48 protein-coding genes (2 of these 48 only partly in view) are annotated in these 57,671 nt (G+C 35.5%); 11 read left to right on the top strand and 37 right to left on the bottom strand.

Annotation, left to right across the window (positions count from 1 at the left end; genetic code table 11):
* The 3 genes from D9842_RS22365 to dcuS all read right to left on the bottom strand — a co-directional run.
* On the bottom strand, positions 1-1,165 hold the 5' portion of the coding sequence (locus D9842_RS22365; protein WP_121664379.1) for a 2-hydroxycarboxylate transporter family protein. The gene continues 149 nt to the left of window position 1, outside the view; the window shows 1,165 of its 1,314 coding nt (coding positions 1-1,165); the start codon lies at positions 1,163-1,165; its stop codon lies beyond the left edge, outside the window.
* 228 nt (positions 1,166-1,393) lie between these two features.
* Positions 1,394-2,107 (bottom strand): response regulator, encoded by a 714-nt coding sequence (locus tag D9842_RS22360; protein WP_121665163.1) that lies wholly within the window; start codon positions 2,105-2,107, stop codon positions 1,394-1,396.
* On the bottom strand, positions 2,100-3,707 hold the full coding sequence (dcuS, locus tag D9842_RS22355; RefSeq protein ID WP_121664378.1) for a DcuS/MalK family sensor histidine kinase: 1,608 nt from the start codon (positions 3,705-3,707) through the stop codon (positions 2,100-2,102). Before dcuS ends, D9842_RS22360 begins: the two co-directional genes overlap by 8 nt.
* Positions 3,708-3,866: 159 nt before the next feature.
* Here dcuS and D9842_RS22350 point away from each other — a divergent pair, with 159 nt between their 5' ends.
* Together D9842_RS22350 and D9842_RS22345 are read left to right on the top strand one after the other, a co-directional pair.
* Entirely contained in the window at positions 3,867-4,655 is a 789-nt protein-coding gene (locus tag D9842_RS22350) for a DeoR/GlpR family DNA-binding transcription regulator (protein WP_121664377.1), read from the top strand.
* Positions 4,648-5,511: a Cof-type HAD-IIB family hydrolase gene (locus D9842_RS22345; protein ID WP_121664376.1), complete on the top strand. Its 864-nt coding sequence runs from the start codon at positions 4,648-4,650 to the stop codon at positions 5,509-5,511. The genes D9842_RS22350 and D9842_RS22345 overlap by 8 nt, the downstream gene beginning before the upstream one ends.
* A 93-nt stretch (positions 5,512-5,604) precedes the next feature.
* On the opposite strand, the gene D9842_RS22340 is transcribed toward D9842_RS22345, so the two are convergent.
* Genes D9842_RS22340 through D9842_RS22325 form a run of 4 tightly spaced genes read right to left on the bottom strand, consistent with a single transcriptional unit; the run spans position 5,605 to position 9,767 of the window.
* On the bottom strand, positions 5,605-6,825 hold the full coding sequence (locus D9842_RS22340) for a Ger(x)C family spore germination protein (protein WP_121664375.1): 1,221 nt from the start codon (positions 6,823-6,825) through the stop codon (positions 5,605-5,607).
* Entirely contained in the window at positions 6,818-8,422 is a 1,605-nt protein-coding gene (locus D9842_RS22335; RefSeq protein ID WP_121664374.1) for a spore germination protein, read from the bottom strand. The genes D9842_RS22340 and D9842_RS22335 overlap by 8 nt, the downstream gene beginning before the upstream one ends.
* The gene (locus D9842_RS22330) at positions 8,419-9,528 is read right to left on the bottom strand and encodes a GerAB/ArcD/ProY family transporter (protein WP_121664373.1); all 1,110 of its coding nucleotides are present in this window, start codon (positions 9,526-9,528) and stop codon (positions 8,419-8,421) included. Before D9842_RS22330 ends, D9842_RS22335 begins: the two co-directional genes overlap by 4 nt.
* Before the next feature lie 2 nt (positions 9,529-9,530).
* Positions 9,531-9,767 (bottom strand): hypothetical protein, encoded by a 237-nt coding sequence (locus tag D9842_RS22325; protein WP_121664372.1) that lies wholly within the window; start codon positions 9,765-9,767, stop codon positions 9,531-9,533.
* A 252-nt stretch (positions 9,768-10,019) separates the two neighbouring features.
* Between D9842_RS22325 and D9842_RS22320 the strand changes: the two genes are divergently transcribed.
* On the top strand, positions 10,020-10,190 hold the full coding sequence (locus tag D9842_RS22320) for an aspartyl-phosphate phosphatase Spo0E family protein (protein ID WP_121664371.1): 171 nt from the start codon (positions 10,020-10,022) through the stop codon (positions 10,188-10,190).
* Positions 10,191-10,340: 150 nt separating this feature from the next.
* Here D9842_RS22320 and megL read toward each other — a convergent pair whose 3' ends face one another.
* From megL to D9842_RS22295, 5 genes are all read right to left on the bottom strand, one after another.
* Entirely contained in the window at positions 10,341-11,528 is a 1,188-nt protein-coding gene (gene megL / locus D9842_RS22315; protein ID WP_121664370.1) for a methionine gamma-lyase, read from the bottom strand.
* A 976-nt stretch (positions 11,529-12,504) separates the two neighbouring features.
* Positions 12,505-13,416 (bottom strand): aldo/keto reductase, encoded by a 912-nt coding sequence (locus D9842_RS22310; RefSeq protein ID WP_121664369.1) that lies wholly within the window; start codon positions 13,414-13,416, stop codon positions 12,505-12,507.
* Positions 13,417-13,524: 108 nt separating this feature from the next.
* Positions 13,525-14,334, bottom strand: coding sequence for a bifunctional DNA-formamidopyrimidine glycosylase/DNA-(apurinic or apyrimidinic site) lyase (gene mutM, locus D9842_RS22305; RefSeq protein ID WP_121664368.1), 810 nt, complete (start codon positions 14,332-14,334; stop codon positions 13,525-13,527).
* A 111-nt stretch (positions 14,335-14,445) separates the two neighbouring features.
* The gene (locus D9842_RS22300) at positions 14,446-15,504 is read right to left on the bottom strand and encodes an aromatic acid exporter family protein (RefSeq protein ID WP_121664367.1); all 1,059 of its coding nucleotides are present in this window, start codon (positions 15,502-15,504) and stop codon (positions 14,446-14,448) included.
* 94 nt (positions 15,505-15,598) lie between these two features.
* Positions 15,599-16,201 (bottom strand): class I SAM-dependent methyltransferase, encoded by a 603-nt coding sequence (locus tag D9842_RS22295; protein ID WP_121664366.1) that lies wholly within the window; start codon positions 16,199-16,201, stop codon positions 15,599-15,601.
* 226 nt (positions 16,202-16,427) lie between these two features.
* On the opposite strand from D9842_RS22295, the gene D9842_RS22290 reads away from it, so the two are divergent.
* Positions 16,428-16,949, top strand: coding sequence for a YpiB family protein (locus tag D9842_RS22290; protein ID WP_162987527.1), 522 nt, complete (start codon positions 16,428-16,430; stop codon positions 16,947-16,949).
* Between the two features lie 53 nt (positions 16,950-17,002).
* Here D9842_RS22290 and D9842_RS22285 read toward each other — a convergent pair whose 3' ends face one another.
* The 4 genes from D9842_RS22285 to D9842_RS22270 all read right to left on the bottom strand — a co-directional run bounded on the left by D9842_RS22285 (position 17,003) and on the right by D9842_RS22270 (position 20,754).
* A complete protein-coding gene (locus D9842_RS22285; protein WP_180320404.1) occupies positions 17,003-18,238 on the bottom strand; it encodes an ATP-binding protein in 1,236 nt (411 codons plus the stop codon).
* Positions 18,239-18,457: 219 nt separating this feature from the next.
* Positions 18,458-19,393, bottom strand: coding sequence for an SDR family NAD(P)-dependent oxidoreductase (locus D9842_RS22280; protein WP_121664364.1), 936 nt, complete (start codon positions 19,391-19,393; stop codon positions 18,458-18,460).
* A 48-nt stretch (positions 19,394-19,441) separates the two neighbouring features.
* A complete protein-coding gene (locus D9842_RS22275; RefSeq protein ID WP_121664363.1) occupies positions 19,442-20,014 on the bottom strand; it encodes a TetR/AcrR family transcriptional regulator in 573 nt (190 codons plus the stop codon).
* A 128-nt stretch (positions 20,015-20,142) separates the two neighbouring features.
* Positions 20,143-20,754, bottom strand: a complete 612-nt coding sequence (locus D9842_RS22270; protein WP_121664362.1) for a flavodoxin family protein — start codon at positions 20,752-20,754, stop codon at positions 20,143-20,145.
* 178 nt (positions 20,755-20,932) lie between these two features.
* On the opposite strand from D9842_RS22270, the gene D9842_RS22265 reads away from it, so the two are divergent.
* Together D9842_RS22265 and D9842_RS22260 are read left to right on the top strand one after the other, a co-directional pair.
* A complete protein-coding gene (locus D9842_RS22265) occupies positions 20,933-21,691 on the top strand; it encodes a uracil-DNA glycosylase family protein (protein WP_121664361.1) in 759 nt (252 codons plus the stop codon).
* Between the two features lie 75 nt (positions 21,692-21,766).
* The gene (locus D9842_RS22260; RefSeq protein WP_121664360.1) at positions 21,767-22,069 is read left to right on the top strand and encodes a DUF5634 family protein; all 303 of its coding nucleotides are present in this window, start codon (positions 21,767-21,769) and stop codon (positions 22,067-22,069) included.
* A 956-nt stretch (positions 22,070-23,025) separates the two neighbouring features.
* Here D9842_RS22260 and D9842_RS22255 read toward each other — a convergent pair.
* From D9842_RS22255 to D9842_RS22195, 13 genes are all read right to left on the bottom strand, one after another.
* Positions 23,026-23,988, bottom strand: a complete 963-nt coding sequence (locus D9842_RS22255) for a calcium/sodium antiporter (RefSeq protein ID WP_121664359.1) — start codon at positions 23,986-23,988, stop codon at positions 23,026-23,028.
* A 117-nt stretch (positions 23,989-24,105) separates the two neighbouring features.
* A complete protein-coding gene (locus tag D9842_RS22250; RefSeq protein WP_121664358.1) occupies positions 24,106-25,323 on the bottom strand; it encodes a sensor histidine kinase in 1,218 nt (405 codons plus the stop codon).
* 169 nt (positions 25,324-25,492) lie between these two features.
* A complete protein-coding gene (gene asnA / locus D9842_RS22245; protein ID WP_121664357.1) occupies positions 25,493-26,500 on the bottom strand; it encodes an aspartate--ammonia ligase in 1,008 nt (335 codons plus the stop codon).
* Between the two features lie 183 nt (positions 26,501-26,683).
* Positions 26,684-27,577, bottom strand: coding sequence for a DUF4097 family beta strand repeat-containing protein (locus tag D9842_RS22240; protein WP_121664356.1), 894 nt, complete (start codon positions 27,575-27,577; stop codon positions 26,684-26,686).
* On the bottom strand, positions 27,574-28,140 hold the full coding sequence (locus D9842_RS22235) for an HAAS signaling domain-containing protein (protein WP_162987526.1): 567 nt from the start codon (positions 28,138-28,140) through the stop codon (positions 27,574-27,576). The genes D9842_RS22240 and D9842_RS22235 overlap by 4 nt, the downstream gene beginning before the upstream one ends.
* Entirely contained in the window at positions 28,127-28,456 is a 330-nt protein-coding gene (locus D9842_RS22230) for a PadR family transcriptional regulator (RefSeq protein WP_121664354.1), read from the bottom strand. Before D9842_RS22230 ends, D9842_RS22235 begins: the two co-directional genes overlap by 14 nt.
* A gap of 221 nt (positions 28,457-28,677) precedes the next feature.
* Complete coding sequence (gene rlmD, locus D9842_RS22225) at positions 28,678-30,042, bottom strand: 23S rRNA (uracil(1939)-C(5))-methyltransferase RlmD (RefSeq protein WP_373995130.1); 1,365 nt, start codon at positions 30,040-30,042, stop codon at positions 28,678-28,680.
* A 161-nt stretch (positions 30,043-30,203) separates the two neighbouring features.
* A complete protein-coding gene (locus tag D9842_RS22220; RefSeq protein ID WP_257536076.1) occupies positions 30,204-31,652 on the bottom strand; it encodes a DHA2 family efflux MFS transporter permease subunit in 1,449 nt (482 codons plus the stop codon).
* 42 nt (positions 31,653-31,694) lie between these two features.
* Positions 31,695-32,261, bottom strand: coding sequence for a TetR/AcrR family transcriptional regulator (locus D9842_RS22215; protein WP_121664351.1), 567 nt, complete (start codon positions 32,259-32,261; stop codon positions 31,695-31,697).
* 701 nt (positions 32,262-32,962) lie between these two features.
* Positions 32,963-34,435 carry a protein adenylyltransferase SelO gene (locus D9842_RS22210; protein WP_121664350.1) on the bottom strand — a complete coding sequence of 491 codons (1,473 nt, stop codon included), beginning with the start codon at positions 34,433-34,435 and terminating at the stop codon, positions 32,963-32,965.
* An 83-nt stretch (positions 34,436-34,518) separates the two neighbouring features.
* Positions 34,519-36,882, bottom strand: a complete 2,364-nt coding sequence (locus tag D9842_RS22205) for a polyprenyl synthetase family protein (RefSeq protein WP_121664349.1) — start codon at positions 36,880-36,882, stop codon at positions 34,519-34,521.
* Positions 36,883-37,071: 189 nt separating this feature from the next.
* A complete protein-coding gene (sstT, locus tag D9842_RS22200; protein ID WP_121664348.1) occupies positions 37,072-38,310 on the bottom strand; it encodes a serine/threonine transporter SstT in 1,239 nt (412 codons plus the stop codon).
* A gap of 1,247 nt (positions 38,311-39,557) precedes the next feature.
* Positions 39,558-41,618 carry a beta-galactosidase GanA gene (locus tag D9842_RS22195; protein ID WP_121664347.1) on the bottom strand — a complete coding sequence of 687 codons (2,061 nt, stop codon included), beginning with the start codon at positions 41,616-41,618 and terminating at the stop codon, positions 39,558-39,560.
* Positions 41,619-41,961: 343 nt separating this feature from the next.
* Here D9842_RS22195 and D9842_RS22190 point away from each other — a divergent pair, with 343 nt between their 5' ends.
* Positions 41,962-43,455, top strand: coding sequence for a peptide MFS transporter (locus D9842_RS22190; protein ID WP_121664346.1), 1,494 nt, complete (start codon positions 41,962-41,964; stop codon positions 43,453-43,455).
* A gap of 54 nt (positions 43,456-43,509) precedes the next feature.
* Here the strand turns inward: D9842_RS22190 and D9842_RS22185 are convergent, their stop codons facing one another.
* The 3 genes from D9842_RS22185 to D9842_RS22175 form a co-directional block, all read right to left on the bottom strand.
* A complete protein-coding gene (locus D9842_RS22185) occupies positions 43,510-45,030 on the bottom strand; it encodes a glycine betaine uptake BCCT transporter (RefSeq protein ID WP_121664345.1) in 1,521 nt (506 codons plus the stop codon).
* Positions 45,031-45,411: 381 nt separating this feature from the next.
* A complete protein-coding gene (locus D9842_RS22180; RefSeq protein ID WP_121664344.1) occupies positions 45,412-46,119 on the bottom strand; it encodes a M48 family metallopeptidase in 708 nt (235 codons plus the stop codon).
* A 10-nt stretch (positions 46,120-46,129) separates the two neighbouring features.
* A complete protein-coding gene (locus tag D9842_RS22175; protein ID WP_121664343.1) occupies positions 46,130-46,621 on the bottom strand; it encodes a YehS family protein in 492 nt (163 codons plus the stop codon).
* A 253-nt stretch (positions 46,622-46,874) separates the two neighbouring features.
* Between D9842_RS22175 and D9842_RS22170 the strand changes: the two genes are divergently transcribed.
* The 3 genes from D9842_RS22170 to katG all read left to right on the top strand — a co-directional run bounded on the left by D9842_RS22170 (position 46,875) and on the right by katG (position 50,685).
* Complete coding sequence (locus D9842_RS22170; protein WP_121664342.1) at positions 46,875-47,447, top strand: RNA polymerase sigma factor; 573 nt, start codon at positions 46,875-46,877, stop codon at positions 47,445-47,447.
* Entirely contained in the window at positions 47,419-48,180 is a 762-nt protein-coding gene (locus D9842_RS22165; protein ID WP_121664341.1) for a hypothetical protein, read from the top strand. Before D9842_RS22170 ends, D9842_RS22165 begins: the two co-directional genes overlap by 29 nt.
* Before the next feature lie 324 nt (positions 48,181-48,504).
* Entirely contained in the window at positions 48,505-50,685 is a 2,181-nt protein-coding gene (gene katG / locus D9842_RS22160; RefSeq protein ID WP_121664340.1) for a catalase/peroxidase HPI, read from the top strand.
* Positions 50,686-50,763: 78 nt separating this feature from the next.
* Here the strand turns inward: katG and D9842_RS22155 are convergent, their stop codons facing one another.
* Together D9842_RS22155 and D9842_RS22150 are read right to left on the bottom strand one after the other, a co-directional pair.
* Positions 50,764-51,963, bottom strand: coding sequence for a SpoIIE family protein phosphatase (locus tag D9842_RS22155; protein ID WP_121664339.1), 1,200 nt, complete (start codon positions 51,961-51,963; stop codon positions 50,764-50,766).
* Positions 51,963-52,778 (bottom strand): alpha/beta fold hydrolase, encoded by an 816-nt coding sequence (locus tag D9842_RS22150; protein WP_121664338.1) that lies wholly within the window; start codon positions 52,776-52,778, stop codon positions 51,963-51,965. The genes D9842_RS22155 and D9842_RS22150 overlap by 1 nt, the downstream gene beginning before the upstream one ends.
* A gap of 316 nt (positions 52,779-53,094) precedes the next feature.
* Here D9842_RS22150 and D9842_RS22145 point away from each other — a divergent pair, with 316 nt between their 5' ends.
* The gene (locus tag D9842_RS22145; protein ID WP_121664337.1) at positions 53,095-53,949 is read left to right on the top strand and encodes a formate/nitrite transporter family protein; all 855 of its coding nucleotides are present in this window, start codon (positions 53,095-53,097) and stop codon (positions 53,947-53,949) included.
* Positions 53,950-54,051: 102 nt separating this feature from the next.
* Here D9842_RS22145 and D9842_RS22140 read toward each other — a convergent pair whose 3' ends face one another.
* The 3 genes in view from D9842_RS22140 to D9842_RS22130 are tightly spaced (at most 35 nt apart) and all read right to left on the bottom strand, a layout consistent with a single transcriptional unit that may run on beyond the window.
* Positions 54,052-55,683 (bottom strand): response regulator, encoded by a 1,632-nt coding sequence (locus tag D9842_RS22140; protein ID WP_121664336.1) that lies wholly within the window; start codon positions 55,681-55,683, stop codon positions 54,052-54,054.
* Between the two features lie 35 nt (positions 55,684-55,718).
* Complete coding sequence (locus D9842_RS22135) at positions 55,719-56,594, bottom strand: CheR family methyltransferase (protein ID WP_121665161.1); 876 nt, start codon at positions 56,592-56,594, stop codon at positions 55,719-55,721.
* 34 nt (positions 56,595-56,628) lie between these two features.
* A protein-coding gene (locus tag D9842_RS22130) for a response regulator (RefSeq protein ID WP_121664335.1) crosses the window boundary here: on the bottom strand, positions 56,629-57,671 show its 3' portion. The gene runs 1,627 nt beyond the window's last position; the window shows 1,043 of its 2,670 coding nt (coding positions 1,628-2,670); its start codon lies beyond the right edge, outside the window; its stop codon occupies positions 56,629-56,631.

Raw genomic sequence — 57,671 nt, 5'->3', positions numbered from 1 at the left:
ATAATCCAGCTGTAATTGCAGCTTCAATTGGATAGAATCCAACTAATTTACCTAAAAGACCAGCTCCAATAATTGCCCCTAAAACAACACCAAAAACGGTTAAAATGTATTGGAATGATAACGCTTCAAGCACAGTATTTAAATCTGTGTAGGCCACACCGATACCGAATAATAGAGCAAAGGTCCAGTTACTAGCCACAAATTGATACCATTGACTAGCACCATCAAGAACAATTTTCGGGATGATATTAGCCACTTTTGCAACAGCTACTAAAATAATCATAATTGCATATGGATGTAATGGAACAAAGTCTCCCAAAACATTTCCGAGCGTAAAGAATGTTAAAGCTGCTAGTAGACCAACACCCATTACTTCAATATCATATTTTTGCTTTGTTTTTTCGTACGTAAATCCTTTAATTAATTGACCATTTCCTGATAAAGATGGAAATCTTCTTCCCACCATATCTAGAACACTAGCAAGGACTATCGCAAACACATTTCCTAATGCTAGAGCAGGTACAAGCATTGAAATGTAATAGCTTGGTTCATTCCCCAACATTTCAGAGTAAATTTGACTCATCGGAACAGCACCTGCCCCCATTCCGCCACCCATTATAGGCATCGTTATAACTAAGATAGCATCTTGAAGTGAAAAACCAACAAGTGAACCGAAAAGACCTGCAATAATAATTGCCCCAATTACAGCCCCAAAGATCGGCAAGAAATAGCGTAATCCAACCTTGACTAGTATTTTAGAATTCATCCCCAAAATACTACCCGTAATTAATGCGGCAATATAGAAATCTAGAAATCCACCTGTTTTCATAAAATCAGTTACCGAAGTTGTAATGGTTTCTGGTAGAAGTCCGCTGTAGACCATATACGCAGAACCAAAGATTGCGACAATTGCCCCACCGCCAAGAAAGGTTTTAACGATTGGTGTACGATCACCTAACCACCCAAAAGCTTCACCTAATATAATCATAACAAGCAAACTACCAATCATACCTCCTGGTAAACTACCTGTATACATGCTAATCAACGTAATCACACCAAATAAAGCAAACCATAAAATTGGTGTATTAAATATTTTTAATTTTGGTTTCGCTTTCAATTCTTCAATATTTTCATCAAATGATAGCTTCTTAGCTGTTGATTCCATTCTTATTCCCTCCTTAAAAAAATTACATCTAGCCCACAAATGCTCTTTTTCCTGCATTCTTGTTAAACTACACTATTAATATGATTTCCATTAGTCATTACCTATTTAGAATGAGTAATCGCTTTCATAATCTGTTTTAAGTTTACTGAAATATTCAGACATTTTATATATTTTGAAACTATTGATACCTTTTTGAAATTAAAAAAAGCAGCATTAGCTGCTTGTCCATTATTCATATCCATCAAGCAAATATTGTTTGTCAGCATTATATATATAGGAATATAGAGGTCTCCCAATGCCGTATGTTAATGTCTCATCAATAACTCTAATATCATTTAGAAACTTTAAATATTTCCTAACAGAAACTCTCGATATCTCCGTCACCTCTGCGATAACATCCGTAGAAAAGGGTGCTTTCCCCTGTTGTTTTACAGCTTCAAGAACCGTAACAAGAGTTTTTCTTGATAACCCTTTTGGTAGAGGCTTTAAAATACCTTGATTATTATTCTCTTCTTTTACTAATAAAAGCTGATCAAGTTCCTCTTGATTAATCGTTCTTTGCCTTTTTAAATAAAAATATTGATCTCGGTAAGTCCTTAGAGCCTGTTCAAACCGATCAAATTCAAAAGGCTTAATTAAGTAATCGACCACACCATTTCTAAGAGCTTCTTGAATTTTCTCAACATCAGAAGCAGCTGTAATAAGTATGGCATCAATATCTTGTTTTTCTTCTCTAACTTTTCTGAGTAAAGATAAACCATTTTCTCCCGGCATAAATACGTCTAAGAGAAGAAGGTCCACATTTTTTTCCTCAATAACATCTAAAGCTTCCTTCACACTGTTTGCGATATTCACTAATAAAAAACCATCTACTTGCTCTAAATATCGCTTGTTAAATTCTGCAACCATTGGATCATCTTCAACTATTAAAACATTAATCACTCGTTGATTCCCTTCCTTTATAAGGAACTTGAACAATAAATTCCGCTCCTGTTTTGATACTTAAATTAATTTGAAGTGTTCCTTCTAAATATTCCACACTTTTGTTTACTAAATATAATCCAAACCCACGATTATCTCCCTTTGTGGAGTACCCCTTCGTAAATAGATGCGGAAATTGATCCTTATGAAGTCCAGGACCTGAATCCCTAATTTTTATTTGTAAAGAAGAGTCTTCATAATGAAATTTAACCTGCAAGATTTTATTATCAAGATGAGCCATCGCTTCAATAGCATTATCAACTAAATTGCCAATAACCGTAATTAATTCATGGGTAATTCTTGGATCATCCGGTTCAGGAATAAGCGTATCACAATCAATGATCATTTCTACTTTATTTTCCCTTGCAAAGCTAAGCTTCCCAAGTAAAAAACCTGCTAGTGCTGGATCTTTCATATTTTTAGTCACTTGCCCGACCTCATGTGCACCATGATTAACAACCTGAGCAATGAACTTCCTTAGCTCTTCATAGCTTTCCATTTTAATCATACCTAGAATAACATGAAGTCTGTTCATAAATTCATGAGATTGAGCTCTTAATGCATCTGCATAGGTACGAACCCCTGTTAATTGTTCAGCTAATTGATTGATCTCCGTTTTATCTCTAAAGGTGGAAATAGCTCCAACAATTTGATCGTTTACTATTAGGGGTGCTCTATTAACCAATATGGAAACCCCATTTATCGTTAACTCAACATCTTGCTCTGCTTTTCCCGTTTTAAGAACGCGATCCAAGTTTGAGGATGGTAAATACTCTGATATCTTCATCCCAACAGGCTGTGCTGGTAGACCAGTGTTTTTGAAAATTTGTAAAGCCGATCTATTTACTAGAGTAATATTCGCCTCATTATCAACCGCAATAATACCCTCATGAACAGATTGCAGCATTGTATTTCTTTCTTCATGTATTTTTGCAATGGCAAATGGTTCAAGACCAAATAAGATCTTTTTTATATATCTAGCTAACAATATTGCACCTAAAATACCAACTAAAACACCAATAATTGAGGCAATTATGATGGTACGATGCCCTCTTTCTAAAGCTTGTTCCACATTATTCAATGAGATCCCAACAGCAACTGCCCCTATTTGTTCTTGTTCATGATTATATATAGGTGTAAAAGCTCTTAATGATTGTCCCAACGTCCCTTCTGAAACGGAAACATGCTCTTTACCATTAAGAACAGCCTTCTCATCTCCCCCTTTAAATTTCTTCCCAATTAAATCAGGGTTAGGGTGTGATTTTCTTACTGCATTCATATCCATTACGACAACAAACATAACATCTGCTGCTTTCTGAATATCAACAGTGTAATCTTGAATCTCCCTCGAATAAGGTTGGTTATTTACTAGTCCATTTTTCACAATTACAGATTTTGCAACTGTTCTTGAAACAATCTTTGCTTTTTCTTCTTGATTTTCTCGTATTGTCTTGCTTACTGTTTGACTTATTAACAAATCAGTAAGGAGCAGCGAAAGAAGCACGACTAAACAAACGAACAAAATAATGATTGTACTTAGTTTATATTTTTGCTTTATCATGTCTTCACCTCCCAGAAACTCATTATAACAGACAATATACCTCTAGATATAAACACAAAAATACTTAGAGATGAAATAAGCATTTGAAAATATACTTACAATAACTTATAATAACTTATAAATACTTATTAATACTTAAAAACACGAAGGGGTAACATAATGTTCCAAGAAGAACGATTAAGATCAATCCTTGCACACCTAAAAATATCCAAGCGCATTTCAATTGAAGAAATATGCGAGTTGTTTGACGTATCTAGAGACACAGCCAGACGAGATCTTGTGAAATTAGAAGAAGATAAATCTATTATCCGTACTCGGGGTGGTGCCATCCTCCCTTCACCTAAACATGAAATCAAAGATTACGTTAATCGTTTAAGCATGGTATCAGAAGAAAAAAGACAAATTGGCAAAAAAGCAGCATCTATTATTCAACCTGGCGACTACATTATTCTTGACACTTCAACAACTGTTCAGGCATGTGCTGAGCAGATGGAAGATGTAAAATGCACGGTTATTACAAACTCAATTAATCTGGCAGACATTCTAATTAAAAATTCACAAGCACATATTCAACTGCTTGGAGGCGAACTTCATAAAGAACACCGCTATTTATATGGAAGTTCTGTGATCGAAAAACTATCTTATTACCATGTTGATAAGGCCTTTGTAGGTTGTGCCGGAATATCTGTGAATGGTGTAACAGTAGCTCATGAGGAAGATGGGAAAGTGATGCAAAAAATGATTCAGCAAGCTGAGCAGGTTATTTTACTAGCAGATCATACGAAAATTGGTATTACGGGCTATTTTCGATGTGCAGAACTAAAAGAAATTGATTTACTAATCACTGATCGTGAACCGAATGAAGAATTTCAAGATTTATTAGATACTCATGGAGTGGAAATATTCATTACTTCTCATAATGAGGAAGGGGAAATACTTAATGACTAGCCTTATAGCTATTGACCTTGATGGAACATTGCTAAATAGTAAGAATGAAATCAGCCTTGAAAATATCCAAGCGATAAAAGAAGCACAAAATGCTGGTATTGAAATTGTTATTGCAACAGGTCGTGCCCATTTTGATGTTCAGGCAATTTTTAAGGATACAGACATTAAAACATGGATCATTGCAGCGAACGGAGCAACAATCTATGATCCAGAAGGTAATCTTTATCACCATCAACCAATTGACCCTACAACTGCCTATAAAGTGCTACATTCATTGGAACAGGATGGCTTTTACTACGAGGTTTTTAGTTCTTCTTGTATTTATACTCCTAATAATGGGCGAAAGCTATTACAGATTGAAATAGATCGAATCCAAAGTGCTAATCCTGATGTTTCTATTCATCATTTAGAGGAAGCCTTATCAAAGCAATTTAGTCAAACAGGATTTACATTTATTGATTCATATAAAAATATTGAAGAAGCTGACACACCAGTTTATAACATTCTTGCATTTTCATTTTTTGAGGAGAAATTAAAAGTAGGCTGGTCAAAATATGGCCAAATTGAAGGTCTTACGATTGTGTCCTCAGCAAATCATAACTTTGAACTAGAGCATCAGAATGCATCAAAGGGAATTGCTCTTGAATTACTATCTGAAAAGCTTGGTATTGCTTTAGAACATACTGCAGCAATTGGAGATAGCATGAATGACCTCTCCATGCTATCTCGTGCAGGAGTAGGTATTGCTATGGGCAATGCAAAAAATTCTATTAAAGAAGTAGCAGATTTGGTGACAGTAACAAATGATGAAAATGGTGTAGCTCACTTTATTCAATCTGTTTTAAGCAACGTATAAATATAATGAAAACATGATACAATTTTAATAAGCCAACCTTCTTCGGCGTAACACTTTCATTTGTGGCGTGACGAAGGGGTTGGCTTTTTTTATTTAGTTTTCTTTTTCTTTTTCTTTGATATCCTCATTAAAGCTTTTATTTTTTATTCCTGATCTCATGAGATGCATATCAACATACACATCCAGTTCAGCCTTTGCAAACTCTTCATCCCATTGTTCCTGTACTTCTAAAAATTTCTTGTGGTTCTGACGATTTAGAGCATCACCAAACCCAAATATGTCAACTTCATACTCTTCCTGTACTTTCGTTATAAGGGAAATCATTTCTTTCTTAATATACTCTTCAATTTTCTCTTCGTAATCTGTAAAAACATCAAGTTTTGTTATATCGCGAGGACAATGGATTCCTTGGAGCCTTGACTCACCATTAATACTTAGTTTAATTTGCGGAGTACCATTTTTATAGCTTGCTTCCAAGTTAGACTTAGACATTGTTATCCGCGCATCTAAAAAATATTCATTAGCTTGATCAGATTCACCGCATGGGATACTTAAACTTGTTTGCATAAGTTCTTGTGTCCATAAAAAATTCCTTGTTTCTTCAAGAGATAATGTCCCAATCATCTTATCATTATTAAAAACAGCCATACCATCCATAACAACTAGCGCTTCAGGTTCAAGTGCCTTATTATTCTCTACTGTTTTCCCTGCTTCTGCATTACCTTTTATTTTGAGCGATGCCGCAACAGGACTCTTGCCTTTCGAAATAATCGAAGATATAAAATCATATAGCTTAACATTAGGATCTCCACCCCACTCCTCAGTAAATGTCTCTGCTTGAGTATTTACCTTTAGAGACGGACTCTTCTGTGTAGGATAAGTGATTTTTGTAAATTCGGAAGCGGGGTTTCCTTTTGTGATCATAATATTAAAATCATTTCGAAATTGACCACTGCGATCCAAAAAATCTAGAAAGCCAAAAAGGCCTTCCCTCGCTACCTCTTCACTTATATATAAAACCCTTGTATGAGAATAAACCAACTTACGCGTTAGACCCTTATTCATTTTATTTGATAGCTCCGAAAGAGAATTGCCCTCCAACGAATATGAAACAACCGGTGTATTTCCTTGCGCACTCTGTTTGCCAAATTCTGATGAAATGATAGCTTCGACTGTCATTCGATACTTTTTCTCATCCCCTGGGTCCACGGCAATTCCTGTTACAATTGATATATCATCCAATTCTTCCCTATCCCAGCAACCTGTCATTAAAAAAGTCAAAATGAGAAATAAATATAGCATTTTCTTATTCATTTTTCTTTTCCCCTTCTGATTGTTGTTCGGGAGGTGATGGTTTTTTAGTATCCTTCATTTTCATTGGTGATTTGGTCATTAAATAAGAAGGTCTAAATTTATCAGCCCATAGAGGGAATCGAATAAAAACATCAGTTTGATCTCTCAGTTTAAATGGTGCCACCGGTGTTAAATATGGAATTCCAAATGTTCGTAAACTTACTAAGTGAATAACCATTACAATTAATGATAAAAAAATTCCATAAAGCCCCAAAGAAGCAGCCATAAATATTAGAATAAATCGAATTAACCGCGCTGCAATTGAGAAATTATAGATTGGTGAAACAAAGCTTGAAATGGCAGAAAACGCAACAACAACGACTAATACATTTGAAACAAGTCCTGCTTCAACTGCAGCCTGTCCAATAACAAGTGCACCAACGATTGATAATGTTTGGCCAACGGCGCGTGGCATTCGAATTCCAGCTTCTCTTAATACTTCAAATGTAAGCTCCATAAGTAAAATCTCAATCACTGCAGGAAATGGAACTCCCTCCCGCTGACTTTGTACACTAATTAATAAAGGAGTAGGCAGTAATTCATGATGAAAAGTTGTAATCGCTACATACAAAGAAGGAAAAGTTAGAGTAATCATAAACGAAATATAACGGATTACCCTAATAAAGCTTGTCATAAAAAACGGCTGATAATAATCCTCTGTTGACTGAAAAAAATCAGTAAATACACTTGGAACAACTAAGACAAAGGGTGTTCCATCTAAAAAGATGGCAATTTTCCCCTCAAGGATATTTCCACTTATGCTATCAGGTCTTTCAGTATTAAAAACTAGCGGAAAAAACGTAAAGGTTTGATCCGTTATATACTCTTCTACATTCCCTGTGTCTAATAAACCGGAAGCATTAATCTTGTTAATTCTTTGCTTTACCTCACTTAGGATATCCTCATTTACAATTCCCTTCATGTAGCCAATGACCAACTGTGTATTAGAGTCACTTCCTACATTGAACTCTTCAAATACCAATCTGGGATTTTTTATTCTTTTACGGACCAACCCAATATTTGTGTGAAGATCTTCAACAAATCCATCCTTAGGACCACGAATAATTGTCTGTGTACTCGGCTCTACTATAGACCGTTTTTCGGTACCACCGATATTTAAAGCTAAAGCCTTCGTATGTTGGTCAACCATCACAATTGCGAAACCATTCAGCATATACCAAACAAGCTGATGCAATGTTTCAGCAAATTCATAAGATACTGCTGGAAAATATGCTTCTCTTATCAAATTCATATCTTGATAAGCTTCTTCATCCTTTTGAAAGGCAGACCTTAGTGGTTCTAAGACTTGCGAATTCAAATCTATCTTACTTAAAGTTGTTCCTAAATAACAAACACATCCCTCAAGGTTTCCGACTTTTATGTTTATTTCCTCGTAATCAGACGTTGAATAAAATATTTCTTTTATACTTTGTATATTTTTCTCTAGGGAAAAATCATAGTTCTTTGGTATACCTTCTTTATCATAGAGTTCCTTCTCTGATGTTTTCCCACTATTTTTATTACTTCTTCTTCTAAATAGTGTCGAAAGTATACTCATAGGCTAGTCGTCTCCTTTTTCTTTGTTTTCCACAACAAGATAGGAAGGATAAGCATCGGAATTCCAAACTGAAATGGAAGATGTAAATAAAAGGGAACAAATACTAGTCCCTCTTCTATATGCTCGATAAAATTGTGACTAACCACAACAGATATAAAAGCAACTAATGTACCCATTGGCAACGTCATACTTCGATACGGTTTATTTATAATGTATTCAAGCCCCTTTAGTCCCCCATAGAAAAACAAACTTACCTTTACAATAATTCCGAACATAACAAAGAAGACAATTATTAAGTCGACCCTTTCTATAAAGTTAAGTAAAGAAATTTCCCTTGAAGCACTTAATAAAGGAAATGTTGCTCTCTCCTTTAAATCTGCCCCTAGTGTGGCAATTTGAATAAATGAACCATACGTAAGGATAAGTCCACTTGTTACAACCGCAGCAGCACTAACTTTTCCCACACGCTTCTTAGCACCTATATAAGCGCCAACAACCATAAATGTAATGGCTTCACCAAATGGAAAAGTAATTAACTGCGGGAATAATGCCTTTTTAATTGGCTTAAATCCATCTCCTAATACAGGACGTAAATTACTAATCTCTAAGCCCCCTGAAAGCCAAATGGCAATACCCGTTACTAATATAAAAGTTACAACATAAGGAAAAAACACCTCACTTGTTCGACCAAGCACTTCCAATCCAAGCTGAAGCATATAAATAATCACCAACATCATCGTGATGGAGATGATCTCCAATGGTGTTACTTCAAAAATAGTCGAAACAAGTAGCTCACCAAAATCTCGTAAAACCCTTGCGGAAATATAAAAAAAATAAATGACATACAGTAGTGTTAAAAACTTCCCTATCCATTTTCCAAAACAAAAACCGAATATTTCAAATAAATTCTTTCCTGGTAATCTAGAAAGCAAAAAGAAATAATACAGTATAAGACAGGCTCCAAATACCGTTGCTATTATAATGGCAATCCATGCATCCTGCTTTGCCTCATTCCCAATACCAACAAGTGTTGCACTTCCTATTTGAAAACAAATAATAAGAATATACAGCTGCCAAAGTGAGATTTTCTCTACCTGTTGTTTCATACCTATTCAAAACTTCCAATTTTTTTGAGTTTTTGTAGCTTTTCCTTTACTCCGTTAACGATAGAATAGATAAATCCTATCAATAAAAAAGCATAAACCATCCATTTGTTTGATCCTGGGTCTATTCTTAACAGTGTTTTAAGCTCATTCCAGAGATCTGTCTTATAAAGCAATGCGTCTATTTGTGCCACTAATACACTTAAGATCATAAAAATTGCAATTAACATCAAAGTTCTCATCACAACACATCCTACATCCTATTTGTAATTGGATATATGGATTATTATGGTCAAAAAAGGACTTTTTAGTATGATCTAGTAAAGTTTTTAATTGAATAAATAGAACTAGACGAGAAGTTGGGTGTTAAAAATTTGTCAAAATGGGTAAAAATTTTGTCTGATACATAGATTGATTGTCGAAGCCATTCCATAATTAACAATTATCTATAATAATAGGTATATAAGATTTGTTTAGTATAGGGGTTATGCAAAATGAATGAAACGATAAATCCGGAATTAGGGCATAAAATAGACTTAGTAAGAAAGCTGATGATTACTTCTGCACAAACAAAAGGGATAAATAGTCCTGAAACAATTAAATATAGCCAAGAATTGGATCGATTAATTTTCGAAACACAATTACTACTAAAATCCTGCAGCTAGGTAAAAAGGACAGTAGCTACATGTGTATCCAATCTAGAAATAACCTGTCCTTTTTACTAGCCTAAATCTTGTGTTTTCTTGGCTGAATGTGATACCACTAAACCGTGATATGACATTAATAAAAAACTAGCAGCTTTTCACTACTAGTCTTTAAATAGCCTTTAAGGCAGTATTTATGTCTTCCCAAATATCCTCCCAAGCCTCCAGACCAACAGATAGCCTTAATAGCTGATTTGTTATGCCCATTTTAATCCTCACTTCTTCAGGTATGACTGAATGTGTCATCGATGCAGGATGCTGAATAAGTGTTTCCGCATCACCTAAGCTCACTGCTATTGGGATAAGCTTAAGTTGATTAACAAATCTCACCGTATCTTCGTATGTGCCTTTCAGTTCAAAAGAAAGTAAACCTCCACCATTTCTCATCTGTTTTTTCATAATGTGATAGTCAGGATGTTCTGGATCTCCAGGATAATAGACATTTTTAATTTTGGAGTGTTTCTTAAGGCTTAAAGCAATTTTCTCTGCATTTTCACTATGTCGATCCATTCTAACAGCTAGTGTTTTTATTCCTCTTAACAACAGCCAAGCATCAAACGGTGCAATAACGCCACCTATGTCCTTTTGTACCGTCCCCTTTAAAGTCTTAATCAGTTCGTCACTACCAACAACTACACCTGCCATAACATCTCCATGACCACCAATATATTTCGTGCCGCTATGAATGACGAGGTCACATCCTAAAGAAATGGGTTTTTGCAAATAAGGAGTTGAAAAAGTGTTGTCTACTACTACTTTGACTCCCTTTTCATTTGCAACTGCTGTTACCTTTTCTAAATCAATTAATCGCATTGTAGGATTTATTGGTGTTTCAATATAAATACACGCCGTATTTTCTTTTATTTGTGAACATATTTCTTCAGTTGTAGATAGATCTGAGAATGAATACTCGATATGATATTTATTTTTCAATAATTGTAGTAGTCCAAAGGTGCATCCATATATTCCTTTTGAGCATAAAATATGGTCATTTGTTTTTGTCAGCCCAATAAGAGCAGCAGAAACTGCTGCCATTCCTGATGAAAAGGCAAGAGCCGCTTCCCCATCTTCTAACTGAGCCATCCTCTCTTCTAAAACCGCAACTGTTGGATTCGAAAGTCTGGAATAGATATAGCCCTCTTCTTCTCCAGAAAACCGCTTTGCTCCCTGTTCTAATGTCGAAAATGTAAAGGTGGATGTTTGATAAACTGGTGGTGTTAAGCTATCACTATGTTCTTTCGGGTCATATCCAGCATGAATTGCTTTTGTAGAAAACTGATGATGAGCATTTCGATTCATAGTACTCCCCCTTCAAACTTTGTAAAGAGCACCTGTACATATTTTCTTAGGCTCCTTTCTATAGGTTATTACTAACGTGTTCGTCCGGTTCCTTTAACTAGATAGATAAAGTACTTGGATAAAGTAAAAAAGATAGGGGATTCCCGCTATCTTTTTTACTTTATCTATTACAGGCATTATCACAATTCAGGTCATTTTCAAGAAGAACTTTTTACTTTTTTTGGATCTTACGAATGGTTTTTTACTACTCCTCTATGTAAAAGCATGCATATTTCTTATTTACGTATGCTATTTTTCCTTTTTCATCAAAAATCGATACGTATATGGAAAATAGTTACAAATTCATTCGCTTTTAGGATCTATTTTTACTTTTTTTGGATCTTACGAATGGTTTTTTACTACTCCTCTATGTAAAAGCATGCATATTCCTTATTTGCGTATGCATTTTTTCCTTTTTCATCAAAAATCTATACGTATATGGAAAATAGTTACAACTCTATTCACTTTTAGGATCTATTTTTACTTTTTTTGGATCTTACGAATGGTTTTTTACTACTCCTCTATGTAAAAGCATGCATATTCCTTATTTGCGTATGCATTTTTTCCTTTTTCATCAAAAATCGATACGTATATAGAAAAAAATTACAAATTTATTTGCTTTTAGGATCTATTTTTACTTTTTTTGGATCTTACGAATGGTTTTTTACTGCTTCTCTATGTAAAAGCATGCATATTCCTTATTTGCGTATGCTTTTTTACCTTTTTATAAAAATATAATCTTGACCATTTTCACCATCATTTATTGGATCTCATGAAGGTTACTTTACTGAAGCATGCATACTCCTTTTTTACGTATGCTTTTCCCCCTTTTGCAGTACGTATACGAATAATTATACAGTTCCTCCCCACATACAAAAAATGACCCAGCTCATAAGCTGGACCATTTTTTGTTAGGCATCCCTCTACCTTTTCGCCATTACTCTATATCTGATGGATGATGATCTTTTACCAAATCTGCAGCCTTTGCATTTGCTTCCACTTGCTCTGGGCTTTTGCATCCAGGAATAACAGTTGTGACTGCAGGATGCTGAAGACACCATGCTAAAGCCCAGGTTGCCATGTTTACTCCTTCTGGCACTTCTTGTTCCTTTATCTTTGCAACTAGTTTCAGCTTTTCATCGATTTCTTGTTGTTCATGATTTTTTCTGACATTGTCACTAAATGTTGCACCAGGATTATATTTCCCACTTAAATATCCGCTTGCTAATGGTACCCTGGCTAATACGCCTAAATCCTGCTCTATACATGAAGGAAATACTTCTTCTTCAGGTGCTTGATCAATACGGTTATAAACAACTTGAATTGCTTTAGCATTTAACTCAGTAGCTTTTGATGTTTGATAGATATTATCGTTTGCGCCGATAGAAATACCTAAATTACGGATTGTTCCTGCTTGAACCTGCTTATCAAGCATTGTCCATAAATCATCATTATTAAAAACCTCATCAGGACCTGAATGAAATTGATATAGATCAATGTAATCTGTCTTTAATGCCTTCAATGATTCCTCTAATTGTACCCGCACAGCATCTGCACTCCATGCATGTTCCCAATTGTCATGCCATTTATGACCAAACTTTGATGCAAGCACCCAGTCTTCACGACGATCTCTGGAAAGAAAATCACCAATAAACTTTTCAGACATATGATGTGGTCCATAACATTCAGCTGTATCAATCAAGTTAATTCCTAAACCTTTAGCATGTGAGAGAATCGCATCAACTTCATTTTGAGAAAAGTCTTTTCCCCAATCTCCTCCAAACTGCCATGTTCCTACCCCTACTACAGAAACCTTTAAATCTGTACTTCCTAAACGTCTGTATTTCATTTAAAACACCTCTTTATTCCCAATTAGGAAACCGGTTTCATTCCCTTAATCTATCATATCCAAGAATCATCATTAATTCAAGAATATAGCCTCAATTAAAGAACACTACTATTTTTGGCATTGTAAACAGTAGAACGTTTTTCTTGATGATAGTTCATCTCGAATTATTGAAGATTGACACCTAGGACAAGGCTCTCCTTCTCTATTGTAGACATAACAATGATGATCATAACTTCCTGTTAAATTGTCTGTTTTAAAAACAGGCATATCAATATATCCACCATACGTAAGACCTCTATTTAAAATTGTTTGTATGGCATGGAAAAGTGCAGAGCGTTCTTGTACTGATAGCTCATTTCCTTTTCTAGATGGTAACAGCTTCGCTTCAAAGCAAATTTCATCTGAATATAGATTTCCGATACCTGCAATGAAACTTTGATTGACTAGAGTTGTTTTTAAAGCACCTCTTTTCTTCTGAATACTTTGATCAAAAGCTTCAAGCGTGAAGTTTGGACTAAGTGGCTCTGGTCCCAAATCATGAAAATCCTTTTCCAATTCTTCATTTGATAATAAATGAAGATATCCTAAACGCAGCCCGATAAAATATAATAAATCATTACCGAAAGAAATGGTGACCTGCTTTGTGCGATCTGGACTATCTTGGTCACTTCCAATATACATGAGGCCCCCGAGCATCAAATGTAATAATAGATTTTCTCCTGAATTCAGCTTGAATATTAAATGCTTTGCCCGTCGTTCGACGGCCACTAATGTTTTCCCCTGAACAGCATCAACAAACTCTAAAACAGGCTTATTGATTGATTTCTCCCTTGTAACTTCAACCGCTTCAATTTTTCTACCAACAAGCTTTTTTTCAAAAATACGTTTATAATTCTCCATTTCAGGTAATTCAGGCAAATATGTACACCCTTTCTTAGGACATAGTAGTGTAAATTAGTATTTCTTAAAAAATAACCAAAAATGTAGGAATAAACTAAAAAAAGCTCACCAATTGGCAAGCCTAAAGTATCATTCTTTTTGATATAATTTTTGATGACGAAGCTCTAACGATTGGATATGATTTAGCTCCTCTAATAAATCAGAAATCGAAATGAGTTCGTAAAAGATAACAGTTTCCGGCGCAAAACAATGATGACTGTCACAATGGTCAGGCTTCCTATCCCAAAATAACTCCGTTACCCGATTTATTTTCTCAAAATGTGAGGTTTCTATTTCATACTGTTGATGATGAAGAATATCCTTTATTGAGCGAACGATTTCTACCACAAGATCTTTATTTTTTTCACTTACCTTAACCTTTTGATTTGAAATTGTAAGTAAGTTTCCTGCGTGGTAAAGGATTTGCCGTAGAATATTTAGCTTTTTATACTCATAATGAAACGTTCTCATATCCTGACGGCTAAAACGGTGATATTTCCATTCTTCCTTTTGATAGCGACAAAGCACCTCAATTGCTTCAATATTCTTCATTAATTTTTGAAACCAGCTTCTTGACTCATTTCTATTTGTTTTAGAATGTAAGTTCACTACTTCTAATCCACGACTTTCAATAAAATCTCCTGTTTCTAAAAAGAGATCACGTATTTTATTAAGAATGGCTGGAGAATAATTTGGACTCATTACAAACAGGTTTACTAATGTAGAAACGAGCAAACCAATGCTTGTTGCACCTAATCTAATGAAAAAAGAAGCAATAAAGTGGTCATGAACTGTTGATATCATCGCAACACCTGTAAGAGTTGCTACAAGTGTTCCCTCGTTTAAACGTAGCTTATGACATGTCATAATTGTTGCTATTGCTACTAATGCATATGTATATGAGTGATCCCCAAGCACAACATTAAATGCAATTGAATATGCCGCCCCTATCGCTGCTGCTGGAAAACGTACAAATGCTTTTTTTATTGAATTAGCGGCAGTTGGTTCAATTGTAATAATAGCCGTAATGGCAGCAAACATTGCGGGCCAATTTAACCATTCACATATCATAACAGTCAGAAAAACTGCTATTCCTGTTTTGATGATCCTTCCACCAACCAAATACTTTGCTTTTCTAATGAGATCCATAACGCTTCTTCAACCCTTAAAATAAACAGTTATATACTGATTATAACGTATCAAGTAGAAATCTCTAAATAGCTTAAATTTTTAAAGGATGATCTCACAATTCATATATTAAAAATCTCTCATTCTGATTTTGCTCATATAATCCATTGATCTTAATCTCTTGTTTTAGGGAAAAAGCCGTCTGATTTTCTAAGTAATAAATGTATTCTTCAGCCGCATAATATAAGATCAACTCAAGGTGTCGTTCACATTTCTCAAAGGAGTACATAATGTTATTTATAACCTTCATAAAGATTTGAATAGAGAATGGATTAAAAAAATAAAAAATATTGTCAGCCTGTTTAATTGGGTAGTGTTCAGCAAGGCAATTGTGAAAAATAATATTGTTACCATTTTTTTTCGTTTTTTTTAAATAACAGGAACGATTTTTTACTGCCATTTCATAAAAGTCTTTGTTCATCTCGACTCCAGCTACAGAAGATCCAAATAAGTAGTGAATGTAAAATGGCAACCTGCCCTTACCACATCCAAAATCAACAATTCGATCATTACTTTGCAACTGATATTGGGAAAATAGCTGCTTTAATCCATTATAAGGAGTAGGTTCATAACGATGATAATGAAAGGACTTGTGAAACCCCTTCTGATCTCCTGACGTACAAATATTAAGCAAGTGTTCATAATCCTTCTCTTCCATTCTGTTCTCCCTTTTAAATCCTGATTATACTTGTCTTTTACCCGATCATAACATAATTATCTAACCTATATATAAGTGTAAAGATCAATAATTTGTTATTTATTAACTGATGTAAGAGAACTTACCATCAACATGTTAAAAAATATACCTTTATGGTGATAAGTATGTAATTTACTATAATAGATCTGTTATGATAGAAGGAAAGAGTGCTAGAAAGGAGGATAATATGAACTGGATCTCAACTAGTAAGAAAGATGAATTTCTAAAATGGTTTTTGAACAACCATCAGTTAAAAAATAAAGAAGCTCGGAGACTTATAGAATATATTCAGAAAAACCATCATATTCTAAAGAACTTATCTTTTACTGATTATGTTCATCCAAAAGACCGTACGATTGTTGTTTCAAGTATTAATTCTGATGAATCAGGGTTTCTCTTTTACACTAATGGTCAAAAAACAGAAGATGTTTCACGGGCTTTTGGTTCATTAATGAGCAGCCCTTCTGAAAAAGTTTATCTCATCCTCCATTACTTTGGTAAACATTCTGATCACCGCTATACACAGCTAGTTGAAACACATCGAATTCATTCTATTAAACAATACGAACAATCAGAAAAGGATGCAAAAGCAACAGATTTAGTTGTTGAAGTTGCTTTACTGAAAAGCAGAATCAATAAAGCATTGGATGACCGGGACGAAGAGCTGTTTCATGAGTTGGTTAAGCAATTAAAAGAAATTCAGAAATAAATAAAATAACAGAGGGCCTTTAAGTAACCCTCTGTTATTTTATTATCTCATTTCTAAACGAATTCCCTTTTTAATAAGGGCTGAGTCATAGTCGGTAAGGTAAGCTGAATGGTCGTGCCCTTATTCACTTCACTTTGAATAGTCATCTTCCCTTTATGTGATTCTATAATCTTATAACAAGTCATTAGTCCCAACCCTGTGCCCTTTTCCTTCGTAGTATAAAAGGGCTCACCAAGGGTCGGTAATCTTTCTGGTGAAATACCTATCCCCTGATCAATAAGGTGAACAGATATTGTCCCAGCTTCTATCAGCTTCACTTTTAATTCAATTTGGCCCCCATTTGGCATTGCTTCAATTGCATTTTTAAATAAATTTAAAAATACCTGCTTTAGCTGAGCTTCTTCACAGCATATCTTAGGTAGGTCAGGATCAAATTCTGAAGAGATTTGAATGTTATTTATAATTGATTGAGTACTCATTAATGTTATCACGTCTTTTATTAACTCTTTTATATCTTTTTCTACGAAAATAGAAGCACTTGGTTTAGCGAGCACAAGAAATTCTCCAACGATTGAATTGATTCGATCAAGCTCAGATAAAACAATATTATAATACGTTTCTTCTAACTGATTCGATTTAAATAACTGAATAAATCCCTTTATTGATGTAAGAGGATTTCTTATTTCATGGGCAATTCCTGCAGCCATTTGACCTAGTAAGGCAAGCTTTTCTGATTTTAATAGTAAACGTTCTGTCTGTTCTTTTTTCTCAGTAATATCTTTTCCAATCGTCAGAACTGCATCTCTTTCACCAAATGTGATAGACATAGATGTACCATCAAAGAAGAATCTCGCTCCATCTAAACGCTGAACTTCATATTCAATATTACATAATGGCTGTTTTTCTTTATTAATCAATTTCATACGCTCATATACACGATCCTGATATCCTGGTGTGATGAAATCAAAAAGAGACTTACTAATAACATCATTTTTGTTATTAGCTCCTACCATCAGAGCAGCTGCATTGTTGATGTAGATAACTTTAAAGTCTTGATGAATGATAATTGATTCAGGGAAAGAGTCAATCAATTGTTTGTAACTCTCTTCACTTGCACGTGCCTTTTTTGTATAATATCTTGCTACATCATATTGCCGTCCACATATCCAGGCAATAATGGTAAAAACGAAAAAATCCAATGAAAAAAATGCCTCATTGTATAAAATTTTTTCAATTCCTGTATACAATATTGAAATCGTTACTAGAGAAATTTGCCCAATCTTATTCATCATTCATCCTCATTTTGTCAGAATTTTACTTATATAATAGCACTATATATACTAGACTAGTAAGAAAAATAGGGAAATTTACACAATTTTAAAGATGTATATAAAATCTTATAATATGTTTCTCTCTTTATCTAGTAAAACGAAAGATATTCTAACAATATAATTAAAAAAGATGTCACAATTTCAAGACATCTTTTTCATTCTGGAATTATATAGAAATTAGATTTTTTCCTTCATGTTATTCAATGTTCTTTCTAAACCCTCTTTATAAGAGGTTTTTTGAATAGGTCCAATTAAACATTCTAATTTTTCTCCATTTAAAATTAACGGCTTTTGAGTCAAATCATACATCTCTACATACTCCCTCATGCTGGGGTCAAAAATCCCGATAAAACGCACCATATTTTTGGTTATTGTTGATACCTTTTTTGAATAGCCTGCTATTTCCTGTATGATTTTAATGATTTCTTCACCTGTTATCACCCCTGTACCAGGAATATTCCAGCATTGTCCATAAGCTTTTTCATTTAAAGAAAGCTCTACCATTGCTTTCGCTCCATCAGGCGTATAAATATACTCTCTTGGTACTTTTTTGTTCCCAACAAACATTGCCTTTTTATTATCGATTATTGACTGAAGGAAATAGTGGAGAACTGTACTTTCAGCATATGGTCCATAAAAATCAGGAAAGTGTGCAATAAATGCTTGAACCTTTGAGTCCATTACCATCTTTTCAATTTGCAAACGAATTTTCCCTTTTTTCGTTTGTGGATTTTTCGCATATTGCTCTGTTGCTTTTTCCCCTGTACTTTCAGCATAAGAGTAAATATTGTCAACAACTGCAAGTTTAGCCCCAACATTCTCTGACACTTGTAAAATATTGTTTATCATCGGTTCTTGTTTTGTCGCCCATTCCTGATAAGGTAAATTTACTGAATGATAAATATACTCTACATCCTTTGCTGCATCTTTTAATTGAGAATAGTTAAAAACATCTCCCTTTCGGATTTCTACAAGGTTGTTTCCCTCATATAATGCTTGTAACTTTTTAATATTCCGAGCAAAAGCAATTACTTTAACTCCCCGAGAAATTAACTCAAATGTAATAGCACTCCCCATACCACCAGATGCACCAAGTACTAACGCTTTTTTCATTTGTCTTCCTCCTTTAATTAACCACCGTTCAATTAATGTTAAAAAAAATTATGACTGTATCGAACGCAAAATTAACTGGATATGTGATTCTGCAAGAGCTTTATTATCCTCATATTTCTGCCCCTTAAAAATGAAATGAGTTACAAAGCCATGGAGAGATAAAAAGATTGAATAAATATCCTTCGGTGTAATGTTTATGTTCACTAAAGAATGAACCGCTTGTGCAAATTTTTCAAAGCTGTTATTAGGCTCTTCTTGTAAAAAGCTTTTTAATTCTTGATCTTTTGTAAGAAACATCGTTTCATAATGACTTGGATTGGTCATTCCAAAATGGATATAAGCTAGAAATACTTCTTTTAGTTTATCTTCTTTTGAAAGCTCCTTTTCCATGACTTCTTCTAACCTTTGATTTAACAATAAAAAACCATCTGCGACTAGTGCATAAAATAACTCTGCCTTATTTTTAAAATGATAATAAAGTGCTCCATGACTATACCCAAGCTCTTTTGCAATCTTTCTCATTGAAACATGTTCATATCCATCTTTTACGAAAAGAATTCTTGCTACGTCTAGGATCATTTCTCTTGATAATTCTTTATCTACTGATTTTCTAGGTGACATTTTTTTCTCCTTATCATTTATTAACCACTGTTCAATAAAAATATATACCATAATTTACCACAAGTCAATATTGAAAAATCCAGAATTAGTTTTTTCTAATTCTGGACTTCATTAGTTAGTTTTCCCTTTTATAAAGTATTCCCCTCAGCAGGAATAGGATGATTCACTAGTAGCTTTGCAAAATGAACAAGGTTATAAGATAATGTTTTGACCTTTCCGTTCGTGAAGTCATTGCCTCTTCCTTCTTCTATATATGAAGGGCCTGGACCAGCCTCTCCAACCCAATAGGCATCAACATTTGGCGGAACGGTAAAGCCAATGTGCTGAAGTCCGTACAGAAGTGATTTGGCAGAATCCTTTGCACCATCCTCATTTCCCGTTACAACCGCTCCACCAATTTTATTATAAAAAATGCTCTGTCCTTTTTCATTTTTTTCCATACTTGAAGCATATAATCTTTCCATTAATAAAGTGGCGATACTACTATTTCCACCTAACCAAATAGGCGTTCCAACGACAACAATATTTGCTTCTTTGACTTTTTCTAATACCTCAGGCCACTGGTCTCCCTCACCCATATCGGATTCCATACCGTATGCAATCTGATAATCTGCTAATCTTAATTCCTCGGTTGTAATCCCTTTATTTTCTAACCAATATCTTGACTCTTTCATAAGTGCACTTGTGTTAGATTCCTGATCACTCTTTTTTAATGATGTATTTAAATACAGTGCTTTCATATCAACAGCTCCTTTATTATGGATGTTTGTTTCTTTCATTCCACATCAAGCCTATATTAAAACCTTTTTTCGACAATTTCAGAAATAAACCTACAGCAATTTCCCCCAGATGCCCTTAATGTATGTCTTTTAGAAAAGTACATAAAATAAGACCTCAATAACTAATGGGAGAGAAATCATGGAATCCAAGCTACAATCCTTCTTACCTGTTATCCAATCATCAAATCTTACTAAGCCACTTAAAAAACAAGATTTAATAACACCTTCATTTTTGATTGAACAAGACCGAGATAACGAGTTGGCCATGTATTATTCACCACATAATGAATACATCAACCATCAAGCTAAGATTGTCATTTTAGGAATTACACCAGGTTGGACTCAAATGAAGGCCGCCTTCGAACAGGTAATTGACTGCTTACCTATTTCAGAGTCTTCCACACTCGAACAAACACTAAAAAAAGCCAAAATAGCTGCAAGCTTTTCAGGAGCAATGAGGAAAAATTTAATCGACATGCTCGATCATTGTGGTATTCAAAATGTTTTTCATATACAAAGCTCTTCTTATTTGTTTAGCGAAAACCGTGACCTTCTCCATACTACATCAATCATAAAATACCCTGTTTTCTATCAAGGGAGAAACTATACTGGACATCGTCCCAAAATTAACCATTCTTCGCTGTTAACTTTTTACGCATATGAAATGTTTCCTAAGGAGCTTTCACAAATAAAAGCACCTGCATTAATTATTCCATTAGGTAAAGTGGTAGAAGAGATTTTAAAAAACCTAATGAAAGATAATGAGCTGAATGATCATATTTATTTATTCAATTTTCCCCATCCATCCGGTGCAAATGGGCATAGAATAAAACAATTCAAAGAAAACAAGCAATCTTTTATATCAACTGTGTTGGAATGGGCAGCTCTTTTTTCTTAAAACACCTAAGTTTTAATTATGAAATCAAGGCTTGTCAGACATATTAAGAATAGCTAGATGAAAGGAGCAATGATGATGGAATATACTAATCGCGATGATGTAGTAAGAGAGTTACAACAATCTTTTCAGCCTCTTATGACTAAATATGGGATAGAGGATATTGGTGTGTTTGAAGAGCAAGGACAGAAAGATATTTACCATATGGGATATACCATTCGAAAAGAAGGAAAAACATATATGATACATACTCCGTATCTTATGAAAGAAGAAGGGCAATTAGCTCCTGGTAAAGATCTCTGGACTGTTGAAACAGATGAAGCAAACACTGATGATGTTAGTGGGTTTGATAATTTAGATGATGCCTTACAATCAATTTAGTTAAAGGAGGGGATCTGAGTCCGATACCCACCTCAAACATTAATTGTATTTCGGAATGACCATCAAAATTGCACACTGTTTTGATGGTCATTTGTGTATGGCATTATCCTCAAACCTATCTTTAGATGGGGGAATTTGTCAAATGGATGACAAAATTCATGTTCCTTGTTTGCGCATGCTTTTTTGATTTTTCAACTAAAATACCATTCGCATATGGATAAATGGTACTATTATAGCCGTTTTAGTATCAACTTCTACCTTTTTATGGATTTTGTGTATGTTTTAATACTACTTACCCATGCGAAAGCATTCACATTTCATGTTTGCGTATGCTTTTTTCAATTTTTCACTAAAAAAACATCCGCATATGGGTGGATTTTACAATTATTGCCGTTTCAGTATCAACTTTTTACTTTTTCTGGGTTTTGCATATATTTTTAAGCTACTTACCCATGCAAAAGCATTCACATTTCATGTTTGCGTATGCTTTTTTCGATTTTTCACTAAAAAAACATTCGCATATGGGTGAATTTTTCAACTATAGACGTTTCAGTATCAACTTTTCCTTTTTCTGGGTTTTACATATGTTTTTAAGCTACTTACCCATGCAAAAGCATTCACATTTCATGTTTGCGTATGCTTTTTTCAATTTTTCACTAAAAAAACAATAGCATATGGGTGAATTTTACAATTATAGCCGTTTCAGTATCAACCTTTTCCTTTTTCTGGGTTTTGCGTATGTTTTTAAGCTACCTACCCATGCAAAAGCATTCACATTTCATGTTTGCGTATGCTTTTTTCAATTTTTTACTAAAATACCATTCGCATATGGATTAAACTACACTTTTTGTCACATACAAATTAAGGTCCAGTTTTTAAATCTGGACCTCGCAATTCATTTTATGACTATATTTGGGGATATCAAACGGAACCCGTTCCCCCTCCAATCCTCTCTTTTAGTTTCTAACTATGATATAAATCATATAGCAAATATAAGCAACTACAAGAAATGTCCCTTCACGACGGCCTACTCTGAAGCTGGTTCTTGAGAATACAAGTAAAATAAGAGTTAGGACAATCATAAGTATAAGATCAACAAATATTTTGCTATCCACTGCTAATGGAGAAATAACAGAGGCTGCACCAAGGACAAATAATATGTTAAAAATATTACTTCCCACAATATTACCAAGTGCAATATCTCCTTCTTTTTTAACAGCAGCTGTGATTGAAGTGATTAGCTCAGGCAAAGATGTGCCAATCGCCACAATCGTTAAACCGACTAATGTTTCACTCATCCCAAATGAATAAGCAATAACAGTAGCATGATCAACGACCAAGTCTCCTCCGATAATAATAGCGACTAAGCCACCAATTGTAAAAAGACTATTTTTCCCCCATGAAGGTGCATTTGTTTTAGATAATGAAGCTTCTTCTTTCAGCTTCTCCCGACTATTTCTTGCTACCTCAAAAATGTAATACAAAAACACTGCAAAAAATAACAAGAATATAAATCCGTCACTTCTTGTAATGAAATTAGCTTCTAAGGATTGAAGCGTTACATCACTTACTAAAATAAGGAGGGCCACACTCGCTAATAATGTAAAAGGAATTTCCTTTCTAATTGTTTCATTTTCTACCTTTAAGGGGTTTATAAGTGCTGTTATCCCAACAACAAAGGTGATATTTAAAATATTACTTCCTACTACATTCCCTATTGCAACTCCTGCGTTTTCCTCTAATGCAGCAATTATACTGACGGTAGCTTCTGGTGAACTTGTTCCAAATGCAACGATCGTTAACCCAATTAGTAATGGTGATACATGTAAAGCACGAGCAATACTTGATGCACCCTCGACGAAAAAGTCAGCACCCTTAATAAGTAATGCAATACCTAAGATTAATAAAAGATAGGACATTTATTTCAACTCCTATTTATTACAAAATTGTATAAATACTCATTTTACTTCGACTAAGATTACGGACTTCTATATAGTTATGATAAAAAGGAGTGGATTTTGTCTTCACCCTCCCTTTTATTTTATACGAACGAAAGGAAAACGAATGATAACAGTTGTTCCGTTGCCCTTAACACTATTAAACTCAATCGTTCCATTATACTTTTCAACAATATTAAAACAAATCATCAACCCTAATCCTGTACCCTTCGTTTTTAGTGAATAAAAAGGTGTGCCGAGATCCTTAATTTCTGACTCAGACATACCTAATCCACCATCTACAATTCTTATTTCAACTGAATTCTTCACCTTTTCCCCTATGACAGTAATCCCAGAACCGTGGCTAGAAGCTTCTATTGCGTTTTTTACTAAATTGATTGTTAACTGCTTAAATTCTATTAAGTTAATAGCGATAGTACAGTTCTCTTCTACATGTAAATCAATTTTGTTATCATTCAAAAGACCATAAGAATTTAATAAATCAGCCACACTTTGTAAAGCATCTTTCACATCAATCTTCTCTAGTTTTACCTCTTTGTCCGGTTTAGCAATCGTTAAAAAGTGAGAAATAACATGCTCAGCTGCATCCAATTCATCAATCATCAAGGCAAAATTTCTTTTTACCTGTTCATCGAATGATTCCTCTTTTTTATATAACTGTAGAAATCCCTTTACTACGGTCAAAGGGTTTCTAATTTCATGGGCTACCGCCGCTGCAAGTTGACCTGTCGTCTTTAATCTTTCGGACTGCTGTACTTGTTCGTAATAGCCTTTTAATTGCTTGATTCTGAAATAAGAAATGAAAAAAAGTAAAGAGAGAAATGCTTGTATACCGGCAAAATTGATCACATTTCCTACTATATCAAGTTTTATATGAGGATAAAATTCTCCTTGATCAATAAAAACGATATAAGCAAATGTTGCTGAAGTTAGCACTATATTTAAAAAAAGTGAGAAATAAAAAAGTCTTGGATCAAAATACAAAATTGAGATTGCTGGAATTAAACAGATAAACACAAAGGTTGACCAGGTTTCCGGATATAAGAAAAACAGACCATAGAAATAGGCAGACGCTGTTAGCATGATCATCATTCTGAAATAATGTGTTTCAAACTTTGGATAAAGTAGTAAACAAACTGATAGTATGATAACAAGAATTATATGTAAAAATATCCCTAAGTTTAAAGTATCAAGATGAGTATTTCCAACCATCACACCTGTTACCATAACAAGAATAATTATCATGATTAAAATATAGTATAAAGTTTTATTTATTTTAAATTTAAGTTCCTTCATAAAAACACCTTTTTAATTATTTGACCTCATTAAGTATTTCCTTAAAGATGTTAACTAACACTTGATTTGATCGTCAAGATTTATAAAGACGGTCAATACTACATTATATCCCTTGCTCATTAAAAAGTTAATAATAAAAAACGCACCTGCTAAGGTACGCTCATTAAATTCATAGTAATGGAATATTATGATCCTCACACTCTTTTATTATTTTCTCACTCCAAACGGAAGCTTGCACCTCACCAATATGAACTTTTTTTAATAAGAACATACATAATCTTGATTGCCCAATTCCTCCTCCAATTGTAGAAGGAAGTTTTCCATTCAGGATGGCTTTATGATAGTCTAGTGATTTGCGATCTTCATAGTTAGATGCTTTTAATTGATTTATAAGAGCATCCCGGTCAACCCTAATCCCCATTGAAGATACTTCAAACGCTCTTTCTAATACAGGATTCCAAAGAATAATGTCTCCATTTAAGGTCCAATCATCATAATCTGGTGATCTTCCATCATGCTTTTCTCCTGACAGCATCTCTCCCCCGATACCCATAATAAATACAGCTCCATATTTTCTAGCAACCTCATCCTCCCTTTCTTTCGGAGAGATTTGAGGATATAGATGTTCAAGCTCTTGAGCTGTAATGAACACAATATTGTTAGGTAAAGTTGGAGTAAGTTGTGGATATAAGCTGGATATATAATGTTCTGTTTGCTTAATAGACTGATAAATTTTTTGAACTTCTTCCCTTAACTTTTGTTCATTCCTTTGTTCTTCAGAAATCACTTTTTCCCAGTCCCACTGATCAACGTATAGAGAATGAGTATGATCTAAAGCTTCATCTCTTCTAATTGCATTCATATCCGTATATAAACCTTCACCTAGCTGAAAATCATAGCGATCGACAGCCATCCTCTTCCACTTAGCTAATGATTGCACAACCTCAATGCTGCAGTCAGAGTCTAAGGCATCAAAGGAAACAACACGTTCAATTCCATTTAAATTATCATTTATTCCATTCCCCGCTTTAACCACGATAGGAGCAGAAACTTTCATGATATTTAACGATTGAGAAAGGTTCATAATAAAAAAATCCTTAAGCTTACTTATTGCCTCTTCTGTTTCTAATAAACTAAGTAACGGACAATAACTCGATGAAGCATACGTTTTACTCATTTTATAGGCCTCCAAAGCTTAAAAGCAACAGCGCTGTTCTTTGCTTATTTTTTTAATCCCTAGGGTAATAACTAATTTAAAGTATGAAAGTCCAGTAGGATTGTGAACTAAATAATAGCCTATTTTAAGAGATAAAAGACCAGAAAAGGATGCCACATAGTAGCACCCTTTTTGTGAGAAATCTTATTTTAATTGAAAATCACCTGATGATGTTCTTACCTTAAGCTCATACTCTCCACTACCAATCTTTCCATTGATGATATTCTCTGATTTGTCTTCATAGCTGAAACCTTCCAGCTCAATGACGCCTTCTCCTGAGCTTCCTCTAAAGTCAACAGCAAGCGACTTAGGAGATTCATCAAACTGGACAATCACATCACCACTTGATGCCAGTGCATTTATATTCCCCGTAACCTGTTTGTTATTCAGCTCAATACTACCTGAAGATGTTTCCGCTTCAACATGACCATCAACGTTCTGGAGAATAATGTCTCCACTACTAGCTCCTAAATCAAAAACACTCGCTGATGAATTCTTCACATGTATTGTTCCACTACTAGCTTCCATCTTATTATTTGTGCTAACTGATATTTGATCAATCGTAATATCTCCAGAACTAGCTTCTGTTCTAAACTCTTCTACTTTAAGCTGAGAGATGTCTATATCTCCCGAAGAGCTTTCAACAACCAAGGACTGATACTCCTTCTCCGGTACTTCAATCTCTAAATTCAGTTCGATAAAGGAAAACCCAACATAGAAGTATAAATCTTGATTTTCTACATCAATATTTACTGTATCACCTTCTTCAGTAACAACCAGCTTATATTTATCTTTCAGTTTCTCACTAACTTTCCCAGTTAATTTTACTTTTATAGAATCTCCCTTTGAAGGAACCATTTTTATATTAGTTGAAGATGTACCAACCTCTATATGCTGAATTTCATCCCCATTTACCTCTTCCTCTTGTAGGATATCTTTCATTTCAAGTGAAAACACGTCCGTTGTAGCTGCTGTAACAACAGAACCTGCAATACCAACAACAATTAAGAAAAATGCAAACAAAACCGCTTTTTTCATGCCGCTTTTACCCCTTTCCCCCCGTAAATTACTTTTTTATTAAAGTTCATATACTTAAGAAATGTTTTGGATAGGAATTTCCCCGTTTTTAACATCCCGATTCCTAGTAAAATACCTAATCCACATGTAATCAAAGATAGAAAGAAAACAATTGCGAGATCTTCAAGGCCGTTAAAGATAACTGAACCAATTATTGCTAAAGGTGAGATAATAAGTATAAATGATGCCGCAACTAATCCAATGTAAACGCCAAAAATCCCTAATGCAGGACCTAGAACAAAAACTAGGTTTAAAAAACCCATCATAATAGCCGCTAACATGATATTAACTGTGTTACTTCCTTGCTTTTGATGATCCACCCTTGTTAACTTGTATTCTGAAAGCAAATCCCTTGCAATAGAATGTGGGTCACCTAATTCATTGACGATTTCAGCTTCTGTTCTCCCATCTTCCAAGCCAACAGTAAAATGCTCTTCATAATCATAAAGCATCTCTTTTCTGTCTACCTCTGGAACACTTGATAAAAGCTCCTCTAATTTTCCCATAAAGTTATTTTTCTTCACTTTCGGTACCCTCCAAAATAAATTCATTCACAGCATTTGAAAATTGAGTCCATTCTTCAATAAGAATATTCATATACCCCTTACCTTTATCAGTTAGTGAATAGTATTTTCTTGGAGGTCCCTCTGATGATTCAGCTAGATAAGTTGTCACATATTCTTCTTTTGTTAATCTTCTTAATAGTGGGTATAGTGTTCCTTCTGCCACTTGAATTTTACTCGATATATTTTGAGCCAATTCATAACCGTATTGATCCTTTCTACAAATTAGAATTAATACACATAGCTCCAATGCTCCCTTTTTAAATTGGACATTCATTATATTCCTCCTAAACAGGATAACCCAGTACTGAACATTATAAGGTAGTAAACATTAATTAATAACCACAATTAACATAATATACCACCCTAGTAAACATTGCAAGGTACTGGATAATATTTTTTAGGTTGGCGACATGATTCTACAAATTTCGGGTAGTGACAGGCACCACAAAAAAGGCAGACAACCACAATGGTTATCCACCTCGAATAAAAAATAGTTTATTTTAGCTCTAATAATGCTACACATTCAACATGAACTGTATGAGGAAATAGGTCAACAGGTTGTACTATTTTCAACTCATAGTCAAATTGTTCAAGTTCTTTTATATCAGTTGCAAATGTATCAGGGTTACAAGATACATACACAATTCGTTCTGGTTTGGAACGCCCAATTCTTCTCATTACTTTTCCACCAGCACCTGATCGAGGAGGATCTAAAAGGAGAAGCTCAGGGCTGCCAAACGTTTCTAGTACTTGATCAATTCCTTTTCTGGCATCCTTAGCTAAGAAATACGTATTAGATATTCCATTGTCACTTGCATTTCTTTTAGCTGATTCAATAGAACTTTCTACAATTTCAATACCCGCAAGCTTTCCAACTCTATTTGCAAATGGGAGAGAGAATGTCCCAACACCACAGAAAAGATCAATCATGCTTTCTGATTTTTTTGGTTGGCCCATTTCGATGGCTAAATCAACTAGCTTTTGAGCTTGAGTTGGATTTGTTTGAAAGAATGTATCAAACCACAGACGGAAACGGTAGCCATCCATTTCATCATAAATGAAATCTCGTCCTGCTAAAGTATGACTTTTTTCAGACTGTGTACGATCTGCCCATTGTGTATTTTCAAGCCATAACAAGCTTTTTACCTGTGGATGCTTTGACTCAATTCTAGAAACCAAATCTTCCACAGCCTTATGAAGTGTATCATTTGGTCCTTCTGTTGCAAAAAGCCCCAGCATCATTTCTCCCGTTGCAAAAGATTGTCGAACCATTAAATGACGAAGCAATCCTTCGTGGGTATCTTTATTGTATCCAGTAAGTTGATGATCTTTTACCCAAACTGCTACCTCCATAGCAGCCTCGACCATTTCTTTACTTGCAATTAAGCAAGATTCAAGCGAGATTACTTTACGGAAATTCCCTTGCTCATGCAACCCAAGAGATCCATCAGGAGCAAATGTAAACTCCATTTTATTGCGATAGTGCCAAGGCTGATCCATGCCAATTGTTTCTTTAACTAGCTCAGGATTAAATCCTTGTTCCTCGATTGCATGTTTTACATGCTCAGTTTTTTGTTTTAATTGGGCTGTGTATTGCCAATGCTGCCACACACATCCACCACATTTATCAAAATGAGGACATGGTGGTGCCATTCTATCAGAATGAGCTTCTAGGATCTCCTCAGGTAGAACCTTTCTTCTTCTTCTTTCTGGTTGATCAACTGTTACACGTACCTTCTCCCCTGGAAGTGTTTGTGGAATGGTTAGTTTTAACTTCTTCGGATTACCAAGTTCGTTTTCCCGCCAAATAACGGCTTGTCCTGAACCCCTGTCATCTAAATGATGTATTTCAGCAATCATTGTTTCTGCTTTAGTCAAGGTCAAAATTTCCTCCCTTTATTTATTACTCTAGTTTTCTCTTAACCCTATTCAACTCGAAAACTGCTACCCAAATTCTGAGTAGCAGTTTGATATACTGTTTCACATGTGAAACAAGAAAATTCGGGTGGTGACAGGCACCACTATACCTGCTCTACATTCACTCGCTTAATAAACAACGAAATAACCAAACCAACAACTGATAGGATAATCGCAAATACAAATGCGTCTTGGATACCTTCAGTGAAGGCAAGCACTTGGTTTAATGGATTTTGTTTGTCTTCTACTGTTTCCATAAAGTTACTTGTACCAGCTGATAGGATTGAAATTGAAACAGCTGTTCCAATTGCTCCGGCTACTTGCTGTAGTGTGTTCATTATAGCTGTTCCATCTGGATATAGCTCAGGTGGTAATTGATTTAATCCATTCGTTTGCGCAGGCATCATAACCATAGAAATTCCAACCATCATGACAATATGAAGTCCTATAATAAAGGCTGAAGATGTCTCCATTGATATGGTTGAAAAACCAAACATTGAGCCTGTTACGATCGTTATTCCTATTATAGTCAGCCATTTGGGCCCAAAACGATCAAATAGTCCTCCCATTACAGGTGATAAAATACCATTTATGATTCCACCAGGTAGTAATAGAAGACCAGCTGCAAATGTACTTAGAGCCAACGATGTTTGTAAATAAAGTGGCAATAGAATCATAGAAGAAAGAATGGCCATCATACATACAACAACCATTAGTAAGCCAACTGTAAACATCGGATATTTAAACGCTCGTAAATTTAAGATAGGTTGTTGCATGGTTAATTGTCGAATAGTGAATAAGACTAAGGCAACCCCTCCAGCAACCATTGAAACAATAACAGTTGGACTTCCCCAACCGCCACCTTCTCCTGCATTACTAAAACCAAATACAATACCACCAAATCCAATAGTAGATAAGATAATTGATAAAATATCAATTTTAGGCTTTGTTGGCTTCGTTACATCCTGCATAAAAATAATACCATAAATAAGTGCTGCAATGAGTAATGGTAATGAAATCCAAAAAATCCAATGCCATGATAATGTCTTAAGTATTAATCCTGAAATAGTAGGTCCTACTGCAGGAGCAAACATAATCACTAGCCCAATAATCCCCATAACTTTACCACGTTTATGTGGAGGGATAATTAATAGAATTGTATTAAACATTAGAGGGAGGAGTAATGCTGTTCCTACCGCTTGAACAACTCGGGCAATCATAAGAACACTAAAGGTTGGGGCAATTGCCGCAATGAACGTACCAATTATAGAAGCAATAAGAGATGTTATAAACAACTGCCTCGTCGTAAACCATTGTAAAATAAGTCCTGATACCGGAACTAATATCCCAAGTGTTAGCAAATATCCTGTCGTTAACCATTGAGCAGTGGTTTCTTTAATACCAAAGCCTGTAATCAAATTATTCAATGCCATGTTTAAGGCTGTTTCACTAAACAAACCAATAAAACCAGCAACAACAAAAGAAATGATAATCGGAACAACTCTCAACTCACTCGTATCAGTTACTCCCTTACCATTTGCTTGTGCATTCATTTCCATATTTGTTTCCTCCTACTAGGTTTCTTTCTTCTCTCTTTATGACAACAATAACGGCAACTGTTTTGCAATTACACGTAGAGGGTCCCCATTTTTGTGAGTAGCAGATAGTGTACAGGCTCCTTCAATCAACGCAGTTATTGTTAAGCCTAATTCTTCTGCTTTCTCTGTTTCCATGCCATGTGCTTTAAGCTTATTAACATACAAAGCTTGCCAATCCTTAAAAACAGCTTCACAAGCTAATCGTAAATTTTCGTGTGTTGAAGCTATTTCTGAAGCAATAAGACCTATTGATAATCCCTCAATCATTTTTGGATGATCAAAAATAGATGCAATTTTATTTATATAAAATTGAAATGCTTCTACAGCTGTTACTCCCTCACTCAAATCTTCCTGTGCACGTTCCAATATATCCCGTTTCATTTGATGAATAGCCTCCAAGGCAATTTCCTCTTTACCATTTGGAAAGTGATAATAGATGGAGCCTTTTGGTGCTCCGCTTTCCTCAATGATTTGATTCAATCCAGTTCCATGATAGCCTTGGCGCTGAAATAAGCATGTTGCTGTTTTAAGGATAACTTCCTTTGTACTCTCCTTTTTTGCCATTTTTACGTTTGCACCTCACAAAATTATAACAACCGGTCTAGATAATATTATTAGAGTAGTATTGGTAATGTCAAATCTTTTTGTTTATTTAGTTGAAAGATTATTTAATAGGAAGTTATTGTTGTTTTCAGAAAGCTAACTTGTATTCTGAAAACATAGCCGTTCCGATACTACTACATTGAAAATGTCCTTCATATGAAGGACATTTCTTCGCTCTACTATTTCACTTTTGTCGTTCATTGGCGCGATGAACGACACTTCTTCTTCCTAACATTTCACTTTTGTCATTCATAAGTCCAATCAACGACATTTCTTCTTCCTGCTACTTCACTTTTGTCGTTCATAAGCCTAATCAACGACATTTCTTCTTCCTGCTACTTCACTTTTGTCGTTCATAAGCCTAATCAACGACATTTCTTCTTCCTGCTATTTCACTTTTGTCGTTCATATGCCCAAACAACGACATTTCTTCTTCCTGCTACTTCACTTTTGTCGTTCATAAGCCCAATCAACGACACTTCTTCTTCCTGTTACTTCACTTTTGTCGTTCATAAGCCCAATCAACGACATTTCTTCTTCCTGCTATTTCACTTTTGTCGTTCAAAAGTCCAATCAACGATATTTCTTCTTCCTGCTACTTCACTTTTGTCGTTCATAAACCAATGAAGACAACGCCTTGTTTGCTCCTCTATTCTCACCTATCAAGTTCCACAATAAGTCCGGTAAGGCTGACCTGATTTAGGAGGCAGACTACAGTATTTTTCTTGATCAGCAGTATGTGCAAAAGGTTTGGTTAAAGCTTCCAATAAGTGCTCCATTACGGTGTAATCACCATGTTTTTCAGCTGCCTCTAATGCTTCTTCCACACGATGGTTACGAGGAATTACTGCAGGATTATGATTCCTCATTAGCTTTTGTGATTCTTCTTTAGATTCTTTTTGCTTGCTTAATCTTTCATGCCAACGCTCTTTCCATTGTTCAAATTCAGTGGAACGGAAAATTTCCATGTCATCTGATTTATCGAATGTTAAGGCAACAAAGGTATTTGTATAGTCTGCCTTATGCTTCTGCATTAAGGTAAGAAGGTCATCTATTAATGGTTTATCGTCTTTTTCTTCAGTAAAGAGACCTAACTTTGCTCTCATTCCACTAAGCCAATTTGCTTCATAAACGCCCATATATTTAGATATTTCTTCCTGAGCTATTTCAACCGCTTTATCTTGATCTTCATGAAGAAGCGGTATAAGAGATTCGGCAAATCGTGCTAAATTCCATCCACCTATAAATGGTTGGTTACCATAGGCATAACGGCCCTGAACATCAATTGAGCTAAAAACAGTTTCAGGGTCATATGTATCCATAAAGGCGCAAGGACCATAATCAATCGTTTCTCCACTAACTGTCATATTATCAGTGTTCATGACTCCGTGGATAAACCCAACGTGCTGCCACTTTGCAATTAATGAAGCTTGCTTGATGATCATTTGTTGAAGAAGTGATAGATACCTGTTATCATTTCTTTCAATCTCCGGATAATGACGCTCTATTGTATAATCAGCCAGAGCTTTAAGCTCCTCATCTGTTCCCAATTGGGCAGCAAATTGGAATGTTCCAACGCGAATATGACTTGCAGCCACACGAGTTAAAATGGCACCAGGAAGCTCTGTTTCTCGGAGAATCTTCTCACCAGTTGTTGTGACCGCTAAGCTTCTCGTAGTCGGTATACCTAAGGCATACATAGCTTCACTAATAATGTATTCGCGAAGCATTGGTCCAAGTGCAGCCCGGCCATCTCCACCGCGTGAATAAGGTGTTCTCCCTGAACCTTTTAGTTGGATATCAACCCGCTCATCTTGAGGGGTTATTTGTTCACCGAGCAGAACTGCACGACCATCACCCAACATGTTTAAATGACCAAATTGATGCCCTGCATATGCTTGTGCAAGTGGTGTAGACCCTTCTGGAATTCGGTTACCAGCAAAAACCTCTACTTGCTTATGAGCTTGTAACGCTTCGGCGTCTAATCCTAGTGATGAGGCTAATTTTTTATTCAATATGATTAACTCAGGGTTCCTAACAGGAGTTGGTTGTTGTTCACTAAAAAACTTTTTGGGCAGGCGAGCATAGCTATTGTCAATTTTCCAACCTGAATTTAAGTCTTGTTCCTTTGTCATGTGATCTCCTTTTCACCTTATATATTTTTCTTTTCGACGTTCACACATATCAATATTGTCTGCTTCTGCATACGTTATTATCCCTAATGATCTCTGTTGATAAGATAATTCAAAAAATGCTTTAGAAAGGGAATTTCTCGTGGTATTTTCTGTAGAGATTCGATTGCTTGACAGTAATGTTCCCACATCTTTTTCCTCGCTTCTTCTTGGCCCAAGATTGACACAAATGTTGAACTCTGATTTTCTCGATCTTTTCCAACTGTTTTTCCAAGCAGTAGGGGGTCTCCCTCAAAGTCGAGTAAATCATCCTTAATCTGAAAAGCAATACCCGCATGATAGGCATATTTCTTTAATGTCTCTATTTCTGTCTCATCAGCATGTGCTAGGATCGCTGGCATAATAATAGATGCTTCGAATGCCATTCCAGTTTTATAAAAGCACATTAGATTTAATTGATCTAGAGATAACGGCTTGCCTTTCGATTCCAAATCCATTGCCTGTCCCTTGCACATCTCGGCTGTCAAATATGAGGAATATTGTATTAATTTTAGGACAGTATTTGAATCAAATTTCCTAAGTGATGCTTGTTCCCACATTGCTTTCTGGGTTAAAAAGAGACCGGTTAGTTCAGCAATGGCAGTATTATAAGCCTGATGCAGTGTTTGACGCCCCCTTCGAGTCGATGCATTATCTTGTGATGGAAGATCGTCAAAGATTAAAGACGCTGTATGCATGTATTCTAATGATTTAAGTAATGGCATGATCGCAGATTGCTCTAAACCGTATACTTTTATTGCCATTACCCAAGTCACAATTGGCCTCAATCGCTTTCCATCACCATTAAGACTATAGTTTGCAGCCTCAACAATTGAACTATTCAGTCCCTCATCAACCTCAGAAATACGCAATGTATCATTTAGTTGATTACGAACAAATTTAATCGTTTCTAAAAATTCTTCCTGTTCTTTCCGCTCATTTCTCATATTATTCAGCATATGGTCGCGTAGTAGCTTATCAAAGAAATCTACGTCATCTGCTTTTTTCACCATCTTCTGAATAAGCTGTGTAAAACTTGAAGAATCAGGTGAAAATAACTTCATCACTTCATTATATTTTTCCGTACCCATTTTCCTTTTATATCGTTTTAAACCGTTTATTGCCCGATTAAGGATGACTTCACGTGTTTTGGGATCTGATTTGTATACATTGTGGATTAAGTTTGATATAACCGTCCAATATAATTCAAACGGATTAATAAGGTCGGGACGTTGAACATGATATTTCAAATAATACGTATAAGGAGTAACAGCACCTTCCTCTAAGTCATCAAACATGTCTGCAAAATCATCCGCTAGCTGATTGTAAATTCCATAATAAAAGGTTCGATCATTAAAATCCTCGTCTTCAGAAGCACTAAGTACAGAACGAACAATTAATCGTGAAGATGCAGATTTTAGAATAACCGGAATATAAATATCTTCATTTTTGTAATCTGGGTTAGAAAGGTCCTTTACACGGTCCGCTTCCTGTGATTGAAAAAATATATATGCTTGCTCCAAAAACGACTGCATATTTTCTGATTGCTGGTTTCCTTTAATATATTCAAAGGCTTCTCGTAGTTCTGAATGAATATATTGTAGTAACTCGGCATTATTTCCGCTCCATTGTCCCAAATCTGGTACAGATCCAGTAATAAGTGTTTTTCGTATCAAGTTGGAATATCTCTTCTTTTCCTCAGCTGATAACAGACTTACATCGAGCAAATCATCAATAAAAGGATAGGTTAAACCGTAACAATAGCCTAAACGAATGGCTTGGTCGAGTTTAAGAGCACGTTCAGTAGGCTCAACCCCCTCATCCATTTCCTCCACAACATGCATGACAACCCCTGCAATGATTTTTATTAATTTTCTCCGTGCTTGCTCAGGGTCAATTTCCTCAGGAATATTAGATGTTACTGATTTTAACTTATTGACGAGCCAGATCATGGTCGTTTCAATGTTTTCCTTTTGAGCTAGTCGGTATAAACCAGCCATATTGAACGTATCTGTTTTACCTGGTTTTCTCGTAAGATAACTTGTTAAACTTTCAACTACTCGGTTAACTCTTTCCTGTGTTTTAGTTGAGCTTAAATCTTTTCCTAGATCACGCATATAAAGGTAAGAAATGCTGCGTTCTAAGTAGGGAGTTAGCTTGCCTGTATATTTGAGCCATTGAATATATATGTCATAGTCCTGTGCCTCTGGCTTGTTATTTTTACGTGTAAAAACAGAGAATAGAGATTTCCGGTAAACATGGTTTTGCTTCCAGGTTTGAAAATCTTTTGTTAAAGCAGGAATATAGGTTTTGCGGGACATTTGCTCATAAAGAGATTGATAATAGAGTGAAGCCTTGCGTTCCGCGGTCTGATAAGCTTTATCAGTATCAAACATTAATTTCTCATTCATATAAATATATCCCTCAATTTAAACTCATTTTCGAATAAATAATTTATTTTATCTACCTATCATACTATCAGTATATTTAAATATAAGCTAAATGTATGATCTTTATGACCGTTGTAAAGAGGTAAAAAACTTCAATTAAAAAAGCACCTCACTGCTAGCTCTTTTGCTACAATGAGGTGCTTTCTATTTTTATGCTACTTTTGAAATATCTATTTTCTTTCCTTCCTTACGCCATTCCTTGAATTCAGCTGCTGCTGTAAAAATAGCGTCAGTTGATGAGTTAAGAGCAGTTTCAAAAGAATCTTGTAAAACACCAATGATAAAGCCTACACCAACCACTTGCATCGCAATTTCTGCCGGAATTCCGAATAAACTACATGCTAGAGGAATGAGTAATAAAGATCCACCAGCAACTCCGGACGCTCCACAAGCACATACAGCTGACAATACACTCAGAATTAGGGCTGTAGCAAAATCTACTTCAATCCCTAAGGTATGAACTGCCGCTAATGTTAATACAGAAATTGTTACTGCTGCCCCAGCCATATTAATTGTTGCTCCTAATGGGATCGATACTGAATAACTATCCTTATTTAAGCCAAGGCTTTCACACAATTTCATATTAACAGGGATATTTGCTGCAGAACTACGAGTAAAGAAAGCTGTAATTCCACTTTCCTTTATACATTTCAAAACTAGTGGATAAGGATTTTGTCTTATAGCTAAAAACACAATAATTGGGTTAACAACTAATGCAACAAAAGCCATACAACCTAGTAAAACAGCAAGTAATTTTCCATAGCTTAATAATGAGTCAATTCCATTTGTCGAGATTGATTCAAATACTAGACCCATGATACCTAGCGGAGCAAACTTGATCACCCAGGTTACAATTTTTGATATTGCCTCTGAAAAATTAGAAATCATTGTTTTTGTTGTTTCCGGTGCGCTTCTTAAAGCTAAACCAATTAGGATTGCCCACGTTAAGATCCCAATATAGTTTGAGTTAGCGATAGCATTCACAGGATTATCGACTATGTTTAAAAGCAACGTTTTAAGAACTTCTGACACACCACCTGGAGCTGTGAAACCCTCTGGCCCCTTTGCAAGTGTTAAGCCGACAGGGAAGATGAAGCTTGCAATAACAGCCACTAATCCAGCTAAAAACGTTCCAACAAGATACAGCACTACGATCGACTTCATATTTGTTTGCTGACCACTCTTATGCTGAGTAATCGCAGACATAACTAAGAAAAGAACTAAAACAGGTGCGATCGCCTTTAAAGCACCTACAAATAACGAACCTAAAATAACAACAGGCTGTGCTACATCTGGAATTGTAACAGCTAAGATCATTCCAATAAGTAAGCCTATAATGATTTGCTTAACTAGACTCAACCGATTCCAGTTTTTCAATAAATTCTTCACAATAATCCCCCACTATAAAATAGAAAATCCTTTAAAATCTATGAACTTCATATTCTTAAAATGGACTTCCAGAAATATATTCCACTGTACAAAGACAACTGTCTTTTCAATAAGTAGTATTATAGTGAGTTTTTTTATATATTACAATACTATTTGTTTAATTTTAAAAAGTCTTAAATATTAAAATATTCTAATTATTATAAGTGAAGCTTAAATATTGTTGTGATTAGTTTATGTAAGCGATTAATATATGAGAAAAATATCCATACAACCAAAAAAGTACCTGCAACAATGCAAGTACCTTTATAAAGATTAATTTCACCGCTTTTTAACCCTTTGGTGATCTTCATCTATTATTGAAAATCAACTCAATTGCTTTTGCACCTAATGATGGTCTTCATTCCTTTTATGAAGACCATCTCCATCACTTTTGCACTTATTGATGGTCTTCATTCCTCTTATGAAGACCATCTCCACCACTTTTGCACCTAACGATGGTCTTCATTCCTCTTATGAAGACCATTTCCACCACTTTTGCACTTAATGTTGGTCTTCATTCCTTTTATGAAGACCGTTTCCACCACTTTTGGACCTAACGATGGTCTTCATTCCTCTTATGAAGACCATCTCCACCACTTTTGCACCTAACGATGGTCTTCATTCTTCTTATGAAGACCATCTCCACCACTTTTGCACTTAACGATGGTCTTCATTCCTTTTATGAAGACCATCTCCACCACTTTTGCACCTAATGATGGTCTTCATTCCTCTTATGAAGACCATCTCCACCACTTTTGCACCTAACGATGGTCTTCATTCCTCTTATGAAAACCATCTCCACCACTTTTGCACTTAACGATGGTCTTCATTCCTCTTATGAAAACCATCTCAACCACTTTTGCACTTAACGATGGTCTTCATCCCTCTCATGAAAACATCATATCTTAAATCGATTCAGTAACTCTCTTAATTCTTCTCCAAATTGGGCTGTCTTTTCAATAGAAGTCATAATATCTTGAACAGACAGTAGCTGTTCTTCTTAAGAAGCCGCAACTTCGCGAATATATTTTGATGACTCCATTGATTTCTAAGAATTATCTTTAATAACAAGTTCCAACCTTTAACTTTCTTAAGCAGATTTTCGAGATGCTAAACATGGAAATTGAAATAACACACTTTATAAAAATTGTATTTTTTATTCCCTACAAAAAGAAACATCCACTCTTTAAAGAATGGATGTTTCCTGTTTATCTAGTTGCTTCTAGTATTCTTACTTCATATTTCTCTAGAGTAACATTACCCGTAATCATCTCACTATTAAGCATATCTTCTGCAACGAAATCAAAGCTGATCTCTTGCTTCTCTTCTGTAAAATTCATTACAAAGAGATAATCTCTATCAGGCGCTTGTCTTACTTGAACCGAAACACCTCTACCGTGTGCTACTTTACGAACCGGTTTAAGATGTAACTCATCTATTATTTCCTGATAAAAGTCTCGATGGAACTGATCTGCTAATCTAGCACCTATGTAATAAGATTTTCCATCCCCGAATTTATGGCTAGTAATCGCTGGAGTTTCTGCATAAAAATCTTCTTTATATTGACCTTCAACCACAGCATTACTTACTTCTAAAACAGTTGCATAATCTTTCAGTGCATAAGATTCATTGCGAAATATGACGTAGTTTCGGTCCTTTGGATATAAGGTATCTGTTTCAATAGGATTCATCCCAAAAATCTCTTGTAAATCCTTGTGCCATCCACCCGTGTATGTTAGATCATACTCATTAACGATACCACTAATATAGGTCATAACTAATCTTCCACCATTGGCCACATACTGCTTTAAGCGTGAAATAGTATCTTCACTCATTAAATAAAGCATTGGAACGATTAATAATTTATAGGCAGAAAAATCTTGTTCCTTCGTAATAACATCTACCGGAATATCTTGCTCCCAGAATGTACGATAATGCTCCTGCAACGTTTGCGGATAGCGTTTCGTTTTCATTCCAAAACCTTGTGCATCATTAATTGCCCAATTACTTTCCCAATCATAGAGAATCGCTACATCTGCAGGTCGATTGGTCCCAACTATAGCATTTAGCTTTTCTAATGTTTCACCAACTTTTGCTACCTCTTTAAATACACGGTTTTCAGAACTATTGTCATGATCAACTACTGCACCATGGAATTTTTCTGATGATCCTCGAGATTTTCTCCATTGAAAATACATCACACTATCCGAGCCATGCGATACCATTTGCATAGATGATAATAAATGCATTCCAGGTCGTTTTGCTTTATTTACCTCATGCCAGTTTACACCACTTGGAGTGGATTCCATTAACAAGAAAGGTTGCTGCTTGAGACTTCGATATAGATCATTTATAAATCCAACCTTCAAAGCTAAATCAGCTGTACTTTCCCAATCATTGTGCCAAGCAGGGTAAGCATCCCAGCTTATCACATCAAGATGTTTGGCAAACTTGCTGTAATCAAGCGCTTGGAATGGAATTAAGTCAAACGTATCTGCCATAAAGTTTGTCGTAATAGGGATATTAGGTGTTAATTCTTTTATCGGGACGATTTCATTTTCAAAGAAATCAACTGTTTGGTCCGTAACAAAACGACGCCAATCCAGATTTAAACCATGTACAGCACTTTCACCAATTGGTGACGGTGATTCAACTTGTGACCAATCATTATAGGTATGACTCCAAAACGGTGCCCACCATGCATCATTTAACAACTTAAGATTATGATCATATTTCACTTTAAGCCATTCTCTAAAGGCTTCTTGGCACAGATCACAATGACATTCTCCTCCATATTCATTTGAAATATGCCACATTAATAAAGCAGGATGCTTACCATATCTTTCTGCAAGTAAGCGGTTAATTTTTTGTGTTTTTTCACGATACACTCTTGAAGTAAAACAGTGATTATGTCTTTCTCCATGTAACTGTTTTACCCTACTCCCATTTACACGTAAAACCTCTGGATATTTTTGTGACATCCAAGCTGGACGAGCCCCACTTGGTGTTGCTAGAATCACTTTCCCTTCAATGCTGTGGATGTTTTCAAAAATTTGATCAAGCCATTCAAAATGATAGACACCTTCCTCAGGCTCTAATGCACTCCAAGCAAAAATTCCAACTGAAAAGGTGTTTGTGTGTGAAAGCTTCATTAGCCTTACATCATCTTCTAATATATCAGGACGATCTAACCATTGATCAGGGTTGTAGTCTCCTCCATGCAGCATGAAGTTTGCTTTTGTTGTATATGTTTTTTCAACTTTTGACATATAACAATCTCCTTTTCACACTTAATACAATTAACCTTTCGTTACCCCATGCCATTGAGCCGATACAAAATTCTTTTGAAAGAGGCATAATAAGTTTTTTCCAATTAATCACCTATCTAACTCAATTGTAATTCTTTTGGAAAACCATCTCCATGAATTTCTTCATTTTTCTTATTCCTATGGTTGGATCTGGTACATCCTTTATATTAACTAGATTAAGTAATTAATTTTTCCGAAAAAACTTTATACACAAACGAAGGATCCACAATTTAAGAATTTTCTGTCTTTTGACAAACCAAATCGACAAAATATACTATATTAATAGAATAAGGAGGTTTTAGTAATGTCAGATTTAAATAAACAGAAAATTGTGGCAAGCGTACCCCAAAAGGGTTTCTTTGGACACCCTAAAGGCTTGTTTACTCTTTTCTTCACAGAGTTTTGGGAACGTTTTTCCTATTATGGAATGCGTGCTATTCTCGTTTACTATATGTACTATGAAGTCTCTAAAGGCGGATTAGGACTGGACGAAAACACCGCTTTGGCGATTATGTCTATTTACGGAGCACTTGTTTATATGTCAGGAATTATTGGTGGTTGGCTTGCTGACAGGATATTTGGAACATCTAAGTCTATTTTTTATGGCGGCATATTTATTATGCTTGGTCATATTGCCTTAGCAATACCTGGTAGTGTGTCGATGTTCTTTGTTTCCATGGTGTTAATCGTAATTGGTACAGGGTTGCTAAAGCCAAATGTATCAAGCGTTGTTGGTGATATTTACAGCGAAAGTGATCATCGCCGTGATGCAGGTTTTAGTATTTTTTACATGGGTATTAACTTTGGAGCTTTTCTATCTCCACTAATTGTTGGAGAAGTTGGATTAAAACATAACTTTCACTTAGGTTTTAGTATTGCTGCTATTGGGATGTTCTTCGGATTATTAGTTTTTATTTTTACAAAAAAGAAAAACTTAGGTCTTGCTGGGACAGTTGTTCCAAACCCGTTATCGGCTTCTGAAAAGAAGAAAGTCTTTTCTACAATAGGCTTAAGTGCAGTTGTATTAGCGATTTTAATTGGTGTGACGATCTCAATGGGGATCCTTACTATCGAGACATTTATTGCACTCATAGGTATTTTAGGAATTCTAATTCCTACGATTTATTTCATTATTATGTACCGTAGCCCGAAAACAACGGAAACTGAGCGATCTAGAATTATCGCTTATATTCCATTATTTATTGCTGCTGTTATGTTCTGGGCTATTCAGGAACAAGGATCTACTATCCTTGCTCATTATGCAGATAAACGGACTAATTTAGAGTTTTTAGGATTCACGATTTCTCCTGCATGGTTTCAATCATTAAACCCATTGTTTATTATCATCTTGGCGCCAGTGTTTGCTGGTCTTTGGGTTAAGCTTGGAGACCGCCAGCCTTCTGTTCCTCAAAAGTTTTCACTTGGGTTACTGTTTGCAGGCTTATCCTTTATTGTCATTCTAGTACCAGGTTACCTATCTGGCGAAGAAGCATTAGTTAGTCCTTTATGGCTCGTTCTAAGCTATTTCATCGTTGTCCTCGGTGAGCTATGCTTATCACCTGTAGGATTATCAGCAACGACTAAGTTAGCACCTAATGCATTTTCAGCACAGACAATGAGTTTATGGTTCTTATCTAGTGCAGCTGCTCAAGCTATTAATGCACAAATTGTTGGATTCTATACTCCAGAAACTGAGAATCTTTACTTTGGTACGATAGGTGGAGTAGCAATCCTTCTTGCGATCATTCTTTTCCTCCTCTCACCAAAGATCCAGGTCTTTATGAAGGGTGTACGATAACAATCACTAAATAGAAAGGGTGCAGTTCATCATGAACTGCACCCTTTCTATCTATTAAAGTTTTTTACTCTTAATTGGCTTTTGCTTGAAATATAGTCCAAGTTCCTTTTTTTCTTTTGATAATGAACGGTACAGAGATACCATCATTAAAACAATAATAATTGAAAATGGGAACGCTGCGGCAATTAATGAATTTTGTAGAGCCTGTAGTCCTCCGCTATACAAAAGAATCAAAGCTACAGCAGACTGTGCAACTCCCCACGTTAGTTTCACGGAATTAGGAGGTGTAAGCGAGCCATATGTTGTTTGCATCCCTAGTACAAATGTAGCTGAATCCGCAGATGTAATAAAGAATGTGCAAATAAGTGTTATTGCTACGATTGAGAGAAGTGTTGACCATTGCATTTCATTAAATATCGCAAATAAGACTTCCTCTGTTGCAAAACTTGTTAAGTCTACATTTCCGGCATTTTGAATTTCAATCGCGGAGCTACCGAATACAGCAAACCATAAAAAGCTTACGAGTGCTGGCAGTAGTAAAACACCAATTATAAATTCTCGAATCGTTCTACCCCTTGATACACGAGCAATAAAGATCCCAACGAAAGGAGACCAGGAAATCCACCAAGCCCAATAGAAAATAGTCCAACCATTAATCCAAGAGCGATGTTCTTCATTAAGTGGAGCGATTCGAAAACTCATAGAAACAATATTTTGTATATATCCACCAATTGTATCAGTGAAAATATTTAATATCAGAATTGTTGGTCCTGCTATGAACATTAATATAAATAATGCAATGGCTAAAACCATGTTTGTGTTACTTAAATATTTTATTCCTTTTCCTAACCCAGACCATGCTGAAATCATAAAAAGTACTGTAACAGCAAGAATAATTAAAAACTGAACAGTGAAATTATTAGGTATTCCCAATAAAAGAGATAATCCGCCATTAATTTGTGCTGCCCCAAATCCTAGAGTTGTTGCAACCCCTATAACTGTAGCGAAAACTGCAAGCACATCAACAACTGTTCCTAAAGAGCCTTCCATTCTTTTGCCTAATACAGGTTTTAACGTGGCTGAGATAAGACCTGGCTCATCCTTGCGAAATTGAAAATAGGCTAGCGCTAGGGCCACTATGGCGTATATTGCCCAAGCATGGATACCCCAATGAAAAAAAGTGTATCTCATTGCCTCTTTATGCGCTTCTGCTGTTCCACCATCTGCAAGAGGAGGATTTATAAAGTGAGAAAGAGGTTCTGCAGCTCCCCAGAATACAAGACCGATACCCATACCTGCACTAAATAACATGGCAAACCATGATCCTTTTGAAAACTCGGGCTTTTCATCTGGTTTACCCAATTTAATTGCTCCAACAGGACTAAAAATAAGAAAAACACAAAAAATCACAATAACCGTTACCAATATTAGATAATACCATCCAAAGGCTGTTGTAAAAAATGCCTGTAGATTGCCTGTAGCCTGTTCAAAACTTTCTGGTGCTGAAACACCAAATATTACTGCTGCTAAGACAATGGCCACAGTAATCCAAAACACGTTTGATATTTTCTTCATCGAATGTTCCTTTCTTTATTCAATTTAAAATCCAAGAAAAATCCTATTAAACTCATATTCTACCTATGATGCTCTTAGAATATTTTCTTTTCTTATTTGTCAGTCTGAACGTTGAAAATTCCTTCATTTATTTAAACACCCTATAGTAGAAAAGTAATGTTTATATACCCTTTTCATAGCTACCCAAAACATTTTAGAAACTTCTACACTCATCGACAAATAATGATCAACCTTTATAGTTTAACACAAAATGTAGTGCTCTTCCTGTTCTTACGATTTATTCGTTGTTAAAATTCTCTGAAACTGAAACCCCTATATCACTAAATAGGAATAAAAAAAGGCTTAAATCCTGTATGAATTTAGCCTTTTACATTATCCTTTTTAAACAGTCATTTTCCAATTAGTTGAAGCCAACCAACGTTCCTTTTCTTTAAAATCAGGTTCAATCTTTCCTACAAGCCGCCAAAAGGAACGATCGTGATTTAGGTGAACCATGTGACACATTTCGTGAACAACTACATAGTTAATTACTTCACGCGGCGCCATAGCGAGTCTCCAATTAAAGGTTAATTGATGTTTGCTATCACAGGTTCCCCACGTTGTTTTACTGTCCGTAATACGGATAGAGCGTGGCTTGGTTTTAAAGTAGCGTTGATTGAAAGAAACACTTTGCTCCACTAATTGTTTACACTGTTGATAGTAAAATCTTTTTAATACCTGTTTATTTTTTTCAGCATCATGTTGCTTTACATAGATGATCAACTTTTCTTTATCAAAAACCACAGAATCTTGCGCTAGATTTTTATCCTGTACGATCTCTATTGGATACGTTTCTCCTAAATAAAGAAAGCTTTCTCCATTCTCATAAACCTTATTCTGTGGTCCCTTCAACCGGTCGTTCATTTCCTGAACCTTTTCTTGAATAAGATCCCACTTATCTTCTAATGCCTGATACACCTTCTCGTCAGGTGTTTTTTTCGGAGCCAGTACCTCAATATTTCCAGAACCATCAATAGAAATTCCTAATGAAGCCCGATTTTTGTATGAAATCTCAAAATAGATTGTCTTACCTAAGTATGTATGTTTCATGCTATCACCATTATTCTCTGTATTTAAAGGCTAACCCCTTCAAGAAGTTTCTGGCGAATTTATCTCCACATTCCTTATAATTCTTATGTCCTTCTTTTCGTAATAGCGCTCCAAGCTCTGCTTTTGTTACCATAATTCCCGCATGCTCGAATATATCAAGCATATCCTCTGTCGTTAATGACATGGCGATTTTCACTTTCTTTAAAAGCAGATTATTAACGTTTTCGATTTTATTTGAGGGTAAATCTACTGAGCTCTGTCCTGGTTTAGGTTCCTGTCTTCCTCTCTTAGAGATAATTAAACCATTCAAAAAAGAATCTAACATACTGTTAGTACATTTTATCTGATCCTCATTTTCTTCTTCTTCGCTAGACTTTGTCAAAACTTTTATCACTTCTGGTACTGATAACTCTACACCACCAAGTTTAAATATCTCTGCCATTTCTTTATTTTTAATTTCCAATGCATATCTTAGTCGAATCAAAATATCGTTATTATCCATTATGTATGCTCCTATTTTCAATATAATATCTGTTATTTTTGTTACCCTTATTTATACCATATTAGAAGGCTATATTAAAAATCCTTCCATTCACTTTTATCCTTTATCAAGAAATTGGCAGGATTTGTTATATAATTACCTCAACTAGTGTGAGACCAATAGGAACGTATATCATGCTTAACTCATCATTTATTTTAAAATTAGTGAACGAATTTGATTGATCAGGGTGTATTACTTATAGGAGGTGAGTGAGATGGAAAATTTATATCAAAATTTTAGAGAAGGAGATCAACTAGCTTTTCATAAAATCTATAATCTTTATAAAAAGAAAGTATATGATATTGCACTTATTTATACAAATAACCACAGTCTAGCAGAAGATATCACTCAAGAAGCTTTTATACGCATCTTTTCTAAACATCATTTATATAAAGAAGAGTTTGCCTTTGACACTTGGATGTATCGAATTGTTATAAATGTTGCCAATAATATTTTAAGAAAGCAAAAATGGATGCGCCTTTTTAAAAACGAAGTAGAAGAACAATATCATGTAGACTCAATAAAGGTTGAGGAAAACTACGATGAACACTCGCTGGATTCTTTGTATTTTCTAGAAAAGTTACCACACAAATTAAAATCGGTTTTAGTTTTAAAATATTATCAGGATTTAACACAAGAAGAAATAGCCATTATCCTCAAGATTCCTGTAGGTACTGTGAAATCTCGCATTCATTTAGGATTAAAAAAATTGCGTGTGTTAATAGAAAGTGAAAATAGTAGAAAGGAAAGTGACGGATATGAAATCTACCGAAAAAGAATTACTTAATGCTATGAATCACGTTAAATTGCATAGTACTCCTCCAGAGCATCTAGAAGAACGGATATTCAGCAAAGTAGCACCTAAGAGATGGTGGAGGTTGAATAAAATTCAGTTATCAGTTGCTTCGGCAGTTCTTGTCCTTTTCTTTGCAGGAGGTATTACAAGCGCAAAAATGTCAGGTTTTTTCTCATGGAACGAAGGGATGACATATCAGACTTACGAAATCGGTCAAATTAGAGAAAACGTACTGACACCACCTGAAATATTACAACAATCACTTGAACAGGGTAAAAAAACATACAACTTAACAGAAGCCTACTCAGTTGCAGATTACCAAATTCTTCGGCCAGCCAAAGAGCTACTACCGCTTAAAAACTCAATAGGGGTTTCAACGGATCAGCCACCAGAAGGATATTATCCAGCTACATTTATTATGTGGGATGTTTATGAGAAAAGAAGTCACAATGTGTATGTAGCCCAATATTATGATTCCATCAAGACAGCAGCGGCTAGAGGGGAATCAAACGATATTGAAAGTCATTACTTTGGTTACAAACAAGTTTCACTATCAGATCATGCAATTGGCTTTATTACACTCGGCGAAAGCAGCATCAAAGGATACCGCAAACTCCATGTAGAATATATGACAGCAAATAAACAAGTCATCCACTTAGTTTTCTACGGAACACTAGGAGAAAAAGACCTTATTTCGTTCGCTAAACAGTATGTAGAAAATTAATATAGGAAATGGGGCTTCTAGTAACTAGAAGCCCCATAGTTATTTCTCCCATCCCCCCTCTATATTCTCAATTATTTATTTTTCTTTTCAGTGAGGTCAGACTTCTTTTATTTAAATAGAAACATATATTATGAATTGGTGCATCTCTACTATTCTCTTCAAAAAATCCCATTGAAACAGGGCTTGTCTAAAAAAATTTGTATTCTAGAAATTTATTTCTTTCATTTTTTAGAATATGTTATTATAATGATAATGTAAGAATTATTATAATTTAGTATAAATGATTAACTAATATTTACTTTACAAAAAGGAGAGATTGGAAAAATGGAATCTTTTGGAACAACAGGAACTGGAAAATGCCCATTTCACGGTGGCGCAACTAGTCCTAAAACTAGCGGTACAACAAATCAAGACTGGTGGCCTAACCAGTTAAACTTAAATATTCTTCATCAGCATGACAAAAAATCTAACCCTATGGGAGAAGACTTTAATTATGCTGAAGAATTCAAAAAGCTAGACTATGAAGCTCTTAAAAAGGATCTTCATGACTTAATGACAGACAGCCAAGACTGGTGGCCTGCAGACTATGGTCACTATGGTCCAATGTTTATTCGTATGTCATGGCATGCTGCTGGTACATATCGTACTGGTGACGGTCGTGGTGGTGGTTCAACAGGTAACCAGCGTTTTGCTCCACTAAATAGCTGGGCTGACAACGCCAACGTTGATAAAGCACGTAGATTACTATGGCCTATTAAGCAAAAGTATGGTAACAAGATCTCTTGGGCTGATTTATTGCTTCTAACAGGAAACGTTGCACTTGAATCAATGGGTCTAAAGCCTTTTGGTTTCGGTGGCGGACGTGCAGACATTTGGCATCCAGAAGAAGACATCTACTGGGGTACTGAAACTGAAATGCTAGGAAATAACCGCTACTCTGGAGACCGTGAGCTTGAAAATCCGCTTGCTGCTGTTCAGATGGGACTTATTTACGTTAATCCAGAAGGTCCAGACGGTAAACCTGATCCACTAAAAAGTGCTCACGACATTCGCGAAACATTCGGACGTATGGGAATGAATGATGAAGAAACTGTTGCACTTATTGCAGGTGGACATACATTCGGTAAAGCACACGGTGCAGGAGATGCTGCACATGTTGGTCCAGAACCAGAAGCAGCTCCAATTGAAGCACAAGGCTTAGGTTGGTTAAGCACTCACGGAAGTGGAAAAGGTGGCGACACAATCACTAGTGGTCTTGAAGGCGCTTGGACAGCTAACCCAACTCAATGGGATAATGGATACTTTGATTTATTATTCGGATATGAATGGTGGTTAACTAAGAGTCCAGCTGGAGCATACCAATGGATGGCTGTAGACCCTGATGAAAAAGATCTTGCACCAGATGCAGCAGATTCATCTAAAAAAGTGCCAACAGTTATGTTCACATCTGATTTAGCATTGCGTCATGACCCAGCCTACGAAAAAATTGCACGTCGTTTCCATGCAAACCCTGATGAGTTTGCTGATGCATTTGCTCGCGCATGGTTCAAACTTTTACACCGTGACATGGGTCCTAAATCACGATATCTTGGTCCAGAGGTTCCAGAAGAAGATCTTATCTGGCAAGATCCTGTACCAACAGTTGATTATGAATTAACAGAAGAAGAAGTAGAAAAAATCAAAGTACTAATTCTAGATTCAGGACTTACAATTAGCGAGTTAGTTACAACTGCTTGGGCTTCAGCAAGCACATTCCGTGGATCGGATAATCGCGGTGGCGCAAACGGTGCACGTATTCGCCTTGCTCCACAAAAGGATTGGGAAGTAAACCAACCTGAACAGCTTTCAAAAGTTCTTTCTGTACTAGAGGACATCCAAAGTCATCTTGAGAAAAAAGTTAGCCTAGCTGACTTAATTGTACTAGGTGGTACTGCGGCAGTAGAAAAAGCGGCAAAAGATGCAGGCTTTGATGTAACAGTTCCTTTCGCTCCAGGACGTGGCGATGCAACAGAAGAACAAACTGAAGTAGAGGGCTTTGACGTGTTAGAGCCTGTTGCTGACGGTTTCCGTAACTATCAAAAGAAAGAGTACAGTGTTAGCCCAGAAGAGCTTCTTGTAGACAGAGCTCAACTACTTGGTCTTACTGCACCAGAAATGACTGTGCTTATCGGTGGTATGCGTGCTCTAGGTACAAACTACGGTGGCACAAAGCACGGTGTATTCACTGATCGTGTAGGTACACTTACTAACGACTTCTTCGTAAATCTACTGGACATCGGCTTAGAATGGAAGCCAGTAGACGGAGGCGTATACGAAGGACGTGACCGCAATACAGGTGAAGTAGTACGAACAGCAACTAGAGTTGATCTAGTATTCGGTTCAAACTCAGTTCTACGTGCGATTTCAGAAGTTTACGCTCAAGAAGATAACAAAGAGAAATTTGTTAAAGACTTCGTTTCTGCTTGGGTTAAAGTAATGAATGCGGATCGTTTTGATCTTAAATAAACATTGTTAAGAACCCTATAGTAGTTTTATATAAAAAAAGCACTCAAAATTCCGCTTCAATGGATTTTTGAGTGCTTTTTATTTTAGATCAATTAAGATGAAACATTGATCATCACTTTTTTCATAATCGTTTCCTTCATCTTGGAGTGTTTTTAATAATTCTTCTTTAAAGACATGTAAAGGAGCAGAGGCATGTTGTTGTAACAGTAAGCTTAAACGATCCTGTTCAAGAGGCTCAGAAACCCCATCCGTATACAGAAGGATTCTTGCACCTTTTGTATATGAAAAAACAGAGTTTTTAAATTGGATATCCTTGAACGTTCCAATTGGTGGTCCCTGTGTTTTCAGTTCTCTTTGTACTCCTTTAGAATCAAGGTAAATCGCAGGTGGATGGCCAGCATTTATGTATTCTATGGTTTGTTTCTTTATATCAACGAAAATGTATACAGCAGTACAATAATGCCAGGCTTCCTCTTCATTCTCAAACAAACTGTGCATTTTATCATCCAATGCTTTCATGATTTGTTCTGGTGGTAATCCTTTTGATATTAGTTGTTGAAACAGAGTAACAAGTGACATCGTAATGAGAGATGAAGATATGCCATGACCCATTACATCCAACAAGATAATTCCATATTGATCTTCATTTATTTGATGAAATCCATATATGTCACCAGACAATTCATTAGAAGCGCGATAATAGGATTCAATTTGAAGATCTTTGTTATTTATCGCTTCCGTTAAAGTAGTCTCCTGTATTTTTTTGGCTAACTTTAGCTCACTTTGGGTATCTATTTTATATTTATCATTTTCTTTACTCATCATTATTATTTCATTTTGTTTCTCTTCTAGTTTTAGCAAGACTTTCTTTAAATCAGCATTCATCTTCTCTTTTTCTACTAATCTTTCCTCAGCAATCCTCTTTGCTTCCAGTAATTGATTTTCGTATTCATTTCTTTTCTTGTTAGGCACAAACATACATGTGATGATTCCATTCTCTTTGGTGGCATACATAAGGAATGGTATTTCTTCACCGGTATGAGACATCAACTCTAAAAACATTTCATTTACTCGTTTATTCTGGATAATAAGCGGGTAAAAAGCAAATTGAAAGAATGCTTGTGCGGATTTTGAAAGGATGGAGCGAATACTCTTTCCAATCAATTGTTCACTATCATAGTGAATGAATTGCAGTAATGTTTGATTAACTGACAAAATTTTGAAATTAGGTGAAAGAGTCAAATACCCGCCTGGTATGTTATTTACATTCGTTTCCATTACATAACACCATAGGTATTCAGATGACTTTTGATTAAATGGGAAATTTCTTTCGGATGACTAATATGCGGACAATGACCTATAGCTGTCGAATAGCTAACTGCACATTCTGGAATCTGCTCTTTCATATAGTCGGTAACTTCTTTGGGCACAAAAACATCGTTTGCACTTTGTATAATGTAAGTTGGAACCGAAACGTTTGGTAAATGCTTTCGGTAATCTGTAAAAAAACAAACCTCAGCAAAGCGGTATGTAATATTAGGATGATTCTTACGAAAGTGGTCTTCTATCTCCATCTTCATTTCAGTTTGTTCAGAACCATTCATAATCGATTCAGAAATGGTTGTAGTCCAGTCAAAGTAATTTTTCACCAACAGATTTAATAAAGAATCAAGCTCCTCTTTATCAAACCCTCCATTGTACTCTGGTGCTTCATTCAAGAAGGAGGGTGACGGCCCAATCATGATCAGGTTCGAAAACAACTCTGGCTGCTGAATAGATGCTAACATACCGATCATTCCACCAACTGAGTGCCCCACAAAGGTGGCATTACTTATATCCATATCATTACATATGGTCAATAAATCTTCCACATATCCATATATAGAACTATATTTCTTAGGAGTATAAGCCAATAGATCTGAATTTCCAAAGCCAACATAATCAAATAAAATCACTTGAAACTCGTCTTCAAATGATTCAGAAACAGCTTCCCAAACTTTTTGATCAAAACCAAAACCAGGTGCAAAAATCACCCGCTTCGTCCCTTTCCCTTTAACTGTAACATTGTTTCGAGTTAGAGCATCTGTTGACATTATTAATATCTCCTTAACATTAAAATCGCTACTACCATCATAACATTCATATGATAAAGTTTGGGATTTAATGGTTGATATTTTAGAACGTAAATAGGGACAGGTACACTGTCCCTATTTAAAAACAGATGTCCTGCAATTAGGACATTGTTTGGTATGATAATCAATTCGTTTGTATACCTTTTTTCTTACCATTTTTAAATAGAAGCTAGATGATTTTATATTTCAACTTCATTACACAAAACAAAAATTACGTTAAAATAACGCCCAAACGGGTATAAGGTAGAAACAACCTTTGACAAAGGGGCGACAAAATATGATTGAAAACAACACTAAGAAACAAGAGAATGAAGCGTTCCACGAGCCATCACGACAATACTTTAACCCAGCTCAAATTGTACATAATTTTAGTCAAAAGGGACGAGACCACCTTAATAGAAAAACGAGCTCCCAATTTATATTATCTCTACAAGCCGGGGCGTTTATGGCTTTTGGTGCTGCTTTTTCTATTTTGCTATCAATGGGAATTGACATAAAGGGAGTATCTCATTTGATGGCAGGTGTGGGATTTGCAACAGGGTATGCGATGGTATTTCTTTCAGGAGCCATTCTCTTTACTGAGGTCAACGTTTTATTACCAAGTTATTTATTTCAGAAACCTTCCCTTATGAGCTTAAAGATTATAAAATTTTGGCTAGCGACTTACCTCGGGAATATCATAGGAGCTTTATTTGTTGGGACACTTATCGTTTTATCAAAATCACTCTCCCCAGAATTCTTTCAAGATTTAAATCACTACATCAATCATAATAAAATGAGCTTTTTATCAGATGGGACATGGGGATTTTTTGAGATTATGATTTCAGGTATCCTGGCCAACTGGCTCATTGGTATGGCTGCTTTTCTAACAACCGCTGCCCGTGATATTACCGGTAAAATTATCGGTACATTACTCCCTGTTATCTTATTTGTTGCCGGAAATTTTCAACATAGTGCAGCAAATATGGGATATTTTAGTATTGGAGTTTTCAGTAATCATACGTACAATTGGTATCAATTTTTTTATAATTTAATTCCAGCTAGTATTGGAAATATTATTGGTGGAGCGATTATGGTCGCATTGCTATTCTCATTTGCGTATAATGACGAGATTCAAAATAAGATTAAATAGTAATAACATTCTTACTAAATAAAAAAGACGAGAAGATTAGTAGGAGTCCCACACCTACTTTCTACTCGTCTTTTTTATAATCAAGCAAGTTTATTCTAAAATTTAAACATTCTCTAACTCTGTCTCACTATAAACATCACATAATGGAAATGTTAACGTAATGGTTGTTCCAACCCCAACCTTACTTTCAATATCCATATATCCGTGATGACTATCTATAATACTTTTGCAAACCATTAACCCTAATCCAGTTCCTTTTTCCTTTGTTGTGAAGAAAGGCTGCCCGATTTTGGCCAGGTGCTCTTCTGAGATCCCACAGCCTTGATCACAAAACTGAATTCTTAATAGGTTTTCCTCTATCATCATGTTAATATTGATTTCGCCGCCTGTTTTCATTGCTTCCATTGCATTTTTTAAGAGATTAATAAAAATTTGCTTGAGTTTATTTTCTAAACCATCAATATAATCATGCTCCTGATCTACAAGATTATGAAATTTAATTTCAATGTTTTGCAAATTAGCTTGAGCATTCATAAGTATTACTACATTTTGTAGAAGCTCAGTCATTTTGACTTTCCTGAAGTCTCCCTCATTTGGTTTAGCTAACAACAATAGTTCACTTACAATTGTGTTAATACGATCAATTTCTTCTAACATAATCGGTATATACGGATTATCTGTACCATCTTTATAATCTAATAATTGCGTGAAGCCCTTTAAGCTTGTTAGTGGATTTCGAATTTCGTGTGCAATACCAGCAGCAAGCTCTCCTACTACTGAAAGCTTTTCAGATTGAGAAATATATTCTTCTGTCTTTTTCATATCTGTAATGTCTCTTGCAACAATATGTACAGAGGGATTTCCAAGATATTCAAAAGGAATAATTGTAACTGCCGCAAGAATAATTTCCCCATCAAGACCCACTAGCTTTAATTCGTTATCCTCAACTTTCCCTCCATGAAGTGCCCGTTGAATCCGTTTCTTTACCACTTCATGTTCATCAGGATGAACAAAGGTATATAGCGTTCTTGAGAGAATATCTTGTACATGAAGCCCACCTAACATTTTCATTCCAGTCTCATTGATAAAAGTCCAGTTTTCTTTATGTAATTCATGAAGAATAATAGCCACAGGTGAATCTTCAACAAGATGCCTGTATTTAGCTTCATTATCTTGTGCTAATTGAAGAATACGTTGTTTTTCTACTATTTCCTTTTGTAGACTATCATTTGTATGACGAAGCTCTTGTGTACGCTTCTCTACTAATTGCTCAAGTCTTGAATGTGCCTCATCTAACTGCTTCGCCTGCTTTTGTAAGAGCTCGTTTTGCATCTGAAGCTGCCACTTCGTCTCATATATTTTAACAAAGCCTTCTATCTTACTTTTTAAGATATAGGGATTGAATGGTTTAAACAGGAAGTCAATTGCACCTGCGTCATACCCACTAATTGCATAATCCTGTGTTTGTGTGAGCGCCGTTATAAAGATAATAGGAATTTCCTTTGATTTTTTTCGAGCCCGTATTAGCTTAGCTGTCTCAAAACCATCCAGACCAGGCATCTGTACATCAAGAAGGATGATGGCAAATTCTTTTTTTAACAGCCATTTTAGTGCTTCTTCACCCGAGTAGGCTTTTGTTAATTGATAACCAGAAGAACCTAACACTGCTTCAAGGGCTTGTAAATTCTCTGGTCTGTCATCTACCATTAAGATGTTAATAATCGGTTTTTCCATAAGCACCTCGCCCTTATCATATTTTTTATGTTTATCTAAGAAAGACTTTGCTTTTGGTAAAGCTTCTCTTTTTTATCTAGATCAATATATCGGTTATCATAATTTAAATAAGAAAGGCCTTCTCGATTTCCGAGACCTAGTATTCCTGAAGTGGCTAAACTGTCATAAAACAACTGATGAACACGTTCTTGTAAATCACGGTCAAAGTAAATGAGGACATTGCGACATATGATTACGTGAAACTCATTAAAAGATCCGTCAGTCACAAGGTTATGTTGTGCAAAAACGATATTCTCTGCTAAATAGGAATGAAAGCATGCATACTCATCCTTGGTTGTATAATATTCGGAAAATGCATTTTTCCCTTCAGAGTTGATGTAATTACTCGTATAAGTCCTCATTCGATATAACGGAAATTTCCCTGTTCGAGCCTTTTCAAGGACCTTGCCATTCATATCAGTTGCATAAATTCTCGTTTTTTTATAAAGGCCCTCTTCATGTAATAGGATGGCCATGGAGAAGGCTTCTTCTCCAGTCGAGCATCCTGCATGCCAGATTCGAATGGAAGGCAAATTCTTTAGTACGGGAACAATCTTTTCTCGAAAGGCTTTAAAAAAGGTAGGATCACGAAACATTTCAGTAACATTGATTGAAAAATCCGCATATAGCCGCTCCATTGTTGCAGGATCATGTAAAACTCTCTCTAGTAAAGCAGTTACTGTTTGAAGCTTTTCTATCTTTATACGATGCCAAATTCTCCTCCGAATAGAGCTAAATGTATAGTTCCGAAAATCAAACCCGTACTTCAAGAAAATTCCTTCTAAAAGTAATTGTATTTCAATACGTTCTAAATCTGTACAGTCTTCTGGTGTAGTCATTGTTGAAGCTGATTCATGTTGATCTTCCTTCATATATGTCATAGCATCACCTAAAAAAGAAAATTAGTTAATGATGTAACCAAACTCGAATAATTGAAAACAATTGCTCAAGATTAACAGGTTTACTAATATAATCAGATGCACCGGCATCAATACACTTTTGTCGATCATCCTTCATAGCCTTTGCGGTTAAGGCAATGATTGGAAGGTTTTCATACCCCTTCATATTCTTGATCACTCTCATCGCTTCATACCCGTCCATTTCAGGCATCATAATATCCATCAACACAATATCTGGATCCTCTTCTTCTTGCAGAATTTTAATTGCATCTCTTCCATTCTCTGCAAAGCTCACTTCCATACCAGCTGCTTCTAGAGAGCTTGTTAACGCAAAAATATTTCTCATATCATCGTCTACAACTAGTACCTTTTTGCCAATCAGTAGAGGCTGTTCGTTTGTAGTCGCCACTTCATGCTCGGAAGAATCTGTAGAATCTGCCGGTATCGAAACGGTCACATCACTTTCTACTTCATTTTGTTTCAGTTCTTCACCTTGGGGTATATAGAGAGTAAAGGTGCTTCCTTGATTCTCTATACTTTCACAGGAGATCGTCCCATTTATAAGTCTAGCAAGCTCCTGGGAAATCGATAGACCAAGTCCTGTTCCGCCATACTTCCGGCTCGTTGTCCCGTCAGCTTGAGTAAAGGCTTCAAAAATAGCAGAAATCTTGTCCTTTGCAATTCCTGTTCCAGTATCAGTGACCGAAAATGCGATGAATTTTTCATTCTTTTGAGTCGTTGAAGCAATCTGTAATTGTACATGTCCTTTTTCAGTAAATTTAAAGGCATTGGATAAAAGGTTTTTTAAAATCTGATTTACTCTGTGTTCATCTGTAAAAATGATATCTGGTAAATCCACATCATATTCAAACATAAATTCTAAGCCTTTTTTCTTAGCGATAGGCATGAACTGACGTTGAAGAGAACTGACGATATCTGTAATAAACACCTCACCCTCAACTATCTCCATTTTGCCAGATTCAATTTTTGAAAGATCTAAGATATCATTAATCAATTGAAGGAGATCATGACCAGATGTAAAAATTGTAT

It is taken from the genome of Metabacillus litoralis (genome assembly GCF_003667825.1).
Taxonomy (GTDB): Bacteria; Bacillota; Bacilli; order Bacillales; family Bacillaceae; genus Metabacillus; species Metabacillus litoralis_B.
The sequence above is the reverse complement of the archived record's forward strand: the minus strand, read 5'-3'. Positions and strand labels throughout refer to the sequence as shown.

Coding starts and splice junctions, on each gene's coding strand:
- dcuS (WP_121664378.1), bottom strand. CDS start 3,707: ATGATAAAGCAAAAATATAAACTAAGTACAATCATTATTTTGTTCGTT.
- D9842_RS22350 (WP_121664377.1), top strand. CDS start 3,867: ATGTTCCAAGAAGAACGATTAAGATCAATCCTTGCACACCTAAAAATA.
- D9842_RS22345 (WP_121664376.1), top strand. CDS start 4,648: ATGACTAGCCTTATAGCTATTGACCTTGATGGAACATTGCTAAATAGT.
- D9842_RS22340 (WP_121664375.1), bottom strand. CDS start 6,825: ATGAATAAGAAAATGCTATATTTATTTCTCATTTTGACTTTTTTAATG.
- D9842_RS22335 (WP_121664374.1), bottom strand. CDS start 8,422: ATGAGTATACTTTCGACACTATTTAGAAGAAGAAGTAATAAAAATAGT.
- D9842_RS22330 (WP_121664373.1), bottom strand. CDS start 9,528: ATGAAACAACAGGTAGAGAAAATCTCACTTTGGCAGCTGTATATTCTT.
- D9842_RS22325 (WP_121664372.1), bottom strand. CDS start 9,767: ATGAGAACTTTGATGTTAATTGCAATTTTTATGATCTTAAGTGTATTA.
- D9842_RS22320 (WP_121664371.1), top strand. CDS start 10,020: ATGAATGAAACGATAAATCCGGAATTAGGGCATAAAATAGACTTAGTA.
- megL (WP_121664370.1), bottom strand. CDS start 11,528: ATGAATCGAAATGCTCATCATCAGTTTTCTACAAAAGCAATTCATGCT.
- D9842_RS22310 (WP_121664369.1), bottom strand. CDS start 13,416: ATGAAATACAGACGTTTAGGAAGTACAGATTTAAAGGTTTCTGTAGTA.
- D9842_RS22300 (WP_121664367.1), bottom strand. CDS start 15,504: ATGGATCTCATTAGAAAAGCAAAGTATTTGGTTGGTGGAAGGATCATC.
- D9842_RS22295 (WP_121664366.1), bottom strand. CDS start 16,201: ATGGAAGAGAAGGATTATGAACACTTGCTTAATATTTGTACGTCAGGA.
- D9842_RS22290 (WP_162987527.1), top strand. CDS start 16,428: ATGAACTGGATCTCAACTAGTAAGAAAGATGAATTTCTAAAATGGTTT.
- D9842_RS22285 (WP_180320404.1), bottom strand. CDS start 18,238: ATGAATAAGATTGGGCAAATTTCTCTAGTAACGATTTCAATATTGTAT.
- D9842_RS22280 (WP_121664364.1), bottom strand. CDS start 19,393: ATGAAAAAAGCGTTAGTACTTGGTGCATCTGGTGGTATGGGGAGTGCT.
- D9842_RS22275 (WP_121664363.1), bottom strand. CDS start 20,014: ATGTCACCTAGAAAATCAGTAGATAAAGAATTATCAAGAGAAATGATC.
- D9842_RS22270 (WP_121664362.1), bottom strand. CDS start 20,754: ATGAAAGCACTGTATTTAAATACATCATTAAAAAAGAGTGATCAGGAA.
- D9842_RS22265 (WP_121664361.1), top strand. CDS start 20,933: ATGGAATCCAAGCTACAATCCTTCTTACCTGTTATCCAATCATCAAAT.
- D9842_RS22260 (WP_121664360.1), top strand. CDS start 21,767: ATGGAATATACTAATCGCGATGATGTAGTAAGAGAGTTACAACAATCT.
- D9842_RS22255 (WP_121664359.1), bottom strand. CDS start 23,988: ATGTCCTATCTTTTATTAATCTTAGGTATTGCATTACTTATTAAGGGT.
- D9842_RS22250 (WP_121664358.1), bottom strand. CDS start 25,323: ATGAAGGAACTTAAATTTAAAATAAATAAAACTTTATACTATATTTTA.
- asnA (WP_121664357.1), bottom strand. CDS start 26,500: ATGAGTAAAACGTATGCTTCATCGAGTTATTGTCCGTTACTTAGTTTA.
- D9842_RS22240 (WP_121664356.1), bottom strand. CDS start 27,577: ATGAAAAAAGCGGTTTTGTTTGCATTTTTCTTAATTGTTGTTGGTATT.
- D9842_RS22230 (WP_121664354.1), bottom strand. CDS start 28,456: ATGAATGTCCAATTTAAAAAGGGAGCATTGGAGCTATGTGTATTAATT.
- rlmD (WP_373995130.1), bottom strand. CDS start 30,042: ATGATTGCTGAAATACATCATTTAGATGACAGGGGTTCAGGACAAGCC.
- D9842_RS22220 (WP_257536076.1), bottom strand. CDS start 31,652: ATGAATGCACAAGCAAATGGTAAGGGAGTAACTGATACGAGTGAGTTG.
- D9842_RS22215 (WP_121664351.1), bottom strand. CDS start 32,261: ATGGCAAAAAAGGAGAGTACAAAGGAAGTTATCCTTAAAACAGCAACA.
- D9842_RS22210 (WP_121664350.1), bottom strand. CDS start 34,435: ATGACAAAGGAACAAGACTTAAATTCAGGTTGGAAAATTGACAATAGC.
- D9842_RS22205 (WP_121664349.1), bottom strand. CDS start 36,882: ATGAATGAGAAATTAATGTTTGATACTGATAAAGCTTATCAGACCGCG.
- D9842_RS22195 (WP_121664347.1), bottom strand. CDS start 41,618: ATGTCAAAAGTTGAAAAAACATATACAACAAAAGCAAACTTCATGCTG.
- D9842_RS22190 (WP_121664346.1), top strand. CDS start 41,962: ATGTCAGATTTAAATAAACAGAAAATTGTGGCAAGCGTACCCCAAAAG.
- D9842_RS22185 (WP_121664345.1), bottom strand. CDS start 45,030: ATGAAGAAAATATCAAACGTGTTTTGGATTACTGTGGCCATTGTCTTA.
- D9842_RS22180 (WP_121664344.1), bottom strand. CDS start 46,119: ATGAAACATACATACTTAGGTAAGACAATCTATTTTGAGATTTCATAC.
- D9842_RS22175 (WP_121664343.1), bottom strand. CDS start 46,621: ATGGATAATAACGATATTTTGATTCGACTAAGATATGCATTGGAAATT.
- D9842_RS22170 (WP_121664342.1), top strand. CDS start 46,875: ATGGAAAATTTATATCAAAATTTTAGAGAAGGAGATCAACTAGCTTTT.
- D9842_RS22165 (WP_121664341.1), top strand. CDS start 47,419: ATGAAATCTACCGAAAAAGAATTACTTAATGCTATGAATCACGTTAAA.
- katG (WP_121664340.1), top strand. CDS start 48,505: ATGGAATCTTTTGGAACAACAGGAACTGGAAAATGCCCATTTCACGGT.
- D9842_RS22155 (WP_121664339.1), bottom strand. CDS start 51,963: ATGGAAACGAATGTAAATAACATACCAGGCGGGTATTTGACTCTTTCA.
- D9842_RS22150 (WP_121664338.1), bottom strand. CDS start 52,778: ATGTCAACAGATGCTCTAACTCGAAACAATGTTACAGTTAAAGGGAAA.
- D9842_RS22145 (WP_121664337.1), top strand. CDS start 53,095: ATGATTGAAAACAACACTAAGAAACAAGAGAATGAAGCGTTCCACGAG.
- D9842_RS22140 (WP_121664336.1), bottom strand. CDS start 55,683: ATGGAAAAACCGATTATTAACATCTTAATGGTAGATGACAGACCAGAG.
- D9842_RS22135 (WP_121665161.1), bottom strand. CDS start 56,594: ATGAAGGAAGATCAACATGAATCAGCTTCAACAATGACTACACCAGAA.